General features: G+C 65.3%; 58 protein-coding genes, 4 tRNA genes and 1 riboswitch (1 of these 63 only partly in view). Of the genes, 36 read left to right on the top strand and 26 right to left on the bottom strand.

From position 1 onward, the window contains the following. Positions 1-321, bottom strand: the 5' end (the start) of a protein-coding gene (locus AB0J47_RS37260; protein ID WP_364357592.1) for a hypothetical protein. It extends 381 nt beyond the left edge of the window; 321 of the gene's 702 nt are visible here — the first part of the coding sequence; it begins with the start codon at positions 319-321; its stop codon lies beyond the left edge, outside the window. Between the two features lie 387 nt (positions 322-708). Here AB0J47_RS37260 and carD point away from each other — a divergent pair, with 387 nt between their 5' ends. The 6 genes from carD to AB0J47_RS37230 all read left to right on the top strand — a co-directional run bounded on the left by carD (position 709) and on the right by AB0J47_RS37230 (position 5,407). Then, entirely contained in the window at positions 709-1,197 is a 489-nt protein-coding gene (gene carD, locus AB0J47_RS37255) for an RNA polymerase-binding transcription factor CarD (RefSeq protein ID WP_040686206.1), read from the top strand. A 2-nt stretch (positions 1,198-1,199) separates the two neighbouring features. Beyond that, complete coding sequence (gene ispD, locus AB0J47_RS37250; protein ID WP_364357588.1) at positions 1,200-1,904, top strand: 2-C-methyl-D-erythritol 4-phosphate cytidylyltransferase; 705 nt, start codon at positions 1,200-1,202, stop codon at positions 1,902-1,904. Between the two features lie 162 nt (positions 1,905-2,066). Next, positions 2,067-2,534, top strand: coding sequence for a 2-C-methyl-D-erythritol 2,4-cyclodiphosphate synthase (gene ispF, locus AB0J47_RS37245; RefSeq protein WP_364357613.1), 468 nt, complete (start codon positions 2,067-2,069; stop codon positions 2,532-2,534). A 64-nt stretch (positions 2,535-2,598) separates the two neighbouring features. Beyond that, positions 2,599-4,026, top strand: coding sequence for a cysteine--tRNA ligase (gene cysS, locus AB0J47_RS37240; protein WP_364357585.1), 1,428 nt, complete (start codon positions 2,599-2,601; stop codon positions 4,024-4,026). Further along, positions 4,026-5,003, top strand: coding sequence for a 23S rRNA (guanosine(2251)-2'-O)-methyltransferase RlmB (gene rlmB, locus AB0J47_RS37235; RefSeq protein ID WP_364357582.1), 978 nt, complete (start codon positions 4,026-4,028; stop codon positions 5,001-5,003). Before cysS ends, rlmB begins: the two co-directional genes overlap by 1 nt. 125 nt (positions 5,004-5,128) lie before the next feature. Next, positions 5,129-5,407 carry a DUF4190 domain-containing protein gene (locus tag AB0J47_RS37230; RefSeq protein ID WP_364357579.1) on the top strand — a complete coding sequence of 93 codons (279 nt, stop codon included), beginning with the start codon at positions 5,129-5,131 and terminating at the stop codon, positions 5,405-5,407. A gap of 9 nt (positions 5,408-5,416) precedes the next feature. On the opposite strand, the gene AB0J47_RS37225 is transcribed toward AB0J47_RS37230, so the two are convergent. Beyond that, positions 5,417-6,226, bottom strand: coding sequence for an enoyl-CoA hydratase-related protein (locus AB0J47_RS37225; RefSeq protein WP_364357576.1), 810 nt, complete (start codon positions 6,224-6,226; stop codon positions 5,417-5,419). A gap of 278 nt (positions 6,227-6,504) precedes the next feature. Beyond that, positions 6,505-7,674: an acyl-CoA dehydrogenase family protein gene (locus AB0J47_RS37220; RefSeq protein ID WP_364357573.1), complete on the bottom strand. Its 1,170-nt coding sequence runs from the start codon at positions 7,672-7,674 to the stop codon at positions 6,505-6,507. 232 nt (positions 7,675-7,906) lie between these two features. Between AB0J47_RS37220 and AB0J47_RS37215 the strand changes: the two genes are divergently transcribed. After that, positions 7,907-8,281, top strand: coding sequence for a hypothetical protein (locus AB0J47_RS37215; RefSeq protein ID WP_364357570.1), 375 nt, complete (start codon positions 7,907-7,909; stop codon positions 8,279-8,281). 206 nt (positions 8,282-8,487) lie between these two features. On the opposite strand, the gene AB0J47_RS37210 is transcribed toward AB0J47_RS37215, so the two are convergent. The 5 genes from AB0J47_RS37210 to kstR form a co-directional block, all read right to left on the bottom strand. Continuing rightward, on the bottom strand, positions 8,488-9,357 hold the full coding sequence (locus AB0J47_RS37210) for a metal ABC transporter permease (RefSeq protein WP_364357567.1): 870 nt from the start codon (positions 9,355-9,357) through the stop codon (positions 8,488-8,490). Then, positions 9,354-10,268 carry a metal ABC transporter ATP-binding protein gene (locus AB0J47_RS37205; RefSeq protein WP_364357610.1) on the bottom strand — a complete coding sequence of 305 codons (915 nt, stop codon included), beginning with the start codon at positions 10,266-10,268 and terminating at the stop codon, positions 9,354-9,356. Before AB0J47_RS37205 ends, AB0J47_RS37210 begins: the two co-directional genes overlap by 4 nt. A 212-nt stretch (positions 10,269-10,480) precedes the next feature. Next, positions 10,481-11,362 carry a zinc ABC transporter substrate-binding protein gene (locus tag AB0J47_RS37200; protein ID WP_364357564.1) on the bottom strand — a complete coding sequence of 294 codons (882 nt, stop codon included), beginning with the start codon at positions 11,360-11,362 and terminating at the stop codon, positions 10,481-10,483. Positions 11,363-11,543: 181 nt separating this feature from the next. Beyond that, positions 11,544-14,114, bottom strand: coding sequence for a trehalose-phosphatase (gene otsB / locus AB0J47_RS37195; RefSeq protein WP_364357561.1), 2,571 nt, complete (start codon positions 14,112-14,114; stop codon positions 11,544-11,546). A gap of 284 nt (positions 14,115-14,398) precedes the next feature. After that, positions 14,399-15,064, bottom strand: a complete 666-nt coding sequence (kstR, locus tag AB0J47_RS37190) for a cholesterol catabolism transcriptional regulator KstR (RefSeq protein WP_364357558.1) — start codon at positions 15,062-15,064, stop codon at positions 14,399-14,401. A 120-nt stretch (positions 15,065-15,184) separates the two neighbouring features. Between kstR and AB0J47_RS37185 the strand changes: the two genes are divergently transcribed. From AB0J47_RS37185 to AB0J47_RS37160, 6 genes are read left to right on the top strand one after another with little or no spacing between them, the layout of a single operon-like run. Further along, positions 15,185-17,437 (top strand): acyl-CoA dehydrogenase, encoded by a 2,253-nt coding sequence (locus AB0J47_RS37185; RefSeq protein WP_364357555.1) that lies wholly within the window; start codon positions 15,185-15,187, stop codon positions 17,435-17,437. Between the two features lie 27 nt (positions 17,438-17,464). Beyond that, positions 17,465-18,529 carry an acyl-CoA dehydrogenase family protein gene (locus tag AB0J47_RS37180; protein ID WP_364357552.1) on the top strand — a complete coding sequence of 355 codons (1,065 nt, stop codon included), beginning with the start codon at positions 17,465-17,467 and terminating at the stop codon, positions 18,527-18,529. Continuing rightward, positions 18,514-19,674 carry an acyl-CoA dehydrogenase family protein gene (locus AB0J47_RS37175; protein ID WP_364357549.1) on the top strand — a complete coding sequence of 387 codons (1,161 nt, stop codon included), beginning with the start codon at positions 18,514-18,516 and terminating at the stop codon, positions 19,672-19,674. Before AB0J47_RS37180 ends, AB0J47_RS37175 begins: the two co-directional genes overlap by 16 nt. A 57-nt stretch (positions 19,675-19,731) precedes the next feature. Continuing rightward, positions 19,732-20,658 (top strand): OB-fold domain-containing protein, encoded by a 927-nt coding sequence (locus AB0J47_RS37170; RefSeq protein ID WP_364357607.1) that lies wholly within the window; start codon positions 19,732-19,734, stop codon positions 20,656-20,658. Continuing rightward, positions 20,655-21,065, top strand: coding sequence for a MaoC family dehydratase (locus tag AB0J47_RS37165; protein WP_364357546.1), 411 nt, complete (start codon positions 20,655-20,657; stop codon positions 21,063-21,065). The genes AB0J47_RS37170 and AB0J47_RS37165 overlap by 4 nt, the downstream gene beginning before the upstream one ends. Then, on the top strand, positions 21,065-22,252 hold the full coding sequence (locus AB0J47_RS37160; protein ID WP_364357543.1) for a lipid-transfer protein: 1,188 nt from the start codon (positions 21,065-21,067) through the stop codon (positions 22,250-22,252). The genes AB0J47_RS37165 and AB0J47_RS37160 overlap by 1 nt, the downstream gene beginning before the upstream one ends. 60 nt (positions 22,253-22,312) lie before the next feature. Here AB0J47_RS37160 and AB0J47_RS37155 read toward each other — a convergent pair whose 3' ends face one another. Both AB0J47_RS37155 and AB0J47_RS37150 read right to left on the bottom strand, forming a co-directional pair. After that, positions 22,313-22,750: a PIN domain-containing protein gene (locus AB0J47_RS37155; RefSeq protein ID WP_364357540.1), complete on the bottom strand. Its 438-nt coding sequence runs from the start codon at positions 22,748-22,750 to the stop codon at positions 22,313-22,315. After that, entirely contained in the window at positions 22,747-22,959 is a 213-nt protein-coding gene (locus AB0J47_RS37150) for a hypothetical protein (RefSeq protein WP_364357537.1), read from the bottom strand. The genes AB0J47_RS37155 and AB0J47_RS37150 overlap by 4 nt, the downstream gene beginning before the upstream one ends. Positions 22,960-23,008: 49 nt before the next feature. On the opposite strand from AB0J47_RS37150, the gene AB0J47_RS37145 reads away from it, so the two are divergent. Then, the gene (locus AB0J47_RS37145; protein ID WP_364357534.1) at positions 23,009-23,449 is read left to right on the top strand and encodes an NUDIX domain-containing protein; all 441 of its coding nucleotides are present in this window, start codon (positions 23,009-23,011) and stop codon (positions 23,447-23,449) included. Here the strand turns inward: AB0J47_RS37145 and AB0J47_RS37140 are convergent. Next, a complete protein-coding gene (locus tag AB0J47_RS37140; protein WP_364357531.1) occupies positions 23,422-24,012 on the bottom strand; it encodes a TetR family transcriptional regulator in 591 nt (196 codons plus the stop codon). The genes AB0J47_RS37145 and AB0J47_RS37140 overlap by 28 nt on opposite strands. 64 nt (positions 24,013-24,076) lie before the next feature. Here AB0J47_RS37140 and zapE point away from each other — a divergent pair, with 64 nt between their 5' ends. The 6 genes from zapE (at position 24,077) to AB0J47_RS37110 (ending at position 29,479) form a co-directional block, all read left to right on the top strand. Next, on the top strand, positions 24,077-25,030 hold the full coding sequence (gene zapE, locus AB0J47_RS37135) for a cell division protein ZapE (protein ID WP_364357528.1): 954 nt from the start codon (positions 24,077-24,079) through the stop codon (positions 25,028-25,030). A 137-nt stretch (positions 25,031-25,167) separates the two neighbouring features. Then, positions 25,168-26,115, top strand: coding sequence for a DUF4129 domain-containing protein (locus AB0J47_RS37130; protein WP_364357525.1), 948 nt, complete (start codon positions 25,168-25,170; stop codon positions 26,113-26,115). Next, positions 26,112-26,606 carry a hypothetical protein gene (locus AB0J47_RS37125; protein WP_364357522.1) on the top strand — a complete coding sequence of 165 codons (495 nt, stop codon included), beginning with the start codon at positions 26,112-26,114 and terminating at the stop codon, positions 26,604-26,606. The genes AB0J47_RS37130 and AB0J47_RS37125 overlap by 4 nt, the downstream gene beginning before the upstream one ends. Before the next feature lie 68 nt (positions 26,607-26,674). Continuing rightward, complete coding sequence (locus AB0J47_RS37120; protein WP_364357519.1) at positions 26,675-27,637, top strand: MoxR family ATPase; 963 nt, start codon at positions 26,675-26,677, stop codon at positions 27,635-27,637. A gap of 184 nt (positions 27,638-27,821) precedes the next feature. Then, positions 27,822-29,027: a DUF58 domain-containing protein gene (locus tag AB0J47_RS37115; protein WP_364357604.1), complete on the top strand. Its 1,206-nt coding sequence runs from the start codon at positions 27,822-27,824 to the stop codon at positions 29,025-29,027. Then, positions 29,024-29,479 (top strand): hypothetical protein, encoded by a 456-nt coding sequence (locus tag AB0J47_RS37110; RefSeq protein WP_364357516.1) that lies wholly within the window; start codon positions 29,024-29,026, stop codon positions 29,477-29,479. The genes AB0J47_RS37115 and AB0J47_RS37110 overlap by 4 nt, the downstream gene beginning before the upstream one ends. Positions 29,480-29,576: 97 nt before the next feature. On the opposite strand, the gene AB0J47_RS37105 is transcribed toward AB0J47_RS37110, so the two are convergent. Then, positions 29,577-30,437 (bottom strand): MaoC/PaaZ C-terminal domain-containing protein, encoded by an 861-nt coding sequence (locus tag AB0J47_RS37105; RefSeq protein WP_364357513.1) that lies wholly within the window; start codon positions 30,435-30,437, stop codon positions 29,577-29,579. A gap of 168 nt (positions 30,438-30,605) precedes the next feature. Continuing rightward, the gene (kstD, locus tag AB0J47_RS37100) at positions 30,606-32,315 is read right to left on the bottom strand and encodes a 3-oxosteroid 1-dehydrogenase (protein ID WP_364357510.1); all 1,710 of its coding nucleotides are present in this window, start codon (positions 32,313-32,315) and stop codon (positions 30,606-30,608) included. 105 nt (positions 32,316-32,420) lie between these two features. Here kstD and AB0J47_RS37095 point away from each other — a divergent pair, with 105 nt between their 5' ends. The 8 genes from AB0J47_RS37095 (at position 32,421) to AB0J47_RS37060 (ending at position 38,232) form a co-directional block, all read left to right on the top strand. Continuing rightward, a complete protein-coding gene (locus AB0J47_RS37095; protein ID WP_364357507.1) occupies positions 32,421-34,169 on the top strand; it encodes an FAD-binding protein in 1,749 nt (582 codons plus the stop codon). A gap of 1 nt (position 34,170) precedes the next feature. After that, entirely contained in the window at positions 34,171-34,956 is a 786-nt protein-coding gene (locus tag AB0J47_RS37090) for a 2-keto-4-pentenoate hydratase (RefSeq protein WP_364357504.1), read from the top strand. Positions 34,957-34,966: 10 nt separating this feature from the next. Further along, complete coding sequence (locus tag AB0J47_RS37085) at positions 34,967-35,881, top strand: acetaldehyde dehydrogenase (acetylating) (protein ID WP_364357501.1); 915 nt, start codon at positions 34,967-34,969, stop codon at positions 35,879-35,881. A gap of 12 nt (positions 35,882-35,893) precedes the next feature. Beyond that, positions 35,894-36,928 (top strand): 4-hydroxy-2-oxovalerate aldolase, encoded by a 1,035-nt coding sequence (gene dmpG, locus AB0J47_RS37080; protein ID WP_364357498.1) that lies wholly within the window; start codon positions 35,894-35,896, stop codon positions 36,926-36,928. 999 nt (positions 36,929-37,927) lie between these two features. Beyond that, a tRNA-Glu gene (locus tag AB0J47_RS37075) sits at positions 37,928-38,003 on the top strand. A gap of 1 nt (position 38,004) precedes the next feature. Beyond that, positions 38,005-38,077, top strand: a tRNA-Ile gene (locus AB0J47_RS37070). 5 nt (positions 38,078-38,082) lie between these two features. Further along, positions 38,083-38,155 (top strand) — tRNA-Asp (locus tag AB0J47_RS37065). Positions 38,156-38,159: 4 nt separating this feature from the next. Further along, a tRNA-Lys gene (locus AB0J47_RS37060) sits at positions 38,160-38,232 on the top strand. A gap of 193 nt (positions 38,233-38,425) precedes the next feature. On the opposite strand, the gene AB0J47_RS37055 is transcribed toward AB0J47_RS37060, so the two are convergent. After that, a complete protein-coding gene (locus AB0J47_RS37055; RefSeq protein ID WP_364357495.1) occupies positions 38,426-38,998 on the bottom strand; it encodes a TetR family transcriptional regulator in 573 nt (190 codons plus the stop codon). A gap of 126 nt (positions 38,999-39,124) precedes the next feature. Here AB0J47_RS37055 and AB0J47_RS37050 point away from each other — a divergent pair, with 126 nt between their 5' ends. Then, complete coding sequence (locus AB0J47_RS37050) at positions 39,125-40,633, top strand: MFS transporter (RefSeq protein ID WP_364357492.1); 1,509 nt, start codon at positions 39,125-39,127, stop codon at positions 40,631-40,633. A gap of 42 nt (positions 40,634-40,675) precedes the next feature. On the opposite strand, the gene hsaB is transcribed toward AB0J47_RS37050, so the two are convergent. The 4 genes from hsaB to hsaA form a co-directional block, all read right to left on the bottom strand. Then, entirely contained in the window at positions 40,676-41,251 is a 576-nt protein-coding gene (hsaB, locus tag AB0J47_RS37045; RefSeq protein WP_364357489.1) for a 3-hydroxy-9,10-secoandrosta-1,3,5(10)-triene-9,17-dione monooxygenase reductase subunit, read from the bottom strand. A gap of 16 nt (positions 41,252-41,267) precedes the next feature. Then, a complete protein-coding gene (hsaC, locus tag AB0J47_RS37040) occupies positions 41,268-42,173 on the bottom strand; it encodes an iron-dependent extradiol dioxygenase HsaC (protein WP_364357485.1) in 906 nt (301 codons plus the stop codon). Continuing rightward, the gene (hsaD, locus tag AB0J47_RS37035) at positions 42,173-43,051 is read right to left on the bottom strand and encodes a 4,5:9,10-diseco-3-hydroxy-5,9,17-trioxoandrosta-1(10),2-diene-4-oate hydrolase (RefSeq protein ID WP_364357482.1); all 879 of its coding nucleotides are present in this window, start codon (positions 43,049-43,051) and stop codon (positions 42,173-42,175) included. The genes hsaC and hsaD overlap by 1 nt, the downstream gene beginning before the upstream one ends. Before the next feature lie 79 nt (positions 43,052-43,130). Further along, a complete protein-coding gene (hsaA, locus tag AB0J47_RS37030) occupies positions 43,131-44,294 on the bottom strand; it encodes a 3-hydroxy-9,10-secoandrosta-1,3,5(10)-triene-9,17-dione monooxygenase oxygenase subunit (RefSeq protein ID WP_364357479.1) in 1,164 nt (387 codons plus the stop codon). 240 nt (positions 44,295-44,534) lie between these two features. Here hsaA and AB0J47_RS37025 point away from each other — a divergent pair, with 240 nt between their 5' ends. After that, positions 44,535-45,731: a Rieske 2Fe-2S domain-containing protein gene (locus AB0J47_RS37025; RefSeq protein ID WP_364357476.1), complete on the top strand. Its 1,197-nt coding sequence runs from the start codon at positions 44,535-44,537 to the stop codon at positions 45,729-45,731. Further along, positions 45,731-46,063 carry a hypothetical protein gene (locus AB0J47_RS37020; protein WP_364357473.1) on the top strand — a complete coding sequence of 111 codons (333 nt, stop codon included), beginning with the start codon at positions 45,731-45,733 and terminating at the stop codon, positions 46,061-46,063. Before AB0J47_RS37025 ends, AB0J47_RS37020 begins: the two co-directional genes overlap by 1 nt. Positions 46,064-46,084: 21 nt before the next feature. Here the strand turns inward: AB0J47_RS37020 and AB0J47_RS37015 are convergent, their stop codons facing one another. The 3 genes from AB0J47_RS37015 to AB0J47_RS37005 form a co-directional block, all read right to left on the bottom strand. Further along, positions 46,085-46,495: a cupin domain-containing protein gene (locus AB0J47_RS37015; protein ID WP_364357470.1), complete on the bottom strand. Its 411-nt coding sequence runs from the start codon at positions 46,493-46,495 to the stop codon at positions 46,085-46,087. A 185-nt stretch (positions 46,496-46,680) separates the two neighbouring features. Continuing rightward, complete coding sequence (locus tag AB0J47_RS37010) at positions 46,681-47,253, bottom strand: methylated-DNA--[protein]-cysteine S-methyltransferase (protein WP_364357467.1); 573 nt, start codon at positions 47,251-47,253, stop codon at positions 46,681-46,683. A gap of 52 nt (positions 47,254-47,305) precedes the next feature. Next, entirely contained in the window at positions 47,306-47,608 is a 303-nt protein-coding gene (locus AB0J47_RS37005) for a hypothetical protein (RefSeq protein WP_364357464.1), read from the bottom strand. A gap of 62 nt (positions 47,609-47,670) precedes the next feature. Here AB0J47_RS37005 and AB0J47_RS37000 point away from each other — a divergent pair, with 62 nt between their 5' ends. Together AB0J47_RS37000 and AB0J47_RS36995 are read left to right on the top strand one after the other, a co-directional pair. Then, complete coding sequence (locus AB0J47_RS37000) at positions 47,671-49,173, top strand: PLP-dependent aminotransferase family protein (RefSeq protein ID WP_364357461.1); 1,503 nt, start codon at positions 47,671-47,673, stop codon at positions 49,171-49,173. A 55-nt stretch (positions 49,174-49,228) separates the two neighbouring features. Beyond that, the gene (locus AB0J47_RS36995; RefSeq protein WP_364357458.1) at positions 49,229-49,972 is read left to right on the top strand and encodes a CoA pyrophosphatase; all 744 of its coding nucleotides are present in this window, start codon (positions 49,229-49,231) and stop codon (positions 49,970-49,972) included. Positions 49,973-50,151: 179 nt separating this feature from the next. Here the strand turns inward: AB0J47_RS36995 and AB0J47_RS36990 are convergent, their stop codons facing one another. Then, positions 50,152-51,249, bottom strand: a complete 1,098-nt coding sequence (locus tag AB0J47_RS36990; protein WP_364357455.1) for a CaiB/BaiF CoA-transferase family protein — start codon at positions 51,247-51,249, stop codon at positions 50,152-50,154. Between the two features lie 82 nt (positions 51,250-51,331). Next, positions 51,332-51,646 carry a hypothetical protein gene (locus tag AB0J47_RS36985; RefSeq protein WP_364357452.1) on the bottom strand — a complete coding sequence of 105 codons (315 nt, stop codon included), beginning with the start codon at positions 51,644-51,646 and terminating at the stop codon, positions 51,332-51,334. Positions 51,647-51,727: 81 nt separating this feature from the next. Here AB0J47_RS36985 and AB0J47_RS36980 point away from each other — a divergent pair, with 81 nt between their 5' ends. Continuing rightward, the gene (locus AB0J47_RS36980) at positions 51,728-52,309 is read left to right on the top strand and encodes a TetR family transcriptional regulator (RefSeq protein ID WP_364357449.1); all 582 of its coding nucleotides are present in this window, start codon (positions 51,728-51,730) and stop codon (positions 52,307-52,309) included. Positions 52,310-52,380: 71 nt separating this feature from the next. After that, positions 52,381-53,010, top strand: a complete 630-nt coding sequence (locus tag AB0J47_RS36975) for a MerR family transcriptional regulator (RefSeq protein ID WP_364357446.1) — start codon at positions 52,381-52,383, stop codon at positions 53,008-53,010. Positions 53,011-53,080: 70 nt separating this feature from the next. Here the strand turns inward: AB0J47_RS36975 and AB0J47_RS36970 are convergent, their stop codons facing one another. The 3 genes from AB0J47_RS36970 to AB0J47_RS36960 form a co-directional block, all read right to left on the bottom strand. Beyond that, complete coding sequence (locus AB0J47_RS36970; protein WP_364357443.1) at positions 53,081-54,295, bottom strand: O-succinylhomoserine sulfhydrylase; 1,215 nt, start codon at positions 54,293-54,295, stop codon at positions 53,081-53,083. Next, on the bottom strand, positions 54,292-54,708 hold the full coding sequence (locus tag AB0J47_RS36965) for a rhodanese-like domain-containing protein (protein ID WP_364357440.1): 417 nt from the start codon (positions 54,706-54,708) through the stop codon (positions 54,292-54,294). Before AB0J47_RS36965 ends, AB0J47_RS36970 begins: the two co-directional genes overlap by 4 nt. A 14-nt stretch (positions 54,709-54,722) precedes the next feature. Further along, positions 54,723-54,839, bottom strand: a riboswitch (SAM riboswitch). 65 nt (positions 54,840-54,904) lie between these two features. Further along, entirely contained in the window at positions 54,905-55,360 is a 456-nt protein-coding gene (locus AB0J47_RS36960) for a hypothetical protein (protein WP_364357437.1), read from the bottom strand. Positions 55,361-55,678: 318 nt separating this feature from the next. Between AB0J47_RS36960 and AB0J47_RS36955 the strand changes: the two genes are divergently transcribed. Beyond that, positions 55,679-55,866: FAD/NAD(P)-binding protein (locus AB0J47_RS36955; protein WP_364357434.1), on the top strand; the 188-nt coding region annotated here is incomplete at its 3' end.

Genomic DNA, 55,866 nt, shown 5'->3' with positions numbered 1-55,866 from the left:
GAGGTCGGTGGTGATGCTGGTCAACTCGTCGGTGACGGTTTCGCCATTGTTGATGGCCGACAGCGCGATGATCGCCTTGCCGCCCTTGGCATTGGTGTAGTCGGTGCCAGCGGCCGGGAAGACGATGTGCACATTGCGCAACGAGATCCGGTCGATGTCGGCGTGATTGCCGTTGACCGCGGCGACCTGGGTCGCGGTCTGTGCGACCTGGCCCGCACCGCAGCCGGACAGCACGAGGGCCGCTCCGGCGGCGAGCGCGGCGACCGAAACCATGCGACGACGCGCCCCTGTCGAGGCGGTCACAGCTTTCAGGGCAGTCACGGGTTGTCCCTCCATGTCGACCGGGCTCACTCCGCTAGGGAGAGTAATAACTAGGCAGCGTAGTAGTAGCCTCCGCGGCGGGGGCGCGGGGGTTGTGTTGAATCTATGGTCCCCAGGGTTGGAAGGTTCGGACACCCCAATGCTCGGCATCCGTTGGGTAACGGTTTTTCGTGGCGGCAGCGTGGTTGCGGACACGCTGCTGGGCTCGCGGACCGTTCGGTGCGCTATTCGCGCCGGTCGATAACCTGTTCTGGCACAACGCAATGCACACCGCGCCGGTTCTGTCAACCCCCGCGGTTGGCTCGTTGTGGCCCTGACCTGCACAGTTGATCGCGCCGTTACCGAGTCGCATGTTAAACTGTGAACATCGAAAGGGGCACGGGACACATGATTTTTAAGGTCGGAGACACCGTCGTTTACCCCCACCACGGAGCGGCGCTGATCGAAGCAATCGAGACTCGCACCATCAAGGGTGTGCAGAAAGAGTATCTGGTCCTGAAGGTCGCCCAAGGTGACCTGACTGTGCGCGTTCCCGCAGAGAACGCCGAATACGTCGGCGTGCGTGACGTCGTCGGCCAGGAGGGTCTCGATCGAGTCTTCCAGGTGCTGCGTGCGCCACACACCGAAGAACCGACTAACTGGTCTCGCCGCTACAAGGCCAACCTGGAGAAGCTCGCCTCCGGCGATGTGAACAAGGTGGCCGAGGTCGTTCGCGACCTGTGGCGTCGGGAGCAGGACCGCGGTCTGTCTGCGGGTGAGAAGCGGATGCTGGCCAAGGCCCGTCAGATCCTCGTCGGTGAGCTCGCGCTCGCCGAGGGGACCGATGACGGCAAGGCCGAGACGCTCCTCGATGAGGTTCTCGCCGCGGCTTCCTGACCGTGAACGTTTCTAACAACGACGGATCCGTCGTTGCGTTGGTGCCTGCCGCCGGCCGTGGCGTTCGTCTGGGTGAATCGACACCCAAGGCGTTCGTCACGGTCGGCGGCACACCTATGGTCCGGCTGGCCGTCGACGGCCTGATCGCCTCCGGGGTGGTCGACCGGATCATCGTGATGGTCCCCACCGAACTCGTCGAGAGCGCCGTTGCCCTGCTGCCGCCCTCGGAGTCGGTGCGCGTGGTCATCGGCGGCGCCGAGCGCACCGATTCGGTGCGCTCCGGTATCGCCGCCGCCCCCGATGCCGCCCACTTCCTCGTGCACGACGCCGCCCGCGCATTGACCCCGCCCGAGCTGATCGCCCGGGTGGTCGCGGAACTGCGTGCCGGTGCCGAAGCTGTCGTGCCCGCATTGCCGGTGGTCGACACCATCAAATCCGTCGACGTGCGCGGCGAGGTCACCGGTACGCCCGACCGTGCCGGTCTGCGCGCCATTCAGACTCCGCAGGGTTTCGCCGCCGACTTGCTGCGCGCGGCCTATGCCGATGAGCGCCTGCAGGCCACCGACGACGCCGGTCTGGTCGAACTGCTCGGCACCCGGGTGCGCACGATTCCGGGCGACCCCATGGCTTTCAAGATCACCACTCGGCTCGATCTGGTGTTGGCGAATGCGGCGCTCGAGGGTGCGCGGACGGCAGGCCTGTCATGAGTGAGCGCAGCGAGCGAGCGTTCGACACAGCCGTGTGCATGGTCGTGCTGGAGCCGAGTGCTAGCGAGGCGCAGGCATGAGTGAGCGCAGCGAGCGAGCGTTCGACACAGCCGTGTGCATGGTCGTTCTGGAGCTGAGCGCTAGCGAGGCGCAGGCATGAGCATGCGCGTCGGCATCGGCAGCGATGTCCATCCCGTCGAAGCGGGCAGGCCGTGCTGGATGGCGGGTCTGCTCTTCGACGGCGACGATGGTTGCGCCGGACATTCCGATGGCGATGTCGCCGCGCACGCACTGTGTGATGCGCTGCTTTCCGCGGCCGGACTCGGCGATGTCGGCGCGGTCTTCGGCACCGGTCGGCCGGAATGGGCAGGCGTTTCGGGCGCGGCCATGCTCAAAGAAGTGCGAAGGCTCCTTGACGCGGCAGACTTCGAAATCGTCAATGCGGCGGTCCAGGTGATCGGCAATCGGCCGAAGATCGGACCGCGTCGCGCCGAGGCCCAAGAGGTACTCGGCGAGCTGCTCGGCGCCCCGGTCTCGGTGTCGGGCACCACAACCGACGGCCTCGGATTGACCGGCCGCGGCGAGGGCATTGCGGCAGTGGCTACCGCCCTGCTACAAGAGTGTCGCTGATCCAGCTTCCGCCGACCTGAGCCGCTCCGTGAACGGCCTTATCTACCAGCTAGGATCGACTTCCGTGACTCTGCGCCTTTTTGACACCGACACGCGGACCATGCGCGATTTCGCGCCACTGGTCCCCGGCCGTGCCTCGGTGTACCTCTGTGGCGCCACCGTGCAGGGGGAACCCCATATCGGCCATGTGCGCAGCGGAGTCGCATTCGACGTACTACGGCGCTGGCTACTCGCCCACGACTATGACGTGTGGTTCATCCGCAATGTCACCGATATCGAGGACAAGATCCTGACCAAGGCCGCCGAAGCGGGTCGGCCCTGGTGGGAATGGGCGTCCACGTACGAGCGCGCCTTCGACAACGCCTACCAAACCCTCGGCGTACTGCCGCCTTCGGTGGAGCCACGCGCGACCGGCCACATCACCCAGATGATCGATCTGATGCAGCGGTTGATCGAGCGCGGGCACGCCTATGCCTCGGAGGGCAACGTCTACTTCGACGTGGTCAGCTATCCGGAATACGGCAGCCTGTCCGGGCACAAACTCGATGACGTGCACCAGGGCGAGAGCGCCGGTGCGGGCAAGCGCGATCCGCGCGACTTCACGCTGTGGAAGGCCGCTAAACCCGGCGAGCCGACGTGGCCGTCGCCGTGGGGTCCCGGTCGGCCCGGCTGGCATCTGGAATGCTCCGCGATGGCCGAGTTCTACCTCGGTTCCGAATTCGATATCCATTGTGGCGGAATGGATCTGGTCTTCCCGCATCACGAGAACGAGATCGCCCAGTCCAAGGCGGCCGGTGCCGGTTTCGCGCAGTACTGGCTGCACAACGGCTGGGTGACCATGGGCGGCGAGAAGATGTCCAAGTCGCTCGGCAATGTGTTATCGGTGCCGAATGTGCTGAAAAAGGTTCGGGCCGTTGAACTTCGGTTCTACCTGGGTAGCGCGCACTACCGTTCGATGCTGGAGTACTCCGATAAGGCGCTCTACGATGCCGCGGCCTCGTATCAGCGCATCGAGGCCTTCGTGCATCGGGTGGCCGAGCGGGCCGGTGAGATCGCGGTCGGCAAGTGGACCGATGCGTTCGCTGAGGCGCTCGACGACGATCTGGCGATTCCACGGGCCTTGGCCGAGGTGCACCGCGTTGTGCACGAGGGCAATAAGGCGCTGGAGTCGGGCGCGATCGATGAGGCGGTCGAACTGGCCGGGCAGGTGCGGGCCATGCTGAATATCCTCGGCGTCTGCCCGTTCGACCCGCAGTGGTACACCCCACAGGACAATTCCGTCGCACTGGATGCCCTGGACGTGTTGGTGCGTGCCGAACTCGACCGGCGCCAGCAGGCGCGCGCCGCGAAGGACTGGGCCAGCGCCGATGCGGCGCGGGACCGGTTGCAGGCGGCCGGAATCGAAGTGACCGATACCCCACAGGGTCCGGAATGGTCGCTGGGCGCGGCACAGCATTCGCCGGGCGCGGTACAGCGTGGAAAGGCGAACTGATGGCAGGTAATTCGCAGCGTCGAGGCGCGATCCGCAAGGGCGGCAGCAAGAAGGGTGCAGTCGTCGGCTCCGGTGGGCAGCGGCGGCGCGGTCTGGAACCGCGCGGTGCGACCCCGCCCGCCGAGGCGCGCACCAAACATCCCGCCGCCAAGCGCGCGGCGGCCAAGGCGAAGGCAGCGGCGCAAGGCAAGTCGGGTCCGCGCGGTGGCGCTCGGCCGGCCGGACGTAAGAGCGACGACAGTCCGGAGATGGTGCTCGGCCGCAATCCGGTCGTCGAATGTCTGCGTGCCGGTGTGCCCGCGACCGCGCTGTACGTTGCCGTGGGCACCGAGAACGACGACCGGCTCACCGAAAGTGTGAAGATTGCCGCAGATGCGGGCATCTCGATTCTCGAGGTGCCGCGCTCCGAGTTGGACCGGTTGAGCGCCAACGGACTGCATCAGGGTGTTGCGCTGCAGGTGCCGCCGTATCGGTATGCCCATCCGGATGATCTGGTTGCGCGGGTCCAGGATTCGGCCGAACCCGCCCTGCTGGTCGCGCTGGACAATATCTCCGATCCGCGCAATCTCGGTGCGGTGATCCGTTCGGTGGCCGCCTTCGGTGGCCAGGGTGTGCTGATTCCGCAGCGCCGCAGCGCGAGCGTGACCGCGGTGGCCTGGCGCACCAGTGCCGGTGCCGCGGCCCGGCTTCCGGTCGCGCGGGCGACGAATCTCACTCGCACACTGAAGGATTGGGCGTCCAAGGGATTCCAGATCGTCGGTCTGGACGCAGGCGGTGATACCACCATCGATGATTTCGACGGTCGCATCCCGACCGTGGTCGTGGTCGGTTCGGAGGGTAAGGGCCTGTCCCGGCTGGTTCGCGAGACCTGTGATTCGATTCTCGGCATTCCGATGGCGGGGCCGGTGGAATCGTTGAACGCGTCCGTCGCGGCGGGCGTCGTACTCTCCGAGATCGCGCGCCAGCGCCGAGTCTGAATACCGAAGCTGGTTCATCGGCAGACCTGTTCGAACCGCAACGGGCGGCCCGCGAATCAGCGATCGAGCAAATCGGCCGCCGGGGTTGAACCGCAAATCGACTCCGGCCCCGTAGAATTCGACTCGTGGTCATCCCGAATCAGGCTCCCCAGGAGACGGTCGAGCATCCGCATGCGACGGCGGTGCTTGCGCTCGGTGCGGCGAGTCTGTTCTGCTGCGGTGCGCTCGGACCGGTTGCCTGGGCGCTCGGCAGACGCGCGCTCGACCAGATCGAGGAATCCCACGGTGGTTACGGCGGACGCACCCAGGTGCTGGTCGGCTACATCCTCGGCGTTATCGGCACGATCCTCATGGTCTGCATGGCGATCGTATTCCTGCTCATACTGATCGGCGGCCGCGCGTAGCCATGCGGGTCAATCCAGGCTTGGCCGTTGCTTATCGTCCTTGCTGTCCCAGGCGGGCCATTCCTCGCTGATGCTGCCGGTCCAATTGGGCTGGCGGCGATCCCGGAAGGCCGCCATTGCCTCACCGCCGTCGATGCTCTTGCTGACGTGCTGGTTCAGATCGGTCTCCAGTTGACCGACCATGGCCGGGCTCATGCCGAGGCTCTCCCATAGCAGCCGCTTCGACAGTGCTACCGGCAGCGGCGCCGCCCCGTTCGCGATGTCATGGGCGATGGCCAGTGCCGTCGGCAGCACCTCGCCTCCGGGCAGGCAGCCATTGGCCAGGCCCATGGCCTTGGCCTCGTCGCCGTCGAAGGTGCGACCGGTCAGCATGATGTCGGCGGCATTGGCCATGCCGACCAGCCGCGGCAGCGTCCAGTGCGCGTAGCCGTCGGCGAGTACACCGCGACGCACCTGATTGAGTCCGTAGACCGCGTCGCGTGCCATGTACCGCAGATCGCATTGCAGGGCCAGTGCGAGTCCGATGCCGACCGCATGCCCGTTCACCGCCGCGATTACCGGTTTGCGCACCCGCCACGGCGCCGGTTCGATGGTCGCACTGACCTCGCCGACCCGATTGGACAGATCCGCACCCGCGCAGAACGCGGGTGCCGTGCCGGTAATGATGACCGCGCGAATCGCATCCTCGACATCGCAACGCTGGAGTGCCGCACTCAATTCGGCGGCCATGGCCGGGGTGACGGCATTCTGCTGTGCGGGTCTATTGAGGGTGAGGACGGCGATGCCCGCGGAGACATCGACGAGCAGTTCCGAACTCATGCCACTGGATGGTAGTCGACCCGCGCGGCTGCGTGCCCGTCCCGACGAAGGCCGTTCAAGCACTGATCACCCCCATGGAGCGAGTCTTACGAGCGAGCAGTTCGCGGCCCGTCTCGCGTCCGCGCCGAAGCGCGGCCATTCAACAGAGTCGAGTCGACGAAGCGCATGCGCCGCAGGCGCGAGTCTCGACGGCACCCGCTAGCGAACTGCTTGCAGGTCGCTCGAAAGGGTCGGACGCGAGACGGGCCGTGAACACGCCGCGCCGAAGGCGCGGCAATTCAACGCAGCACATGGCGGCCGATGGCGTACTTGTGTACCTCGGTTGGGCCGTCGTAGAGGCGGAAGGCGCGCATGTCGCGGAAGATCATTTCGACGACCGTCTCATCGCTGATGCCGATGCCGCCGAGCACCTGCACGCAGCGGTCGGCGACCTTGAACAGTTCCTCGGAGACGTATGCCTTCGCGATCGAACTCTCGTGCCTGGCCTTCTCGCCCTGGTCCATCAGCCAGCAGGCATGCCAGATGGTGAGGCGGCACTGGTGCAGGGCGATCTCGTTATCGGCCAACATGAACGAAACGCCCTCGTGGTCGCCGATCGGTTTGCCGAAGGCGGTGCGGGTCCTGGCGTATTCGACCGCGATGGACTGTGCGCGTTCGGCGGCTCCGAGCCAGCGCATGCAGTGGGTGAGCCGGGCCGGGGCCAGTCGCAACTGGGCGTAGCGCAGTGCCTGACCGGTTTCGCCGAGCAGCGCCGCCTTGGGCAGCACCAGATTCTCGAAGCGCACCACGCCATGACCGCCGACATAGTTGCGGTCCATGGTGTTCATGGTGCGTTCGATGACGATACCGGGCTGGTCGCCTTCGGTCAGGAACAGCGTCGGGCCGTCGGGCATATGCGGATTCGGTGCGACCCGCGCCATGATGATCCAGGTCTTCGCGCCGTCCGCGCCGGTGATGAGCCATTTGCGGCCGTTGATGGTGAAGTTCTCGCCGTCGAAGACGGCCTCGGTGGCCAGCTGATTCGGATCCGAACCCGCGCCGTCCGGTTCGGTCATGGCGAAGACGGTGCGGCGGTGTCCGGCGACCGCGGGGGCGAGGTGACGTTCGATCTGTTCCGGGTTGGCGATCTTGGAGAGCAGGAACATATTGCCCTCATCGGGTGCGGCGCAGTTCATGGCGACGGGGCCGAGGGTGGACCAGCCCGCCGCCTCGTAGATCACGGCCTGCTCGATATGGGTGAGGCCGCGCCCGCCGAGGTCCTCCGGGGCCTGCACTGTCAGCAGTTTTTCCGCGCGGGCCAGCTCGACGAGTTCCTGGCGCAGTTCGTCGGTCGGGCCGTGCGAGGTGAGTCGAGGGTCGCGTTCGAAGGGGACGATCTTGTCGATGACGAACTGGCGGACCCGGTCGCGTTCGGCGACGAGTTCGGCGGGAATCGTGAAGTCGATCATTGGTCACCATTCGTTCGATGGGGCGCGTGGATCGAGCATACGAAACCGGGGGTGTCCGACTGAAGGCGACTGCCATCAAACGTTGTGCACGGCCGGTTAGAGCCTTGCTGACCTGCTGATATCTGATGTCAGCGCGGGCTGATCAGGTGTCAGCGCGCTGTCGGCGCGGCGGGAGATCGTTCGGTCATTCGAGGAGCCCACTCGACGAACAACCCGATGAGGAGAAACCGCCATGATGACCGTCGCCGCTGTCGCCCAACTGCTGATCGCTCTCGCCTTCGTCAGCATTCCGCTGGTGCGCCACGCTACGGTGCCGCCGCCCAGACCGCCGCCGATGCCGAATTGGCCCGTCAGGGTGTGCGCCCCGGGGGGGCTCGCCGAGAACGGCATGCGGTTCGACGCCGGTGGCCACGAGACCTGGGCCCCGGTCGGGATCGCGCTGGTGATGACCGCGATCGCCTTCGCCCGCAAGGGTGACCCGGAACTGGCCCGTATCGACGTCCAGAGCTTCCTCGACGTAGCCGAAGCCGCCTTCCCCGCTGGGGGACCCCGTACCTGCAGAACCTGCGCCACATCATCGTCTTCGGCGGTTCGATCGTGGTCCTGATCGCTCTGTGCACCGTCTGATCGACCGCCCACCGGCCAGGTGCTCGCCAGTTCGGGCACCCGATCCGCGTGCGGCGATCCGCGCTGCCCGCGTGCGCTGTGCCCGGTAGTCCGTGCGCACTGGGCGCGCCACGCACGGCCTTGCCGGCTATTCCGTACGCGGCGAGCAATAAGTGCGCGGCACCGGCTCGGGTTGGAGAGGAGGAGTCAGCGGGTGCGGGCGGCTTGACGGCGTCGGGGCCCGATGACTCGGCAGACCAGATAGATCAGGAAGGAGATGGTGGTGACAAAGGTGGAGACCGGGACGCCCGGCGCGAGTGACAACAGGATGCCGCCCACTGCCGCCGTTTCCGCGAACAGCACCGCCAGCACCGTGGCGCGCACCGGATTCGCGGTCAACTGCGCCGCAGCGGCCGCGGGCGTGATCAGCAGCGCGAGCACCAGCAGCGCGCCCACGATCTGCACACCGAAGGCCGCGGTAATGCCGAGCATGACCGCGAACACCACCGAAAGCGCCCGCACCGGAACCCCGCGTGCGAGTGCGACCTCAGGATCCGAACTCGCGAACAACAGCGGCCGGTATACCACCGCAAGCACGGCGAGGACCAGAACTGTGCAGGTCAGCAGGAGTGCGAGCCCGTTGTATCCGACGCTGACCACCTGGCCGGTCAACAGCGAGAACTTCGACCCGGCGCGTTCGGGACCGAGCCACAGGAACAGCACCGAGAGTCCGAGTCCGAACGACAGCACCACCGCGATCACCGAATCGCGTTCTCTGGCTTTGGTTCCGAGCAAACCGAACAGCACCGCCGCCACCACCGAGCCGACGATCGCGCCCAGCCCGACCCCGATTCCGGCGAGCAATGCGGCGGCCGCCCCGGTCAGCGACAGCTCGCTGGTGCCGTGCACCGCGAAGGACATCTGCCTGCTGATGATCAGTGGCCCGATCGCACCGGCCAGCAGTCCGAGCAGTGCGGCCGCGAACACCGCCTGCTGGACGAAGGAGTAGGAGAGCAGGTCGGCGGTGGTGGTGAAGTCGAACATCTTCGTGACGACATCGGAGAGCCTGTCGATCACGAACGAACCCCGCTCGTTTCGGACAGCTCATCGGAAAGTGTTGCGCCGTCGCAGTGTTGGGCCCCGGCCGCACCGAGCGCATCCATGGTGTCGCCGGTGCCGACGACGACCAGCCGCCCGCGCACCCGCAGCACGTCGACCTCGGTCTGGTACAGCTCCGAGAGCACCGCCGAGGTCATCACCTCATCGGGCGTGCCGATCCGGAACTTGCCGTCGACCAGATACAGCACCCGATCCACCAGCGGCAGAATGGGATTGATCTCGTGTGTCACGAAAAGCACTGCGGTGTCATGGGTTCGCCTGCGTCGATCGATAAGTTCCGAAACCAACCGCTGATTCGCCAGATCGAGGCTCAATAGCGGTTCATCGCAGAGCAGCACCTTGGGATCGCCGACCAGCGCCTGCGCGACCCGCAGCCGCTGCTGTTCGCCGCCGGACATGGATTCCAGTGGCGCATAAGCGAATTTCTCCGCGCCCACATCGGCGATGGCCGCGCGAACCTTGCGCCTGCGCTCGGCTCGACGACGCAGTCCGAGGCCCCAGCGGTGTCCGTCGACGCCGAGGCCGACCAGATCGACCCCGCGCAGCTGCACACCGGCGTCAATCGTCTTCTGTTGTGGCACATAGCCGATATCCGGGTTGCCAGCGCGCGCGGGTCCGCCCGCGATAGCGGCGGTGCCGGAGCTGAGCGCGAGCTGACCGAGCAGCACCTTCAGCAGCGAGGTCTTGCCTGACCCGTTCGGCCCCAGAACCGCGACGAATTCACCGGCCGCGATCTCTAGATCCAGCCCTTGCCAAAGCCTGCGTTCGCCGAATGACAGGCTGGCGGAATCGAGTTTTACGGCAGCTGAGCGGGTATCGGACTGCCGCTCCACGCTGTCGGTGTCTTCGGTGGTCAACGCGGCTCCCATTGGACCCGTCACCCGACCGCCACCCGTCACGGAATCGCTGCTCGATGCTGGCCCACCCGTCATCAGGCCACCACCCCTCACGGAATCGCTACGCGATGCTGGCCCACCCGTCACCCGGCCACCACCCCTCACGGAATCGCTACGCGATGCTGGCCCACCCGTCACCCGGCCACCACCCCTCACGGAATCGCTACGCGATGCTGTCATATTGATCAGGCCAGCGCCGCGGCCAGGGCCTGGGCGTTCTTGGTCTGCCACTGAATGTAATCGACACCGTCGGGCAGCGTTTCGGTCACCTCGACAATGGGCAACCCATTCGACTGCGCGAGCGCCCGCAAATCCTTGGTGATCTTGTCCTGGGTCTGGATGTTGTAGACCAGGGCGCGGACCTTCTTACCGGTCAACAGATCCTGGGTGGCGGCGACGGCGGCCGGAGCCGGATCGGTCTCCTGCTCGATCGCCTCCTGGAATTCGTGCGGAGTCAGATCTTGGGTTCCGGCGGCGACCAGCAGGTAGTGCGCCAACGGTTCGGTCTGCAGCACCGGGGTCTTGGGGTGCTCGCCCGCGATCTTGGTGGCGATGGCGGTGATCGCGGTCAGTTGGCTCTTGAATGCGGCGGCGCGGTCGGTGTAGGCGCCGGCGTGGGCGGAGTCGATTTCGCCGAGGGTGCTCGCGATCCGGTCGGCGACCGCGCTCACCGTGCCGATGTCGTAGAAGACGTGCTCGTTCTCGTCACTCTTATTGGTGCGGGATTCGAATGCGTCGACGGTGTGCTTGTCCTTGCCCTGGATCGCCTTCTCGATGAACTCGTCGTAGCCGCCGCCGTTGAAGACGACCAGATCGGCATCGCTGATCTTCGCCGATTCCACGGCCGAGGTCTCGTGCGAATGCGGATCGGCGGCGGGATCGGTGACCAGCGCGGTCACCGAGGCATCCGGGCCCGCGATCGTTGCCGCGATATTGCCCCAGACATTGGTGGATGCGACGACGCTCGGCTTATCCGAAGCCTTCGAACTACCGCACGCGGTGAGCGCCAGTGCGGTGGCGACCCCCACGGCGATACCGGCGAATCTGAGGGCAATCCGTGTGCTCACGCGGGGTACTCCTGGCAATGCGGCAGATCTGAGCGTGCTCTAGATCATAATGGAAATCGTTACCATTTGAACTGTAGCAGCAGGCCCTGCTAAAGCACGAGTCGATGTTTGCCGCATCACGCTGCGCCGGATATGGGTCGGGCCCGCGAACCGATCGGTTCGCGGGCCCGAGGTGGTGGGCTCAGACGAATGCTTCTACCGGCTTACCCAGCAACTGTGCACAGCGCAGCAGGCCCAGATGGCTGTAGGCCTGTGGATGATTGCCGAGTGAGCGTTCGGCGACCGGGTCGTACTCCTCACTGAGCAGACCCGTCGGTCCGGCGACATCGATCAGCTGCGCGAACAGCGCCTCGGCATCCGAGCGCTTACCGATCAGCAGATACGCCTCGACCAGCCAGGCCGCACACAGGTGGAAGCCCCCCTCGCCGCCGGGCAGGCCGTCGTCGTGGTGGTATCGGTACACCGTCGAACCGCTGCGCAGCTCTGCCTCGGTGGCGACGACCGTGGCCGCGAAACGTGGATCCGACGGTTCGATCAGTCCGCTCAGGCCGATGTGCAGGGTGGCCGCGTCCAGATCGGTGCCGTCATAGGCGGCGGTGTAGGACTGGACGTCATCGTTCCAGCCCTTGGTCTTCACCTCGTCGGCGATGGTCTCGCGCAATGTGATCCAGAGCGGATCGATCTGACGCTGGAACCGCTGCGCGAGGGTGATCGCCCGGTCCACGGTCAGCCAGCCCATCACCTTGGAGTACACGTGGTGGCGAGGGTTGCCGCGGATCTCCCAGATGCCGTGGTCGGGTTCCTGCCAGCGCCGCTGCACCGCGGAAACCATGGCGTGCACCAGTTCCCAGTCGGCGTCCGGCAGTGCCTTGGCCGGATCGGTCAGCCCCTTCGCCTCGCGGCCGTGCGCCAGCGATGCGATGAGATCGACGATCGGACCGAAAACATCCAGCTGCACTTGCATATTCGCGGCATTGCCGACGCGGACCGGACGCGAACCCGCATAGCCGGGCAGCTGATCGATCGATGCCTCGGGCGGCAGGGTTTCGCCGTAGAGCGTGTACAGCGGGTGCAGGCGCTCCGGCCCGGGCAGCGTCTCCAGTACCCGATGCACCCAGCCGAGGAATTCCTCGGCCTCGGTCAGCGAGCCGAGTGACACCAATGCCTGTGCGGTGAGCGAGGCATCGCGCAGCCAGCAGTAGCGGTAGTCCCAGTTGCGTACGCCGCCAATATCTTCCGGCAGCGAGGTGGTGGCGGCGGCCAGGATGGAACCCGACGGTGCGTGTACCAGCCCGCGCAGCGTGAGTGCCGAACGCTTCATCAGATCCGGCTTCAGCGGCGGCAGTTGCAATTTGGCCGCCCACTTGGACCAGTAGTCCTCGGCATCCCTGCGCCGCTCCGGCTCGCTGACCATTGCCGGCGCGAGATCCTGAGTGCCGCAGCGCATTTCCAGCACGATCGGGCCACGGGACGGATCGACGACCGCGCGCGCGGAGCTGTGCATACCGTCGGACTGGATCTGCCAGTGCACCCCGGGCGAGCGCAGCACCATCGGATCATTGGTGCCGACCACGCGCAGTCCGTTCGATTCGATTTCGATGCTGACCGGAACCTGGCCGAATTCCGGTCGGGGCGCGAAGGTTACGACCGCCTTGGCATCGCCGGTGATCACTCGGGTCAGGTCGGTGCGGGTGGGTGCCACATCGTGCGGCAGGTAGTCGACCACTTGCAGTTTGGCCCAGCGGGTTTCGACGGTCATGGTGCCGTCGACGTAGCGCTGCGACAGCGGCAGCCCAGGACGTTCCGGTTCGATGGTGAAGTGTCCGGCCTGCGGTCCGCCGAGTAGATGGGCGAAGACCGCGGCCGAATCCGGCTCCGGATGGCAGAACCAGGTGACCGTCGCGTCGGGTGTGAGCAGCGCCACCGAGCGCGGACTGGCCAGCATGCTCAGCCGCTCGATGCGCGGCGCGCTCGCACCGGCCAACCAGGTGCGTCGCTCCTCGAGCAGGTAGGCCAGCGCCCAGGACACCGCCTCTGTGCTGTCGACCCGGTATTTGGCCAGGCTCTCGCCGTCGCCGACCTTGATGCCGACATCAGGACCGGACAGCATGCGGAAAGCCTTCTCATCGGTGACATCGTCGCCGAAGAACACCGCGGCCGACGCGCCTTCCTGATGTCGGACGGTATCGAGCGCGACGCCCTTATCCGTCTGGATCACCGCGAGCTCGATAACCGATTTACCCTCGGTCACCTGCACGCCGACCCAGCAGGCCGCACCCTGGCGCACCGCCTTCAGTGCGCGTAGCCCAATTTCCGGACTCGCATTGCGAACATGCAGCGCGACGCTGGCCGGTTTGATCTCGACGCTGGCGCCGGGATTTTCCGCGGCGATCTGCGTCAGACTGGTCTGTACTTCGACCAGCAGTTGTTTGGCATCATTGTCGATGGCGTGCACGAAACCCACATCGAATTCCGAACCATGACTGCCGATTAGTTGCACCTCGACCGGAAGTCGCGACAATGCCGCGAGATCTCGCAGTGCCCGGCCGGAGATCACGGCGGCGGTCGTTCCGGTGAGACCGGCAAGCGCTCGTAGCGCGCTTACCGATTCTCGATGTGGAAAGGCCTTCGACGGGTCGGACACGATGGGTGCGATCGTCCCGTCGTAGTCCGATGCGACCAAAAGCCGTGGCACGCGCGCGACCGTCGACAGTGCACGGCGAAGTTCCAGTGGCAGATCCTGTGCGCTCACGCATCCAACCTAGTGATCGGAGGAGTTTTTTCCGGGGCACGCGTGACAATACTTTGTTGAATTTGCCGCACCGAAGCGCGCCGCGTGGCGTGCGCATGATTGCGCACGCGTCTAGCCGCCCCTTACTGGATCTGCCCAGCTGACGCGTTTTTACACAACTACCAGCGTGTGCAGGCTCACGTCAGCGGATCCGATTGATGCTGCGTGACAGGCCCGGTCGATTTGCCGGGCATGAGCTGATCGGTGCTAGCAGCTGACCTTTTCGAGTGAACCGCAAGCGATCGCTAGCGGTTGGCGCCGTTGTCGCCGAGCAGCAGATCCACGGTGAGTTCCAGCCGCTCGGTCACATCGGTTGCCGAGGCGCGTCTGGTCAGCCAGGCAACCAGATTCGACAACCAGACATCGCTTATCACCCGCGCGATCGCCAACTGACGTTCGGTGGGCTCGCCGTCGTTCATGGCCCTGGCGAATACCCGGTCCATCACCTTGCCGACCCGGTCGACCTCGGCGGCCGCCGAGGCGTCGGCGAACATGAACGCGCGCGTCATCGCCTCGGTGAGCAATGGGTCGCGCTGCATCATCCGGGTGATCTGAGTCAGCAGCAGATGCATGCGCTCGTTCGGCGTCTGGCCGGCAAGTGGTTTGCGTTTGCCCTCGATCTGCTCGAATTCCCGCGACAGCGCGGAGACGAGCAGATGCACCTTGGACGGGAAATACCGGTAGAGCGTGCCGACTGCGACATCGGCGCGTTCGGCAACCGCGCGCATCTGCACGGCGTCATAGCCGCCCTTGGAGGCCAGCGCGAGCGTCGCGTCCAGAATTCGCTTACGCCGTTCCCGCTGCGCGGCCGAGCTGAGCTCGTCCTCGCTCAGCGTCGTGACCGTCGCGGTAGCCGATGCTCGCCCCGCCGCATTCGAATCGGCTGGCTGCGATCGGGAGGGACTGGCCATTGATGAGAGTCCTTTCCTGCATTCCGGCAACGGGCATCGGTCGTCTCTTGACTTCCGCCCAGCTAGGATATTAGAACATGTTCTAGGTGTGGGAGTCACGCCGGAAAGGCGGTACGGACTGTGACCATCGCCACCACTGACGAGCATAAAGCCGTTCAGGAGTCGATGCGCGGATGGGCCGGATCGGTACGTCCGATTGCAACAATGCGGGACGAACCGACGGACTTCTGGCGCACCTATTGGCCGGGATTGGCGGACTTCGGAATTTTCCGGGTCGCCATTGCCGAAGCGGCCGGTGGCCACGGTGGATCGGTCGCCGACCTCGCGGTTTTGGTCGAGCAGGCGGCGCACGATCTGGTCGGTGGGCCGGTGCTGTCCACCGCATTGGCGAACCTGGTCACCGCCGGCGCGCTCGCCGAGGATATGCCGTGCGGGGTCGCGCTCGACTTCGTTGTCGGGGACGTCGCGAGTGAGCGTAGCGAACGAATCATCAGCACAGCGTCCGCATCCGAGGAGTTGTTGCTCACGGGTGTCTGGGAATCGGTACTCGGCGCGGCGCCGGGCACCTCGGTGTTGTTGCCGATGCAGACGCCGGATGGGTTGCGCTGGTGCGTGATCGGGCCCGAGGCCGAAGGCCTGCGCGTCGAGGTGCTTGCGCCTGCTGACCCGAGTACGCCACTGGCGCGTGTGCACTGCGCCGAAGTGCGGGTGCCTGCGGACCGGGTGTTCGAGTCGCCGCATGCGGTGGAAGATCTTCTCGCGGTTCTGGTTTCGGCCGAACTCGCCGGCGTGGCGGGATGGTGCCTGGAGACCGCCGTCGAATACGCCAAGGTGCGTGAACAATTCGGCCGCAAGATCGGCTCGTTCCAAGCGCTCAAACACATTTGCGCGTGGATGCTCTGTCGGGCAGAGCTGATCCGTTCCGTCGCGGCCGATGCCGCGGCCGCGGTCGACGAGGGCGGTGCGGAACTACCCATCGCGGCCGCCATCACCGCCGCGATATCGCTGGACGCCGCGGTCGAGACCGCCAAGGACTGCATTCAGGTGCTCGGTGGTATCGGTTTCACCTGGGAGCACGACGCGCACTTCTACCTGCGCCGGGCCACCGCACTGCGGCAGCTGCTCGGAGGATCGGCGCGGTGGCGGGCCAGGGTTACCGAGCTGACCCGGGCCGGTCAGCGCCGGACCACCGGTGCGGACCGGGTGTTCGCCTCTGCGGCGCGAGCGACGGCCCCGGAGGAGGCAGCGGAGCGTAACCACGGAGGGGCCCGGGAGCGACGCGAATTGAACACAGCTGGTGTCGAGGTCGACGACAGCAATGCGAACGAGCTGGCCGCCGAGGTGGCCGCGATCGCCGCGCTGCCGGTCGATCAACAGCGCAATGCACTGGTCGACGCCGGGCTCGCCATGCCGCATTGGCCCGCACCGTACGGGCGTGGCGCGAATCCTATGACGGGCCTGGTGATTTCGGAGGAACTGCGGCGGGCGGGCGTGGAGTCGCCGGATCTGACGATCGGCGGCTGGGCCATTCCGACCTTGCTGCAGCACGGCACCCAGGAGCAGATCGACCGCTTCGCGTGGCCGACGCTGCGCGGCGAGGTGGTCTGGTGTCAGCTGTTCAGTGAGCCGGAGGCCGGTTCGGATCTGGCGGCGCTGCGCACCACCGCCAAGAAGGTCGATGGCGGCTGGGTGCTGCGCGGACAGAAGGTTTGGACGTCGCTGGGCGATCGGGCGAACTGGGCGATCTGCCTGGCCCGCACCGATCCGGATGCGCCGAAGCATCGCGGGATCAGTTACTTCCTTGTCGATATGCACAGCGCCGGACTCGAGGTGCGTCCGCTGGTGCAGATCACCGGGGAGGCGCGCTTCAGCGAGGTGTTCCTCGACGATGTGTTCGTGCCCGACGACTGCCTGGTCGGCGCGCTGAACAATGGCTGGAAGATCGCCCGCTCGACTCTGTCGACCGAACGAGTCGCCATGGGCGGCAATGGGATCGGGCCGGTGCTGGAGGAGCTCATCGCCAAACTGCCGGCCACCGGGCCGGGTGCGGAGCTATTGAACGATCGGCTCGGCGGCTTCGTCGCCGATGCGATCGCTGGATTATTGCTGGAACAGCGTGCCGCGGTTCGGATGCTGGCGGGCGGTGACCCGGGGGCGCAGAGCAGTGTGCGCAAGCTCGTCGGGGTCCGCCACCGCCAGGCGGTGGCCGAATTCGCGGTGGAGACGGCAGGTCCCACCGGTGCGCAGGACTCGGAGGTGGTAAAAGAGTTCCTGCTCACGCGCTGTTTGTCGATCGCCGGTGGAACCGAGCAGATTCTGTTGACCGTGGCCGGTGAGCGAATCCTCGGACTGCCTCGCGATACGGACAGCTAGTCGACGAACACCAACTGGGAGTAAAGCGTGGACTTCACCCGGGACGAGGGCCAGGACGCCGTGGCCGAGGTCGTCGTGAGTTTGCTGGAGCGTGAATCGACACGCGATATCGAGCTGTGGCCGAGTCTGATCGAGACCGGACTGCTCTCGCTCGCGCTGCCGGAACGCTTCGGCGGTGACGGCATGGGCCTGCCGGAGGTCTCGGTGCTATTGACCGAACTGGCCACCGAAGCGGTGGCGGTGCCCGCCCTGCCGACCCTCGGCTTCGGCCTGCTGCCGCTGCTGGCCGTATTGCCGGACAGCCTCGCCGAGCGGGTCTATTCGGAGGTTGCCAAGGGCGCGGTGCTCACCGCCGCCCTCAGCGAGCGTGCGAGCCCGTTCGTGGTCAAGCCGGAGACCACCGCGGTTTCCGATGGCGACACCGTACGCATCACCGGTCACAAGGTGGCGGTGCCGTATGCGCAGCAGGCGCGCTGGCTGTTGATTCCGACGAATTCCGGTATCGCACTGGTGGGTTCGGATTCAACCGGGCTCACCCTGACGCCGTCGCCGGTCTCCGGCGGGATTCCGGAATGCTCGGTGCGCCTGGACCAGGTCGAGATTCCGGCCGAGCAACTGCTGCCCGACGGCATCGCTGAACTGCACCGCCTGGCCATCGCATCGATCGGCGCGACCGCGGACGGACTGCTCAAAGGTGCGCTACTTCTCACCGCAGAGCACCTGCGGACCCGACGGCAGTTCAATCGGCCGCTCGCCGAATTCCAGGCGGTCGCACAGCAGATCGCCGATGTGTATGTCGTATCGCGGACCCTGCACGGCGCCGCCGTTTCGGCAAATTGGGCACTGGCACAGTCGGATTCGACACCGCTGCATCAGGAGCGCATCGATGACGACCTCGATGTGCTCGCCTACACCGTGGCCTCGGAACTGCCCGCCGCCATGCAGAAATGCCATCACCTGCACGGCGGCCTCGGGGTCGATGTGACCCATCCGATGCACCGCTACTACTCGCAGGCGAAGGACATCGCCCGCTGGCTCGGCGGCGAATCGTTGCGACTCGATCGATTGGGGGCCAGATGTTCATCGACCTGACCGCGGAGCAGCGCAAGCTGCGCGATGAATTGCGCACGTACTTCGCCGATCTCGTGACTCCCGAAGAGGAGGCCGAGATGGCGGTCAACCGGCACGGTGATGCTTACCGCACGGTGGTGCGCCGGATGGGTGCCGACGGTTGGCTCGGCGTCGGGTGGCCGAAGGAGTTCGGTGGCCAGGGGTTCGGGCCGATGGAACAGCAGATCTTCTTCAATGAGGCAGTGCGCGCGGATGTTCCGCTGCCGCTGGTCACTTTGTTGACGGTCGGACCGACGCTGCAGAGCTTCGGCACCGACGAGCAGAAGGCGAAGTTCCTGCCCGGAATCCTTTCCGGCGATATCCATTTCGCGATCGGCTACTCCGAACCCGAGGCAGGCACCGACCTCGCCGCGCTGCGCACGAGTGCGGTGCGCGACGAATCCGGAGACTGGATCGTCAACGGGCAGAAGATCTTCACCACCGGTGCGCATGAGGCCGACTATGTCTGGCTGGCCTGCCGCACCGGCTCGGTCGAATCGCGGCACCGTGGCATCACGATCCTGATCGTGGACACCAAGGACCCCGGGTACTCCTGGACCCCCATCATCACCTGCGACGGTGCGCACCACACCAACGCCACCTATTTCGACAATGTCCGGGTGCCTGCCAACATGCTGGTGGGCGAGGAGAACAAGGGCTGGCGGCTGATCACCACCCAGCTCAATCACGAGCGGGTGAGCCTGGGCCCGTCCGGCAAGATCGAACAGCTCTACGACCGGGCGCGCGAATGGGCCCAGTCGCGCGGTGTCCTCGCCGAGGCCGATGTGCGCCGCTCGCTCGGCCGCATCCACGCCATGGCTCGGCTCAACGAACTGTTGAACTGGCAGGTCGCCGCGACCGTCAACGGTGACCAGGCCACCGTTATCGCCGATGCCTCGGCAACCAAGGTGTATTCCACCGAATCGCTGCAGGAGGCGGGCCGGTTGGCCGAGGAGATCGTCGGGCATTACGGCGATCCGGCCGATCCGGACACCGCCGAACTACTGACCTGGCTGGACCGCAGAACCAAACAGAATCTGGTGGTGACCTTCGGCGGCGGCGTCAATGAGGTGATGCGCGAACTGGTCGCCTCCTCCGGGCTGAAACTGCCTCGGGTACCTCGATGAATCCGCGCCGACGCGCGGTACGCCACGACTACTAAGGAGCCGCGCGTGCCGGAAACCATGACTCCGGAAGCGATTACCGAAGCCGCCGAGAAGATCATCGCGGCGGGTGATTGCGCGCCACGCCTCGGGCGTGATCCGGTGAACCAACCGATGATCAACAACTGGGTGGAGGCGCTCGGGGATCGGAATCCGATCTACGTCGACGAGGACGCCGCGCGTGCCGCCGGACATCCCGGCACCGTGGCGCCGCCCGCCATGATCCAGGTCTGGACCATGCTCGGGCTTAATGGTTCCCGCGCGGCGGACGATCCTACGAACCAGGTCATCGAGCTGCTGGACAGCGCGGGCTTCACCTCGGTGGTCGCGACCGACTGCCAGCAGACCTACCACCGGTACCTGAATGTCGGTGAGCAAGTGGCGGTGACCAGCAGGCTGTGCGATATCCGCGGCCCGAAGCGGACCGCGCTCGGTGAAGGGTGGTTCATCACCTTCCAGATCAGTTGGCAGGTGGGCGACGAGGTGGTCGCCGAAATGCTCTGGCGGATGCTGAAATTCGCGCCCGGTACCGGCACCGCCCCGAAAGCGCCCGCGGGTGAACGGGTCAAACCGCTGGTCTCCTGGGATACCGAATTCTTCTGGGAGGGCACCAAGGTCGGCGAGTTGCGGATCCAGCGGCTGCCGGACGGCACGCTGCGGCATCCGCCGATTCCGGCGCTGTGGCGGGACAAGTCGGAGCAGACCGACTATGTCGTCGCATCCGGGCGCGGTGAGGTGTTCAGTTACGTCGTACATCACGCACCGAAAGTGCCTGGGCGGCAATTGCCTTTCGTGGTCGCGCTGGTCGAATTGGAGGAGGGTGTGCGGATGCTCGGTGAATTGCGCGGCGTCGATCCGGCCGAGGTGAAGATCGGCCTGCCGGTGCAGGTCGAGTTCGAGAAGCTCGACGACGAGGCCGTGCTGCCGGTTTGGCGGGTGATCGCATGACCTACGTCGAACCGGCCACCGTGCAGGTCGGTACCGCGCTGCCCGAGTTGGTCATTGCCGCCGATCCGACCTTCGTGATCAGTACCGCCTTGGCCACCAGGGACTTTCAGGATGTGCACCACGACAGGGACAAGGCCCTCGCCCGCGGTTCCAAGGACATCTTCGTCAATATCCTGACCGATACCGGGCTGGTGCAGCGCTTCGTCACCGACTGGGCCGGACCGCGCGCCATCGTCAAATCGATCGCGCTGCGCCTGGGTGTGCCGCTGTATGCCGGTGACACCCTGACGCTTTCCGGCACCGTCTCCGCGATCCATGGCGATGACATCCATATCGATGTCGTCGGTCGCGACAGCCTCGGTGACCACATCACGGCGAAAGCCGTTATCGCACTGCGGAGGCCATGATGACCGCTGACAACACCACCGGGATTGCCGGCCGCGCCGCCATTGTCGGCATCGGCGCCACCGACTTCTCCAAGGACTCCGGCCGCAGCGAATTACGTTTGGCCGCCGAGGCGGTCACCGCGGCACTCGCCGATGCGGGTCTCACACCGGCCGATGTGGACGGCTTGACCACCTTCACCATGGATACCAACACCCAGGCGGCGGTGGCACGTGCGGTCGGTATTCCGCAGCTGAAGTTCTTCAGCCACATCGGATATGGCGGTGGTGCGGCCTGCGCCACCATCCAGCAGGCGGCCATGGCGGTCGCGACCGGCATCGCCGATGTGGTGGTCGCCTACCGTGCCTTCAACGAGCGTTCGGTATCGCGCTTCGGCCAGTTCTCCACCGCACTTGCCAGCGCGCCGACCTCATCGGGTATCGATGCGGGCTGGTCTTATCCACAGGGGTTGGGGACTCCGGCCGCGCAGGTGGCCATGGTCGCCCGCAGGTATATGCATGTGTACGGCGCGACGAGTGCGGATTTCGGCCGCGTCGCCGTCGCCGATCGCAAACATGCCGCGGTCAATCCGGCCGCCTTCTTCTACGGCAAGCCGATCACCCTGGAAGATCACCAGAATTCGCGCTGGATCGCCGAACCGCTGCATCTGCTCGACTGCTGCCAGGAATCCGACGGCGGTGTCGCGATCGTGGTCACCAGCGTCGAGCGCGCCCGGGACCTGCCGCAGCGTTCGGCCGTAATCGCCGCCGCCGCACAGGGTTCCGGTGCGGACCAATATGTGATGACCAGCTACTACCGCGATGCGCTCACCGGACTACCGGAGATGGGGCTGGTCGGGGATCAGCTCTGGGAGCAGAGCGGTTTGCGCCCGGAGAATATGCAGGCCGCCATCCTCTACGACCACTTCACCCCGTTCGTCCTCATGCAGTTGGAGGAACTCGGTTTCTGCGGACGCGGCGAGGCAAAGGATTTCATCGCCGACGGCGCGATCGAGATCGGTGGTCGCCTGCCGCTCAATACCCATGGCGGACAGCTCGGCGAGGCCTATATCCACGGTATGAACGGGATTGCCGAGGCGGTCCGGCAGATCCGCGGCACTTCGGTTAATCCCGTTGCGGGCTTGGCGAATATCCTGGTCACCGCGGGTACGGGTGTTCCGACATCGGGATTGATACTCAGCGCCAACTGATTTCGGCCGTCGCGACGGGATGGTCTCCAGCGCCGCCCTCCGCGACCAGCAGAGCGTGTTTCAGTCGGTGTCGTAAGGCAACAGAGTGAAGTGGTCCGAGCCCCAGAACGGACGAAGCTGGCGGAAGTGACGCTGGTCCAAGGTCACAATCGAGGTCGTGCGATAACGGTCTGCGAGCACGACATTGGACGCGTCCGCGATTCCGATGTAGTCCTTGGGTCCGTCGAACTTGCGGGTAATAGCCAGCGCCACGGCATGGTCCTCTGCAGTCCACTCGGCCAGCTCATACGCGCCTGTCACGACGTCTTGACCAAAGGCGCGCGCGGCGTCCGCCCCCAGGCGGGAGGAAAGCATGTAGTCGGCTTCGGCAACGATCAGGGGGGAGACGACAAGCAGATCATCGGCCTCCTCGAGGATGCGTGCGATGGCTGGCTGCTCCGGATATGCCTCGTCGAAGGCGGCGAGGATGGCACTGGTATCGACGATGAATGCGGTCACTCGCCGAAGCCTCGAGCCAACTGCTCATCGATTTCTTCGGCGTTGAGCGGTCGGTCGCTGCGGTATCCACCGGTTGTTGGGCGTGGTTTCGCCGCACTCTCATCGATCAATCGGTCGATTTGCTGGGCTAACGTCAATCCGTGTGCTGCCGCCAGACGGTGCAGCCGGTCACGCGTTGCCTTCGGCACCTTGATGGTTGTAGCAGTCATACCTCAGAGTATACCGATTGGTGCGGCAGACAGTTGTGAGGGGATTCATATGACCGATCGACATCTGGTCGATGTCCACGTTCTGCTTGTTCGTGATGGTGACGTGTTGCTCAGCAGGCGGCGCAGTGCGGACGAGTTCGATGGGCTGTGGCATCTGCCCGCGGGGAAGTTGGAGTCCGGCGAGTCCGCGACCGCTGCTGCCGCACGTGAGGCGGGGGAGGAGATCGGGGTTGTCATCGACCCGGCGGATCTGCGGCTGATTCATACCGCGCACGTGATCGGCTCCGGGCGGGAAGCCCGGCTCGGGCTGTTCTTCCATGCGCTGCGCTGGGTGGGTGCGCCGGCGAATCGTGAGCCGGATAAAAGCTATGGGCTGCAATGGTTTTCGCTCGACGCACTGCCGGAAGACTCGCTGATCCGCTATTCCGCTGCCGGAATCCGCGGGTTCACGACGGGCACGCCTTATAGCGAGTGGGGCTGGGTGAGATAGCGGGACAGCACGGCCGCGAGTTGGTCGGTGCTGTCCCGCGTACCTGCCGGAATGTGCGCCCGCGCGCCCGCGAATCTGTCGAAGACCGCGCCTTCGACCACCGCGATGAAGTCGGCGGCGGCCGCATCGGGATCGGGAAAATCCAAGGCGTGGAATAGTTCTCGCGCTCGCTCGGTCGAGAAAAGGCTGTGTGTGAGCCGCCGATGCAATTGCGGATCGCCGAGCAGATCGATGATCAGCGCATGCCGGACGATCAGGTGATTGCGACGGTCGACGAGTAGGCGGTCGAGCCAACCGGCTATGACCTTCGCGATGTCATCGGGGTCGAGGGATGGCGACGGGGCGAGTTCGGCGGCGGCGAAGTCGTCGCGGGAGCGGGTGGTGATCCGGTCCGCGATCGCCTCGATAAGCGCGCGTTTGGTGCGGAAGTAATAGGAGGCCGACCCGCCGGGTAGCCCGAGGGCGGTATCGAGGGCGCGGTGGGTGAGCGCTCGAATGCCCTGGGTGGCAATCACATCTATGGCGGCATCGACGAGTGCCGCGCGTCGGTCGGCTGTGGACATGATCACCTTCTCTGGCGGCCGCATCTCCTGATCCTCTACAACTGTAGAGGATCAGGAGGGTGCCATGGAAGACAGCGTCACACTCGATGCCGACCAACTCCGGGCTCGGGCGCGCTTGCTCGAACTACTCGACCGGCACGGCAGGCCGATAAAGCGGCATCGCGGCATCTACCTGCACGGCAGACCCGGTCGCGGCAAGACAATGCTGATGGACGGCTTCTTCGCGAGCGCAGCGTCGAACCGCAAGCGCCGCTTCCACTTCCACAATTTCTTCGCCCAATTGCATGTCGCGGCACACGAATCGGGCTCCATCGACAAGGCCATCGACCACCTGCTTGGCCATGCCGAACTGGTCTGCTTCGACGAATTCCACGTTCACGATATCGGCGACGCCATGTTGATCGCCCGCATGCTCGACGCCCTGTTCGCCCGCCGCATCGTCCTGGTGGTGACTTCGAACTACCCGCCCGAGCAGCTGCTGCCCAACCCGCTGTTCCACGACCGCTTTCTACCGACCATCGCGCGTATCCGCGCGCATCTGGATACCGTCTCGGTCGACGGTCCACTCGATTACCGCACCCGCGCCGCGCACGGCGGCACTGGGTTCGCCTCGGGGTGTTACCGCATCGGCGACGCTGAGGACGTCGACACCGCGCGGGTTGCTGTCTCGGGCACCCGTGAGATCTACGCCAGCGTCATCGACGGCTCGGCCATTACCTTCGACTTCGCGGCCCTGTGCGGCACCGCCACCGCCGCCTCGGATTACGTCGAACTCGCACGCCGCTTTCGCCGCTGGACCTTGCGCGGCGTCCCAGCTCTGCGCGAGGTCCCACCCGACTGGGCGATGCGCTTGGTCAATCTGGTCGACGTGCTCTACGACGCCGATCTCGAACTGACCGTCGAGGCCCGCACCTCGCTGTCGGACCTGGTGGCCGACGTCCCCGCCGTCCCCGACCTGGCACGGACCGCAAGCCGCCTCAGTGAACTCCGTCAGCCCGAATCCGTCACGCTCGGCTAGCTGCGCACCCACGTAAGTGCACGGCTGGTTACGGATAAAAAGGAGGCGATCCTAAGTATTCGATTCACTCCCGAGCGGACCGCTCGGCATGTAACTATGTGCCTGTTCAGAGCTGTACTCAGATGTGGTGGTAGCAGGTGGCCAGGGCGGGAGCGCCGATATCGCGCGTGATCGTGCTGATCACGCTACTGGCGTGTGCCGCGATCGCGCTGCGCGGCCACATCCCCGGGGCCCACGATTCCGGCGATCACCGCGCGGTGCCATCGGCGATTTCGGTTGTATTGATGCCGGTACTGCTCACGGTATCGGTGGTGATCCTGATCGCCGGGGTAATTGCCAGCCAGCATCGACTGCCGTTGGCTATGCCGGAGGTGGATCGTGATTCCGAGCGCAGGCATGGACTGCTCGGCCGCACCGGCCTGCTGGTGCTGGCCGCGCTGGCGGTCGTCTCCTTGATCATCGCGGCGGCGTCGGCTGTCTTCTTCGTCGGATTCGGCCGCGAGGGTGAGCCGGCGCCGTCGTCGGCGCCGCGCGCCAGCACCACCCACACCCCGGAGGAGGCGGTCACCGCCCCCGCGACCCCCGACAGTGCACCCACGCAGCATCTCACCGGTACGGCGCTACTGGTGGCCATGGTCGCCGCCGTCGTGCTGGTCGGCGGGGCAATGATTGGACTCATCGTGGTCGCTTTGGCAGGGCGGCGCAGGCCGCGCGCGGTGCCGGTCCCGGTGCCCCCGGCCGCGCCGACGGTCGCGGGTTCGCTGGCCAGGGCGGCCGAGATGGGCCTGGCCGCGATGAATGTGCCGGGCCAGGATCCGCGTGAGGCCATCATCGCCTGTTATGTCGCGATGGAGCGCGGACTGTCCTTCGATCGCGCGGCCGCACCACTGGCTTCGGATACCCCGATGGAGGTGCTGGCCAGGGCCTTCGAGCGCGGCGCACTGCACGACGCGTCGGCCCGAGAATTGGTCGCGCTGTTCGAGGAGGCCAGGTTCAGTCCGCATTCGATGCTGGAATGGCAGCGGATGCGGGCCGAACAGTTGCTGCGTATCGTACTGGCCGATCTGCAGGGGGAGACGGTATGAACCGCGCGATCGTGACCGGTGCGCTGATCCTCATCGTGCTGATCGAGCTCATCACTCTGGGCAAGGCCCGCGGTGCGCTGCTCATCGCCGCCGGAGTTCCGGTGGCGCTGGCCATGATTCAGCTCGTCTGGTCGTTGACCGGCCGCTCGGCCGTGGAAACCGACGCCGGAACCGACGATATCGATAACGGTCCGGCGGAGATGCTGCGGCACTGGCATGCCAGAGCGGAGATGCTCGCCGATCGCGCGGACGGCACCCGAGCCGACTGGGATCGGCATCTGCGTCCGCTGCTGGCCAAGGAGTTCGAGTTGTCCACCGGCCTGCGGGTCGCCAAGAACCGCAAAGCGACCGAGGCCGCCGGAATATTGCAGTTCGGCCCGGAGCTGTGGCGCTGGGTCGACCCGGCCAACTCGGCACTGCGCGATCAGACGACTCCCGCGCCGGGGCGGTCGGCGCTGGACGAAATCCTGCGCCGCCTGCAGAAGATGTAACCGACCCGGGTCATGCCAAATTGAATACCGTCTTAGGAGAATGGGTTTGAGCAAGTGCGAGTAGACATATGACCGTGCCGATGGACGCGACCATCCAGCGCAGCGAGGCGGTGCTCCGGGAACTTTCTCGGGTGATCGTCGGCAAGCGGGATGAGTTGCAGCTGATCATGATCGCCGTACTCTCCGGCGGTCACATCCTGATCGAGGATCTGCCCGGACTCGGCAAGACGCTCATCGCCAGGTCCTTCGCAGCCGCGCTCGGCCTGGAATTCACCCGCGTGCAATTCACGCCCGACCTGCTCCCCGCCGACCTGCTCGGCTCCACCATCTACGACATGTCCTCGGGCCGCTTCAATTTCCGGCGCGGACCGGTCTTCACCAATGTGCTGCTGGCCGATGAGATCAACCGCACCCCACCGAAGACCCAGGCCGCGCTGCTCGAGGCGATGGCCGAGGGCCAGGTCAGCATCGACGGCGAAACCTTCCAGCTGCCGCAGCCTTTCATCGTGCTCGCCACCGATAACCCGATCGAATACGAGGGCACCTATCCGCTGCCGGAAGCGCAGCTGGACCGGTTCGCCATGCAGCTGCGGCTGGGCTATCTGTCCGAGAACGACGAGCGCCAGATGATCCGCCGCCGCTTGGAGCGCGGTTCGGCGACACCACAGGTGGTGCAGGTGGTGGATGCGAACGGACTGCTCGAGATGCGGCAGTCGGTCGAATTCGTCACAGTGCATCCGGATGTGGTCAGTTATGTGGTCGCGCTGGCTGGTGCGACGCGTGCGCATCCGCAGGTCGAGGTGGGTGCGAGTCCGCGCGCCGAACTCGATCTGGTGCAGATGTCACGGGCCCGGGCGCTATTGCTCGGACGCGACTATGTGATTCCGGAAGACGTCAAGGCGCTCGCGGTTGTGGCCATGGCCCACCGCATCACCTTGCGTCCCGAGATGTGGGTGCGAAGGATCCGCGGCGAGGACGTGATCACCGAATTGCTGCGCCGTCTGCCGGTTCCGCGCGCATCGGTGACATGACCCGGCGGGAAAGGGTATGACCCAGCCGGATACCGGCCCCGTCATCCAGGGGATCGCGGCGGCGAACGCGGCAGCGTCGCGACCGCCGACCCGCGACGAGCCGATTGCCGGCGGTGCGCGGCATCGGGATGCGAGCGCCGCTGTCGAGGCCGAATTGCGCTGGCGTCCAGCGCCATTGGTGTTCATGCTGGCGGTGAGCGCGGCCGTGGCGCTGCTACTGGCCGTGGTGCTCGGGCGCTGGCAGTTGGTCGTCTTCGCGGCTCCGCTGCTCGGCGTGCTCGCCACCGCGCCGTGGCAGCAGTCCAAGACCCGCATCCAGGTGGACGGCGGCGGCACGCTGCGCTGTTTCGAGACGGAGGAGGTCGTGACGACGATCGGTGCCTTCGTAGAATCGGGTCACGCGTTGCTTCGGTTGAAGCCGGAGAAGGTCGCGGGACTCGGGATCGACATCGAGGAGGCGATCGATTCCGGGACGGCGCCCGCCGGGCTGCGGCTGGCCCTGACGGCGGATCGCTGGGGTCGCTATCCGCTATCGGTGCGGGTCACCGCGCTGAGCCCGGCGGGACTGTCCGTGGCCGCAGCGGTGTTGCCCGCCGGGCAATTGTTCGTCTACCCGATCACCGATCCGCAGCGAATGAAGTTGCCGCGCACCGAACTTCCCGAACGGCTCGGCACCCACCTCACCCGCAAGCACGGTCCGGGCGTGGAGTATGCCGATATCCGCGCCTACGCGCCCGGTGATCAGCTCCGCATCGTGAACTGGCCGGTGAGTGCGCGGCGCGGGCGACTATACGTCACCGAGCGGTTGACCAACCGATCCGCGGATGTGGTTGTGCTGGTGGATACTTCGCAGCAGGCGCCGGGTCCGGCCACCGATTCGCTCGAGCTGTCGGTGCGCGGTGCGGCGCAGGTGGTGCAGTCGACACTGCAGGCCGGTGACCGGACCGCAGTGGTCTGCCTCGGTCAGGCGCCGCGCTGGCTGCGCCCGGATATCGGGCGGCGGCAGTTCTATCGGATCGTGGATACCGTGCTGGATGTCGGCGATGAGCACATTCCGACCACCGGCACCTTGGCGCCGCATGCTGCCGTGCCGCTGGGTGCGATCATCGTCGCCTTCTCCACATTGCTGGACACCCAGTTCGCGCTGGCGTTGATCGATCTGCGCAAGCGTGGACATGTGGTCGTGGTCGTCGATGTCCTGCGCGGCACGCCCTTCCACGAAAATCTCGATCCGACCCTGGCTCGGATGTGGAATCTGGAGCGCGCCTCGATGTATCGGGATATGGGAACCGTCGGCGTCGATATCGTGGCCTGGACCGAAGACGCGCGACTGGATCAGGTCATGCGATTGATCCCCGACCATCGCCGAACCGTGAGGGTGCGCCGATGATTCGATTCCTCGCCATTCTGTCCGGGGTCCTACTGGTTACCTCGGTGACGTTGATGACGCCATGGGCCGGGATTCCGGCGGTGGCGCTGGTGGTAGCGGGCTGGTGGTTCCGGCTGCCCGCGGTCGGCGCGGTGCTGCTCGCGATCGGGGTGCTTGCCGCCGCGGACACTGGTGTACTGGCCGCCGCCGCAACAGGTTTGGTGGCCACGACTTATCTGCTGAATACCGCGACCGTCTCCGCGCCGGTTGGAGTTGTGCCGACCACGGTCCCGTCCGTCACCGGTGCGGTGGCATTTTCCGCAGTGGCTGTCGGCGCGGCGCTGCTCCCGTTGCACTTGGCATGGGTCCCGATCGCCGCCCCAATCCTGGTGACCCTGCTATACGCCCTGGTAATCCAGGGCGTCGCGATCAAACGGGCACGCAGCAACGAGACCGCGACCGCGCCCAGTTGAAGCCATGGTCGCAATCGAGCGGCCTAGGCTTATTCGCATCGAGGCCTACCTGTGCCCCCTTACTTCCACCAACGCCTGGTGATCAGACCTCCAGTGCTCAGGTGAAGCGCAGGCTGACGTCGGCGAGGACGGGGGCGTCGGCGCGGTCAGCGACGGTGGCGCTGATGATGAGCTCGCCGTCGGTGCGCCAGATTCGGGTGCGGATGGTTTCGCCCGGGTAGAGGACACCGGCGAAGCGGGCGCGGAAGCCGGTGACGCGGCTCGCGTCCGAATCGAGCACGGTGTCGGTGACGGTTTTGCAGACGATGCCGTAGGTGCACAGGCCGTGCAGGATCGGGTTGGGGAAGCCTGCGGCGCGGGCGAATTCGGGATCCGAGTGCAACGGGTTGCGGTCGCCACACATGCGGTACAGCAGGGCCTGCTGCGGGAGGGTGCGTGTGGTGACGTCGAAATCCGGTGCGCGATCGGGGAGTTCGGCCTTGGTGCTCGGGCCGCGTTCGCCGCCGAAGCCGCCCTCACCCTTGGCGAAAATGGATGAGCGTGCGGTCCAGAGCGGTTCGCCGTCGGAGCCGGTGATCGTATGCTCCTGCACCACGACAGCGGCGGAACCTTTATCCCAGAGTTCGGTGATGTGCCTGGTGATGGTGGCCTTGCCCGCGGCCGGAATCGGGCGGTGCACTTCGATCTCCTGGTGGCCGTGCACGACCTTCGCCAGATCGATATCTATCCCGGGGAACTGCACCTTCGGCGGTTCGGTGTCGTGGAAAGTGGGTGCCACAGTCGCGAAGGTCGGGAGCACCTGTGGGTTGCGGTCGTCGACGTAGCGTAGTTCGGACGGATCCGTCCAGCGCGCTCCCGCCCCGAGGCCCAGGTGGTACAGCTGTACCTCGGTCGGCGTCCAGGCGAACTCCCCGCTCGGGAGTTCCGCACCGAGTGCGATTTTCGGGTCGATGGGCATCGCGTCCTCCTTGTGAATGCTTGTGTACAGGTCGCCCGCGCCATGCGGGCGACCTGTCGTGGGCGTATCCCCAGCGATCCGAGGCTCTTGTGGCAGCTGCCTCGGATCGATCGTGCGGCGGCTGTGTCGCGGCGGACAAGGTGGCGTCCGCTCGGTGAGACGCCTTGCCTACGCTTCGGCGGTGGCCTTGACCGACTGCTGCTTCTTGCGCTCGGCGATATCCAGCACCGCCAGGTAGCCGAAGGTGATCGCGGGGCCGATGGTCGCGCCCGGGCCCGCGTACGTGTGCCCCATTACGGGGGTCGCGCTATTGCCGGAGGCGTACAGACCCTCGATCACGGTGCCGTCCTCGCGCAGGACCCGTCCGGCTGTATCGGCGACCAGGCCGCCCTTGGTGCCGAGGTCGCCCGGCACGATCTTGGCCCCGTAGAACGGACCCTGGACGAGCCCGGCAAGGCACGGGTTCGGCTTCACGGTCGGATCGCCGTAGTACCGGTCGTAGTGGCTGTTGCCGCGGCCGAAATCCTCGTCCTTTCCGGTCTCGGCGAACTTGTTGAACCGCTCGACGGTCGATGTCAGATTCTCGGCCGGCACGCCGATCTTGGTGGCCAACTCCGCGAGGCTATCGGCCTTGACAATCAGGTCGTTTTCCATCCAGCGGGACGGAAACCGCTGACCAGGCTGCAGTCCGGCGAAGATGTAGCGGTTCCGGTAGCGCTGGTCGAACACCAGCCATGCGGGGATGTTCTCGCCCGGACCCTCACCCTGCCCATATTCGCCGCCGTACATGGTGTGCACAGCCTCGACGTAAGGAGCGGACTCATTTCCGAATCGCTTACCGTCGGCGTTGACCATGATGGTGCCGGGCAGATTTCGCTCGGCCAGCGCGAACCACGGCTTTCCGCCCTTGAAGATGGTCGGCCCCCACCAGGAATCCTCCATGAAGTCGACCGCGCCGCCGACTTCCATCCCCGCATTGATGCCGTCGCCGGTATTCGCGGCCGCGCCCGTGGTCCACTCGGTGGTGATGGGCTGGCGCTGGTATTTGGTGCGCATTTCGGCGTTGTGCTCGAAACCCCCGCTGCCGAGCACCACACCGTATTTGGCGGTGAACCGCACGGTCTCGCCGTTGTGCTCGGCCTCGACGCCGGAGACCACGCCGTTCTCCACAATGAGCTTGGTCAGCGGAGTGTTCAGCAGCAGCGGCACATTCGCGTCGATGAGCCCCTTGCGCATGGCAGCGATAATCGCCTGCCCCATGCCGAGGATATGCTTACCGGTCCACTTGGCGAAGTAGGTGCGCGCGCCGACTCGCATGGCCCGCATGATGCCCTTGGGATGGCGACGGATCAGGTTGAGCCGGACGAAGTCGGCCTGCATGACGACGACATTGAGCGGGGCCTTGGCATACGGCGGCTCCAGGTTGAACCGCTCTTCGCCGAGGATCTTGGCATTGAACGGCGCGGGCTCGCACGAGCGGCCCTGGCCGAGGCCGCCGGGGGCCTCCGGATAGTAGTCGGAGTAGCCGGGCACCCACTTCATCTTCAGTGGGGTGTGGTCGAGGACGAAGTCGAAGGCCTCCGCACCGCGGTCGATGTAGGTGTCGATCCGGTCCTTCGGCACCACGTCGCCGACGATGCTGTGCAGGTAGGTGCGGGCGTCCTCGCGGTCATCGGGACGGCCGGAGGCTTTGAGCGCTTTGTTGCCGGGGATCCACACGCCACCCCCGGAGCGTGCGGTCGACCCGCCGTAGTGCGCGGCTTTCTCAATGATCACCGCGCTCAGCCCATGGTGGGCGGCGGCGAGGGCGGCGGTCATCCCGGCGGCACCGCTGCCGACCACCACCACATCGTATTCCCGATCAGTCATGTAGAACACGTTATAGAATGGGACCGCATTTGGTCTATGTTGAGTGGCAGAAGACGCGCTCGACGTTCCATTCGTCGAGAAAACTTGTTTCAGTTTCTGACCGGAGTGGTGTACATGGGCAGTGTGGTTTCGAGCGACCTGCAAGCAGTCGCTAGCGGCGTTGTTTCGAGCGACCTGCAAGCAGTCGCTAGCGGCGTTGTTTCGAGCGACCTGCGAGCAATCGGCAGCGGCGAATGGGACCTGACCGCCGACGTAGTCGTCGTCGGCTATGGTGCGGCGGGGGCCGCGGCCGCGCTGGAAGCGACCGAGGCGGGTGCGCAGGTGCTGGTGCTGGAGCGTTTCGCCGGTGGTGGAGCGTCGGCGTTGTCCGGCGGCATCATTTACGCGGGCGGCGGCACCTCGGTGCAGCACGAGGCCGGGGTGCGCGATACGCCGGAGCAAATGCTGGCCTATCTCGAGCGTGAGGTCGGTACGGCGGTTACGCCCGAGACGCTGCGGCGGTTCGTGGACGAGAGTCCGGCGATGATCGAATGGCTGAAGGGCCACGGTGTGCCGTTCGAGGCGTCGCTGTGTCCGTACAAGACGTCGTATCCGAATGACAGCTACTACCTCTATTACTCCGGTAGTGAGGTCTCCGGTTACGGTCGCGAGGTCGCGACGCCCGCGCAGCGCGGACATCGGGTCAAGGGCAAGGGCACGTCCGGGAAGAAGCTCACCGGTCCGCTCGCCGCATCGGCGTCGCGGCGCGGGGTTCGCGTCGAAACCCTCACGCAGGCCACGCGATTGATCACAGATGAAAACGGCACTGTTATCGGCGTCGAATGTGAGTCACTGCGTGACGCTCCCGGGCGGATCAGGGATCGCTACACCCGGTTGGCGCAAATAGCTGCCAAGCCGGGCATTTACTATCCGCCGCTGCGCAAGGCGATGGAGCGGCAGCTCGCGAAGCTGGATCGTCGTTATCGCACGAGAATTCGGATTCAGGCCCGTCGCGGTGTGGTGCTCAGCGCGGGCGGGTTCATCGCGAATCGGGAGATGCTGCGGGAGTACGGGCCGCAATACCGCGGCGGACTCGCGCTCGGCACCACCGGTGATGACGGCAGCGGCATCCGGATGGCCGAACAGGTCGGTGCCGCGACGGATCGGATGGGCAATATCTCGGCGTGGCGATTCATCTTGCCGCCCAGTGCTTTTACCGGTTCGGTGCTGGTCGATGCGGAGGGTCGTCGGGTCATCGATGAGACCCGCTACGGTGCCGCGGTCGGCCACGCACTGATCACCGAACACGGCGGCAAGGGTTGGCTGCTCGCCGACGACGGACTCATGCGCACCGCGATCTCACAGATTCGGACGCAGTCGGCCTGGTTCCAGCGCGGACAATTCGAGGCCATGCGGCGGAATGCTGTGCGCGGCGCAACTTTGGATGTCGTTGCGGCGAAGGCCGGTATCAATGCCGACGGGTTGCGCGCCACCGTCGCCGAGCACAATGCCGCGATCGCGAACGGTTCGCCCGATCCGGTCGGCAAGCCCGCCGAATTCACCAAAACGGTGGGGGCCGGGCCGTTCTGGTTGTTGGATGTGGGAATCAAACCGAGCGTTGTCAATCCGTGCCCGATGCTCACCCTCGGCGGAGTCGTCGTCGACGAGGACACCGGAGCGGTGAAATCCACTGCCGGAACCGATATTTCCGGCCTTTACGCGGCCGGGCGGACGGCCGTCGGTATCTGCTCGGACTCCTATGTCAGTGGATTGTCCCTGGCCGACTGCATTTTCTCCGGTCGGCGTGCGGGCAGATTCGCGGCAGGCGCCGAAGTGCTTTCGCGGGCAGCGGTGCCCGAAGCGACAACAGTGGAAGGAAACTAGCGTGCTGTCCGACGCGGTACGAATCGAATTGGCCGATGAACTCGAGGCCGCCGAGCGCGATCGGGTCGGCATCGACCCGCTGATCGCCAGGCATCCGGATATCGATGTCGTCGACGCCTACGAGATCCAGCTGATCAATATCCGGCGCAAACTCGATAACGGCGCGAAGGTGGTCGGGCACAAGGTCGGACTGTCATCGCTGGCCATGCAGCAGATGATGGGTGTGGATGAACCCGATTACGGTCATCTGCTCGCGGATATGGAGGTCTTCGAGGATGTTCCGGTCGAGACTTCGCGCTATCTGATTCCGCGAGTCGAGGTCGAGGTCGGTTTTATCCTCGGCGCGGATCTGCCCGGCGAAGATTGCACCGAGGCCGATGTGCTCGCCGCGACGGTCGCCTATGCGCCGTCCATCGAGCTGATCGATTCGCGGATCAAGGATTGGAAGATCGGGCTGGCCGACACCATTTCCGATAACGCATCCTCGGCCGGTTTCGTGCTGGGTGCGGCGCGAGTCGCGCCGAAAGACCTGGATATCAGGGCCATTGACGCCGTGCTCACCCGAAATGGTGAGGTGGTCGCGCAGGGCCGCAGCGATGCGGTGCTCGGCGATCCGGTGATCGCGGTGGCCTGGTTGGCGCGCAAGGTCGCCAGTTTCGGGGTGCGGTTGCAGGCGGGCGACATTGTGCTGCCCGGTTCCTGCACCCGTGCCATCGATGCCCGCGCGGGTGATTCGTTCCACGCCGAGTTCGTCGGACTCGGTTCTGTCCGTTTGCAATTCAAATAGGAGGCTTGCCGTGTCCGAAACGGGGACCGTCACCGCCGCGATCGTCGGATCCGGCAATATCAGCACCGATCTGCTGTACAAACTGCTGCGCTCCACCACCGTGGAACCGAAGTGGATGATCGGAATCGACCCGGAGAGCGAGGGTTTGAAGCGCGCCCGCGGGCTCGGGCTGGAAACCTCGCACGAGGGCGTGGACTGGTTGCTCGCGCAGTCGGAACTGCCGGATCTGGTATTCGAGGCGACCTCGGCATATGTGCATCGGGCGGCCGCGCCGAAGTACGCCGAGGCCGGAATTCGCGCAGTCGATCTCACACCCGCCGCGGTCGGGCCCGCCGTGGTGCCGCCGGTGAATCTGGTCGGGGCGAATCTCGATGCGCCGAACGTCAATATGATCACCTGCGGTGGTCAGGCCACCATTCCGATCGTCGCTGCGGTTTCGCGCGTGGTGCCGGTGGCCTACGCCGAAATCGTCGCGTCGGTATCGTCGGTGTCCGCCGGACCGGGCACCCGCGCCAATATCGATGAATTCACCAAGACCACCTCGCGTGGTGTGGAGACCATCGGTGGTGCGCAGCGCGGTAAGGCCATCATCATTCTGAACCCGGCCGAACCGCCGATGATCATGCGCGACACCATCTTCTGCGCCATTCCCGAGGGTGCCGATACCGATGCGATCGCGGATTCCGTCCATCGGATGGTCGCCGATATCCAGAAGTACGTGCCCGGCTACCGGTTGCTGAACGACCCGCAATTCGACCCGCCGTCAGTGGTTTCCGGTGGAATGGCGAAGGTATCGGTCTTCGTCGAGGTCGAGGGTGCGGGCGATTTCCTGCCGCCGTACGCGGGCAACCTCGACATCATGACCGCAGCCGCCACCCAGGTCGGCGAGGTCATGGCACAGCAGATTCTGTCGGCCCGGGTGTAAAGGAGCTCAACCATGGCATATTCCGCAGAACTCGACATCCGCGTCACCGATACGTCGCTGCGTGACGGTTCGCATCACAAGCGCCACCAGTTCACCGCCGACGATGTGCGCAATATCGTGACCGCGCTCGATGGCGCCGGTGTGCCGGTCATCGAGGTGACACACGGCGACGGCCTGGGCGGCTCGTCGTTCAACTACGGCTTCTCGCACACTCCCGAGCAGGAACTGGTCAAGATTGCCGCGGAAACGGCGAAGCAAGCCAAGATCGCGGTGCTCATGCTGCCTGGCGTGGGCGTCAAGGAGGACATCAAGATCTCGCAGGACAACGGTGCGTCGATCTGCCGCATCGCCACGCACTGCACCGAGGCGGACGTATCGATCCAGCACTTCGGGCTCGCACGCGAGCTGGGTCTGGAAACCGTCGGCTTCCTGATGATGTCGCATACCCAGCCGCCGGAGGCGCTGGCCAAGCAGGCGCGCATCATGGCCGATGCCGGATGCCAGTGCGTCTACGTGGTGGACTCCGCGGGTGCGCTTGTGCTCGAACAGGTTTCGGACCGGGTGGCGGCGCTGGTCGCGGAACTCGGTGAGGACGCCCAGGTCGGCTTCCACGGGCACGAGAACCTGGATCTGGCGGTCGCCAACTCGATCTATGCGGTTCGTGCCGGTGCGAAGCAAATCGACGGCAGCGCAAGGCGATTCGGTGCAGGTGCCGGTAATACGCCGGTCGAGGCGTTCGTCGGTGTCTGCGACAAGCTCGGTGTCAAGACCGGTATCGATTTCTTCGCGATCGCCGATGCTGCCGAGGATGTGGTGCGGCCTGTCATGCCGCAGGAATGTCTGCTGGACCGCCAGTCTCTGATGATGGGCTATGCGGGTGTGTACTCCAGCTTCCTGAAGCATGCCGAGCGTCAGGCCGAGCGTTATGGGGTTTCGGCGGCTGAAATGCTGGTGCGTGCGGGCAAGCGCAAACTCGTTGGCGGCCAAGAGGATCAGCTGATCGATATCGCGCTCGAACTTCAGCGTGAGGCGTCTGTGTCCGCCTGATAGTTCTCCGCGAAGGCCGTGACCGGTTCGGTCGCGGCCTTTCGCGTTTACGGGCAGCGGCTCGACCCGTTCGATCTGGTCCGTCGCTGTGACGGCGCGATCGGACGTTGGGTGTATTCGGCAACAGGCTCTATCGGTTCTGCGAGGACCCACTGGATATGCGGCAGGTGAACATTCGAATTCGGGGGTCGCGGATGGGTAGGGGAATCGGCGATCATGATTCGTGATCTGTCCGCATTGCAATGCCAACCTGTTGCGCAAGGAGCGCGGCGGTCGGCGCTGTTCGACGTGTAAGCGGGCATTCGCGCTCGAACCGAAGGAAAGTCCGCTCGGGCTGCACGATATCCGGATCCGCAAGCTCGCCGAGCGGCTTCCTCGCAGAGGAATTGCCGGACAGCGCCTCCTGCACATCGCTCCCATAATGCACTCGGTGTCAGCTGCGATTCGATCAGCACCAGTCCGCTGGCCGCACACCACCATCAGCACCTCGTCCCGTCGTCGCATGCCTGGTGCGTCCCTCGCATATCCAGCTGCGCAGTGCCTGTTGCCGATTGTGGCGGATTTCGGCCTGACACAAGTCGTGCCGCTATTTCAACGGCCGCCCCGCAATCATGCTCAGCCGGAAGTGATTTGATCGCCCGAGTGTGGCGATGATGTGACGGAATGACTGCCCGGCGGCGCATTCGGCAACCGCCTCTGCAACCTGTGCGTGCTGGCCATGCGTGTGCGACAGCCGATTCAGGGTTCGAGGTGCCGATTTAATTCGGTTGCGATCGTGTGGGGGCGTGCCTACCTTGAGTACATCGCAGTTCAGGGGAAGGACCCGGTAATGACCACCAAGGCGAAATTCGAGGAGCGCACGCGCTCGTTCGATGCTGCCCTGGAAAGTGCTCTGTTCCAGAGTATTCGGTCCGATACAGCGTGCGGCCCATGACATGGATCTCTAGTGTCACAGGGTCGCACCGGGCGAATGCCGGGGAGCGGCCCTTCTTCATTTCCGGCGCAGTTGCTCTGCTGGAATGGGCAACCTGACTTTCATTCAGGGACCACGTCGGTTCGATTCCGATCTGCGTCACACCCGTTTAGCTCAATGGTTGAGAGCGCCTTTCTGATACGGAGGAGATGGGAGTTCAATTCTCTCAACGGGTATCCCTGGCCTCGTGCTCTGTTGGTTGAGCACTCTGATTGTCGATCAGAACGACGCGGGTTCGATTCCCGTCGAGGTCGCGATGCGCCTGTAGCTCAGCTGGTAGAGCTGCGGACTCTTAATCCGAAGGTCGTAGGTTCGATCCCTACCGGGCGCACGACCAGGAAAGTCAACCAGACGGGCGTCTGGGATCGCTTGCTAAGCGAATCGAGGCCCAACGGCCTTGGGGATCGTGCCCTCGTCTTTCCGCCACCCTCACCTCGGAAAGTCATGCGGACCGGCGTCCGTCACCGTCTTGAAAACGGCTGGTCCCATGCGAATGGGATGGGGATCGACACCTCGGCTTTCCATCACCTGTTCGGCGCGCGCATACCGTCCAGCGTGACATCCAACATGTGATCGGCGGCCTCGGGCACCGTTTCGCAGGCGACCCCGATCCCGTGGCCGAATCTGAGCAGATCGCGCGGCTCGATATCGCGACGGATATCGCCCGAATCCTGTGCCGCCTGCAGCAGCGCGGCCGCCGCATCGGTGATCATCGATCGACATAGGGTGAAGGTTGGTGAACCCTTGTCCATACCGGCCTTCATGGTGGTCGCCAGGCTGCGGTTGGCCATCACCCAGTACACCTGTTCGCGCAGCCACGTTTCGAAAGCCGCGGCGGCAGAATGGGTTTCGAGCAGATCGTGGGCACGGGCGCTCAATTGCTCGATGCTGGAACGGTATACGGCTTCGATCAGCACCTCGCGGCTCGGAAAGTGCCGGTAGAGCGTGCCGATACCGACACCGGCGCGGCGGGCGATCTCTTCCAGCGGGGTGTCCGGGCCTTGTTCGGCGAATGCCTGCTGAGCGGATGTCACGATCCGCTCATAGTTGCGCCGTGCGTCCGCGCGCATCGGCCGTCCCGTCGACGGTGCTGCCATATTCCCTCCACTGGAAAACGGAAGGACCCTCCAGATAGGCTTGCGTAAGTGGAGGAACCCTCCATATGATAGCTCTATCGGAAGCGGAGGCTCCCTCCGTTTGAGTCCCATTCGATGGAGCGTTCTTTGTCCACCACCATGTCCGCGGACACCCGTGTGCCCGCAATCTCCAGCGCCGGTCGGCTGCGACCCGGCATTGTGCTGGTCACGCTGCTGACCTGCCAATTGATGATCATCCTCGACATCACGGTGATGAATGTGGCGCTGCCGCGCATCCGCACCGACCTGCACTTCAGCGCGACCAACCTGTCCTGGGTGATGAACGCCTACACCCTGGTCTTCGGCGGTCTGCTGCTGCTCGGCGGCCGCGCGGGCGATCTGTTCGGCCGCCGCAACCTGTTCATCGCCGGCACTGCCCTGTTCACGCTGGCCTCGCTGGCTGGCGGGCTGGCACCGTCGGCCACCTGGCTGCTCATCGCCCGTGTTGTGCAGGGCATCGGCGGGGCGATGGCCGGTCCAAGCACCCTCGCGCTGCTGACCACCACATTCAGTGAACCCAAGGCCCGGATGCGCGTGCTCGCGCTGTTCTCCGGCATGTCCAGTGCGGGTTTCGCGATCGGTCTCATCGTCGGCGGCCTGCTGACGGAATGGCTGAGCTGGCGCTCGGCGCTGTTCATCAATGTGCCTTTCGGCCTGGCTGTCGTAGTGTTCGCCCTGCGCTACTTGCCGGACGCTGGGTCGGATTTGCGGCGTTCGCGGGTCTCTCCGTGGTTACGCTCCGCTGCCGCCTCCGCGCCCGACGCTCGCGCCGCCGGGGGGCAACCCGCCCGCCTCGACCTGCCCGGCGCGGTCACCTCGACGGGCGGTGTGGCCGCGTTGGTCTACGGCTTCATCAGCGCCGCATCACACGGCTGGAGCGATGCGGGCACCGATATCTGGCTGGCTGTCGGCGCGGCACTGATCGCCGCGTTTCTGACCATCGAGGCGCGCACGGCCCAGCCCCTGCTGCCGCTGCGGCTGTTCGTCGATCGCAATCGCGCCGCGGCCTACGCCAATATGTTCCTCGGTCCGATGGCCGGTATGTCGATGTTCTTCTTCCTCACCCAGTATCTCCAGGAAGTGCGCGGATTGAGTGCGCTGGCAACAGGTTTCGCATTTATGCCGACCGCGCTGATGATGTTCACAATGATCCGGCTGATCCCCTGGCTGCTGCCGCGCTTCGGTCCGAAACCGGTGACGGTAATCGGCACGCTGCTGATGGCGGCCGGATTGGTCCTGCTGACCCGGCTGACGGTCGACACCGCATACTTCCCGATGCTGTTCATCGCAATGATTCTGATAGGAAGCGGTATCGGCCTCGCCTTTTCGCCGCTCAATGTGATCATCATGTCGAGCGTTGCACCGACCGAGGCCGGTGCCGCGGGCGGCGCGCTGCAGACGCTGCAGCAGACCGGTGCCTCCCTCGGCCTCGCCATTCTGGTCACCATCTTCGGCACCGCCGCCCGTGATGCCGGAGGTTCGGCACACCACGCACTGGTCAGCGGCATTACCACCGCCTTCGCCGGTGCCGTGGTCATCGCCGCCCTCACCTTCGTGGTCGCTCTAACCTTCCGTAGCACTCGCGCCGCGGAATGAAATATGGCCCCACCCGGTCGATTCCGGGCGGGGCCATATTTTCTACAACCAGGTGTCCAGCGTAGTCGTGGTGAGGAAATGCTCCAGGTCGTGCCGCCAGGGAGCCGGGACGGTCTTATCCGGTTCGATGGCGGTGTACTGGCCGCGATAGAACAACAGCGGCCTGCCGGAGGTGGTCGACTCCGACAGGGCCAGCACTCGGCCGATCACGATGTAGTGATCGCCGCCGTCGACGACGCTGTCCACCTTGCACTGGATGGTGGCCAAGGCGTCGTCCAGGAGCGGGAGCTCCAGGTCCGAAGTGTGCCAGTTGGTTTCGGCGAACTTATCGGGTTCGCGGGAACCGAAGCGGGCACACAGTTGCTGCTGTTCCTCGGCAAGGACGTTCACACAGAAGCCGCCGGATTGTTCGATGGCCGCCCAGGACCGGGAGGTCTTGGTCGGGCAGAACAGCACCAGGGGCGGGTCCAGGGACAGGGCGGCGAAGGATTGGCAGGCGAACCCGATCGGGGCGCTGTCGGTATCGAAGGTGGTTATCACCGTGATGCCGGTGCAGAACTGCCCCAATACATTTCGGAACTGCCGCCCGTCGATCGCGGGATATTCGTCGGTCGTCATCGTCGCTGCCGCTCGCTCACGGCTGCCGCTGTCCAACCGTGAAGTCGTGACCCCACAGGCTGACCGCGGTGGATTCCCGTGCGATCCAGTCGGCGTCGTCGACTTCCAAACCTTCACAACCGAATTCGACGTCGAATCCGCCCGGTGTCTTCATATAGAAGGACAGCATCTTGTCGTTGACGTGCCGACCCAGCGTCGCCGACATCTTCACCTTCTTGCGCAGTGCGCGATCCAGGCAGAGCCCGACGTCGTCGGAGCCCTCCACCTCGAGCATCAGGTGCACGATGCCGCTCGGGGTGGGCATGGGCAGGAAGGCCAGTGAATGGTGGCGCGGGTTGCAGCCGAAGAAGCGTAACCAGGCCGGTTCACCGTCGGCGGGCCGCCCGACCATCTGCGGTGGCAGCCGCATCGAATCGCGCAGCCGGAAGCCGAGCACATCGCGGTAGAAGGTCAGCGCCGCCGCATCGTCGGAGGTACTGAGCACCACATGCCCGAGTCCCTGTTCGCCCGTGACGAATCGGTGTCCGTATGGGCTGACCACGCGCCGATGTTCCAGTGCCGCACCGTGAAACGCCTCGAGGGTATTGCCCGAGGGATCCTCGAACGAGATCAACTCGTAGACCCGGCGATCGGCCTTCTCCTGTGCGGTGCCCTCCTTGAACGGCACTCCGGCGGCGTCCAGTCGGTCCCGAATATCTTGCAGCTCAGCGGCATTGGCCGTCTCCCAGCCGGAGACCTGTAGCTGATCCTTCTCGCCCGGCGAGATGACGAGCCGAGCCGGGAAGTCGTCCATGCGCAGATACAGGGCCTCGGGGTTGCTGCCCTTGCCCTCGATCATGCCGAGCACCTTGAGCCCGTATTCACGCCAGGCGGCCATATCGGTGGCCTCGATGCGCAGATACGCCAGTGATCGAATGCCCATCACTTCTCCTTCACACCGGCAAGGAAATCCGTTGCCAGCCGGTTGAATTCGTCGAATTTCTCCAGCTGGGCCCAGTGCCCGCAACCGCCGAAGACGTGCAGCTGCACCCGTGGAATCATCTTCGTCGCGACCAGTGCGCCGTCGAGTGGATTCACCCGATCTTCCCGGCCCCAGATGAGCAGCACCGGCTGGCGCAGCTTATAGGCGTCGCGCCAGATCATGCCCTGCTCGAAATCGGCTCCGGCGAAGGACTTTCCCATCGCCCTGGTCGCGGCCAGCGCCTCGGGCGTGCTCGCCGAGGCGAAGCGCTCATCGATCAGTTCGTCGGTGATCAGCGACTGATCGAAGACCATGATCCGCAAGAATGCCTCCAGGTTCGCCCTGGTCGGCTCATAATTGAACTTCGCGAGGTTCTTCACACCCTCGGTCGGATCCGGTGCGAACAGGTTGACACTCAACCCACCCGGACCCATCAGTACCAGCTTGCCTGCCCGACCCGGATAGTCCAGCGCGAAGCGCACCGCGGTACCGCCGCCGAGCGAATTGCCCAGCAGGTGCACGCGTCCGGTGATCTCCAGCGCATCCAGCAGATCCTTCAGCGCGGAGGCGCTGTGCACGAAATACTGCGGATGCTCGGTGGGCTTATCCGAGAGCCCGAAGCCCGGCTGATCCACGGCGAGCACATGGAACTCGCGTGCCAGCACCGGGATATTGCGGGCGAAGTTGGACCACGAGGAGGCGCCGGGCCCGCCGCCGTGCAGCAGCACGATCGTCGGGCCGTTGCCCACTCCAGCCTCGTGATAGTGCAGGCGCAGATCGGGCCGCACCTGCGCGTATCGCGAGGTCGATTCGTAGGTGAGTTCGGTCGTCGCAGTCACAGCTGCGCCTCGCCGGCGCTCGGTTCCGCTGCGACTGCTAGTGCTGTGTTCATGGTGCCCTCGCTGCGCTCGGCCACGACTAGACCATGCCGTCGGTAACCGGAAGCCCGAATTCGTGCGTGCCGTACATGACATAGGCGCGCTCGGGATCGTTGGCCGCGTGTACCCGCCCGGCGTGCGCGTCACGCCAGAAGCGTTGCAGCGGAGTGCCGTTCGCGAGTGCGGTGGCGCCGGAGGCCTCGAAGAGCTTATCGATCGAAGCGATCGCCCGGCCGGTCGCGCGCACCTGGTCCCGGCGGGCCCGCACACGCAGATCGAATGGAATCTCCTTGCCCGCCGCCAGCAGTGCGTATTCGTCGGCGACATTGCCCGACAGCTGACGCCAAGCCGCATCGATATCGCTGGATGCCTCGGCGACGCGCACCTTGGTGAACGGATCGTCCTTGGCCTTCTCGCCGGCGTAGGCCGCGCGCACCCGCTTACCCTGATGCTCGACATGAGCGGCGTACGCGCCGTAGGCCATGCCGACGATCGGTGTGGAGATTGTCGTGGGATGGATTGTGCCCCACGGCATCTTGTACACCGGGTCGGTGTTCTGTTCCAGGCCGGGGGATTTCAGCTCGCTCATCGCCCGGAAACTCAGGAACCGATGCTTCGGCACGAAAACATCCTCCACCACAACGGTATTGGATCCGGTGCCGCGCAGGCCGACCACATTCCACACATCATCGATGCGGTAGTCGGTGCGCGGGATCAGGAAGCTGCCGAAGTCGACCGGCTTACCGTCCTTGATCACCGGACCGCCGAGCACCGCCCAGGTAGCGTGATCCGAGCCCGAGGACCAGGCCCACGCGCCCTTGACGAGATAGCCGCCGTCGACGACCGTGCCCGCGCCCATCGGAGCGTACGACGAGGAGATCCGGACCTCGTTGTCCTCGCCCCACACATCCTCCTGCGCCTGCTGGTCGAACAATGCGAGGTGCCAGTTGTGCACGCCGACGATGCCCGCCACCCAGCCGGTGGAGCCGCACGCGCTGGCGAGCTTGCGAACCGTGTCGTAGAACACGACTGGGTCGGCCGCGTGGCCACCCCACTGCTTGGGCTGCAGCAGGCGGAAGAAGCCGGTCTCCTGCAGTGCCTTCATCGATTCGTCGGGGATGCGCCGCAGGTCCTCGGCCTCCTGCGCGCGCTCGCGCAGCGTCGGCAACAGTGCTTCGACCCGTTCGGTCACTTCTTGCGTCATCGCGGGACCTGCTCCTGCCTGGTCGGATTGGTAACCGGTACTCATTTGCCTCTGAGACTAGAACAGGTTCTTATTTCTGTCGAGAACGGGTGACCATAAGGGGCATTCGTCACCGATTCGCAGGTGGTCGACGGAATCGCTGGCGTGGAACGCGACATTTTTGTAACGTGTTCTAGTACAGAAGGAGGAGGAATCGCGATGGCAGTTACCCCACAGGGGAGCGGTGCGAAGGGAAGGGGGATGGCAGGAGGCGCAGCCGACGGGGTGGGTAAGCACCGCGAGCTCGATGTCGGCTCCGCGCCCACCCGATATGCGCGGGGATGGCATTGCCTCGGATTGGCGAAGTCGTTCCGCGACGGCAAGCCGCATGCGGTCGAGGTGTTCGGAACCAAGCTCGTCGTCTGGGTCGACAGCAATGACGAACTCCGGGTGCTGGACGCCTACTGCAGGCATATGGGTGGCGACCTGACCATGGGTGAGGTCAAGGACGGCGATATCGCCTGCCCGTTCCACGACTGGCGCTGGTCCGGTACCAGTGGCAAATGCACCGCGATTCCCTATGCGCGGCGCGTGCCGCCGCTGGCACGGACCCGCAAATGGACCACGCTCGAGCGCAACGGCCAGTTGTTCGTCTGGCACGACATCGAGGGCAGCCAGCCGCCGCCGGAGGTGACCATTCCGCACATCGTCGGCCCGTACACCGACGCGGACGGCAACCCGAGCGAACAGCTCGACAGCGGGTGGACCGAATGGACCTGGAACTCCCTGCTGATCGAGGGCGCGAACTGCCGCGAGATCATCGACAACGTGGTGGATATGGCTCACTTCTTCTATATCCACTTCGCCTTCCCGACGTACTTCAAGAATGTCTTCGAGGGGCATATCGCCACCCAGTTCCTGGAGACCAAGGGTCGTCCCGATATCGGCATGGCCTCCAAGTACGGCGGCGACACCCTGCTGAAGTCGGAGGCGTCGTATTTCGGGCCCTCTTACATGATCAACCCGCTGGTCAATATCTACAGCGGATACGAGGTGAAGAGCGTCCTGATCAACTGCCACTACCCGGTGACGCAGGATTCGTTCGTGCTGCAGTGGGGTGTCTCGCTGGAGAAGCCGAAGGGCGTCGACGGTGAGGTGGCCGATAAGTTGGCCGCGAAGATGACCGAAGGCATCAGCGTCGGATTCCTGCAGGATGTCGAGATCTGGAAGCACAAGTCCAAGGTCGACAATCCGCTGCTGTGCGAGGAGGACGGTCCGGTCTACCAGCTGCGTCGCTGGTACGACCAGTTCTATGTGGATCTGGCCGATGTGACCGACAAGATGACCCAGCGCTTCGAATTCGAGGTGGATACCACCAAGGCGAATGAGGCGTGGGAGGCGGAGGTCGCCGAGAATCTGCGGCGCAAGCGGGAAACGGAAGCGGAAGCAGGAGTCTGATGGCGCCAACCTGGGCGAAAGCACCCGACTTCGCCGACCAACCGGCGCGGCGGGCCGAAGTGCGGGCCCAGACCGTCGTCGACAAACAGCGCTATCTGGAGGAGGGACTGACACCGCTGCGGTGTCAGTCCTGCCAGAGCGAGGTGCTGGTGCGCAAGAGTTCCTCGCACCAGACCTCGGTGCAGTGGACCGAGAATCCGGCCGCGCGTTGCCCGGTTTTCGCCCGACTGAGCGCGGAGGGTCACGGGCCGGGGCGTCCGGAAACCTGTGCGCAACTGGAGAAGACGATCAAATGGGCCGTCGACGAGGGTGTGTTGGAAGTCCGCGAGTAGCCGGGTGTGCCGCTCGCCGAATCAGTCGAGTCGGAAATCCGCGAAGTCGAATCCCGGCGCGACTATGCAGCTGACCAGCACGTACTCATTACCTGCCGGCCGCGCGGCCTGACTGACCCCGCCCGGCACCACGGCCTGCAATACCTGCCCGTGCTCGACATCGGGCCCGAGGACAAGCTCCTCGCCCCCGATGTCGAGCACCAGCGGCCCACCCCGATGCCACAACCACAGCTCATCCGAGCGCACCGTATGCGGTGCTGACCGCTCACCGGGCATCAGCAAAAAGTAGATCCCGGTCGCACTCGCCCGCGGCCCCGGATACCCCTCCGGCGTGAATTCCACCGCACTACGCCAGGTTTGCCGATACCATCCACCCTCCGGATGCGGTTCCAGATCGAGTGCGACGGCAAGCGGCGGTCGTTTATCGGTCATTCCCCGACTATGCCCGATCGGCCTACTCCCGGGACCCGGTCACTAGATGCGGCGAGGGCGTGATAATCGATGGTTTCGTCGATCGGGACGGCATTCGTATGTGCTCGACGGTCTACTGCCTGGTCGGCAGCAGACCGCACGGAGTAGCAGAACTCCAAACTCGACGCAGACAGCCGGTCGCTGGGTCAGAAGAGGGTGGGTTCGCCGAAGCCGGGGGTGCGTTCGATTTCCAGGAGGCGTTGTTTGGTGGTGATGCCGCCAGGGGCGGAGAAGCCGGTGAGGGCGTGGTCGGCGGCCAAGACTCGGTGGCAGGGGATGATCAGGGGGATCGGGTTGCGCCCGAGGGCCTGTCCGACGGCTTGGGCCGCACCCGGTGCGCCGATGCGGTCGGCGACCTGGCCGTAGCTGAGGGTGTGGCCCGGATCGATGGCGCGGGTCACTTCGTAGACGGCACGGTGGAATTCCGGAATTCCATTGGTGCTCACCGGAATCCAGCGCAGATTGTCGAGTTCGCCAGCGAGGTGGGCCTGGATGCGGACGATGGCATCGGCTATCGGGCCGGTTGGTTCGACCTCCGGAATTTCCTCGGAGTCCGGAATTCGGCTGCTGCGACGCATGATCCGGGTCCGCGTCGTGGCAGGGCTCGCCTCCGGCAGTCCGAATCGGAATACGGAGTCCTCGGTCCAGGCGATCGCGCAGGTGCCGATCGCGGTTTCGAACAGCGCCGACCCGGTGACCGGGCGAGCGGAAGCACTCATACGGTCAGTGTGCACTTCGGGTCCGACATCCTCGAGCAGTCAAGTCCAGTTCTCAAAAACTGGCCTGGACGCCACCGATGGTCGGCTTCACTGCTCCGCAACTCGCGTTCGAGATCCGGCGCTGCGGATGCGCGAGGGCCGAAGCATCCGGATCCGGCACATCATTGCGTCCGTAGATCGCCGCGAGATCCGCGTATTGGCGCTGGTTTTCGTAGTAAGACGGCGACCGGTCGGTCAGTGGTCCCGGCGCGTGGAACCGTTCGAGGCGGAAGGCCTCGCTCGGGCGTCGCGGTGCGAACCGATGGATGAGATAGCCGAAGGCGGCGACGACGAGCAGGGCGGCGAGGGCGGTCATAGAAGTCAGCGTGCGCGCACTGGCCTTGCCATTAAATATCCACTTGGCTAATACTGGACTTTATGTCGACGAGAGTTATCGGTGCCGCCAGCATTGCCCGCGATCTGGGCAGTTGGCGCAGTGCGGATGAGAACGGCGAACCGGGGGAGCGCCGGTCGACGCGTCCGGCCTATCTGGCTCTCGCCGAAGGTATCCGCCTGCTCATCCACGACGGCCGCGCACCGCTCGGCGTCGCATTGCCCAGCGAGCGCGACCTCGCCGCGACCCTCGGCGTCAGTCGCACGACCATTACCTCCACCTACAGCCTGCTGCGCGAACATGGCTATCTGATCAGCCGCCAGGGCTCACGCAGCACCGTCGCCCTCCCACGCGACGTGCAGCACGACGGCACCAAACCGGCCCGCAGCATTCTCGCGATGATGGCGCAACCGGAACTGCCGACCATTGATATGACCTATGCCGCCATGGCTGCGCCGCTCGAGATGCAAGAGGCGTACTCCGTTGCACTGCAAGGCCTTCCGGCCTACCTCGGCACGCACGGCATGGATCCGGTCGGTGTGCTCGCGCTGCGCGAGGCACTGGCCCGCCGCTACACCGAGCGCGGCCTGCCCACCGAACCCGACCAGATCCTGGTCACCCTGGGTGCCCAGCACGGCCTGCGCCTGCTGCTCAATGTGCTCACCGCGCCCGCGGCCCGCGTGCTCATCGACCACCCGACCTACCCGAATGCCATCGAGGCGATCCGCGATGTCGGCGCCCGCCCGGTGCCGGTGCCGCTGCGTCCCGAAACCCCGGAGTCCGGCTGGGATCTCGACGGAATCCGCAGTGCCGCACGGCAAACCGCGGCCACCCTGGCCTACCTGGTGCCGGACTTCAACAACCCGACCGGCCTGCTGCTCGACGCCGACGGCCGCTCCGAACTGACCGCCATCGCCCGCGAAACCCGGATGACCGTGGTGATCGACGAGTCGATGGTGGACCTGAGTCTGACTGACCGGACCGCGCCCCCGCCGGTCGCGGCCTTTGCCAAGGGCAGCGAGATCATCACCATCGGCTCGGCCTCGAAATCCTTCTGGGGTGGTCTGCGCGTCGGCTGGATACGCACAAACCAAACACTGATCACGAAGCTGCTCGGCATCCGCTCCACCGTTGACCTCGGCACGCCCGTCATGGATCAGTTGGCCACCATCCACCTGCTGGAGAATGCCGGCACCATCCTCACTCGCCGTCGCGACCAACTGCGCGCCCAGCGTGCGGCCCTGCTCGCCACGCTCGGCGAAGAGCTCCCGGACTGGCGCACGATTGTCGGCGACGGCGGCATGTCGGTCTGGGCGCAGCTACCGGCTCCGGTCTCGACGGCACTGGCCGCAACCGCCCCCAGCCACGGTGTATTGCTCGCCGCCGGACCGAGATTCGGTGTCCAGGGTGCCTTCGAACGCTTCATCCGACTGCCCTTCACCCACCCCGAGCCGGAACTGCGCCTGGCGGTGAAGTCCATCGCCGCCGCCTACGAAGCCCTCACTCCCCGCGCCGCCGACCCCCTCCAGCCCCTCACCTGTTACTGATAACCGCTCGCATAGCGAATGGCTATCTCGCGCAAGGTATACGGTAGGCGAGGTAGTGACCGGGAGCCGAGCGGTGATGTGGGGCATGATCGACGGTATGGGACCTGATGCGGGACCGAGTGTTCCTGAGAATGTTGATGACTTCCGTGTGCTTGCGCGTGCACGGTTGGGCGAGTTCCCGCATACCGAGGTAGCCGATGCGCCGGGTATTCGTCGGGCGGCGGTGTTGTTGTGCGTGGTGGCAGTGGACGGTCCGACGTCGGTGCTGGTCATCAAACGCGCGTATCGCGGGCGCAATGCCGGGCAATGGGCGCTCCCGGGTGGTCGGGTCGACGACGGGGAAACCGTTGAGCAGGCGGCGCTACGCGAGTTGCACGAGGAACTCGGACTGTCCGCAAGCTCGGCCGATCTACTCGGCAGGCTCGACGACTTCCCCGCAGCATCGGGCTTCGTCATCACTCCGATCGTGGCGGCTCTCACCGACGCATCCGGACTGCGGCCCAGTCCGGACGAGGTCCACTCGGTTCATCAAGTGCATCTCGCCCGGCTCGCCGCCGACGATGTCCCACATTGGGTCCATCCCAAAGATGCTGTGCGACAAAAGGATCTGCGCGTCGATGCTCCTTCGGTCGCCTACGACGGCCCTGGTCTACTACAGATGCGCCTCGCCGAAAACATGACCATCCACGCACCGACCGGTGCGATGCTCTGGCAGTTCCGCGAAGTCGTACTACTCGGCCGGGCTGCCGACGCCGCCCGCATCGCACACTTCGCCCAGCCCGAGTGGACCCGCAACTAGCGTAGACGCTCCGCCCCTCCTGCCCCGGGCGTGCACGTATCTCGCGGTGCGCACGAATTCCCGTGGCGCGCACGAATTCCCGTGGCGCGCACGAATTCGCTGGCGAAAATATGCGCGGCGCGTGAATCAGTGCGCGGGAGCAGTTGGAGTGCGCCGCGGAGGGCGCTGGCGACGAGGTGTCAGTCCGCCCAGATGGATTCGATCGGCGTCGCCTCGCTTGGCGGCGGGGTGGGCGTACTTGCGGGGGTGCGGGAGAAGCGGGGAGCCGGCGCATGCTGGACGACACCGTCGATCTCGATCAACCCGGTGCGCGCGACAATGTGCGGATTCTGTTCTGCCTCAGTGAAGGTCAACACCGGTGTCGTGCACGCATCGGTGCCGTCGAAGATCGCGGCCCACTCGTCCCGGGTCTTGGTCTTGAACTTCTCCGTGAACACCTTCTTCAGCTGATCCTGACCATTCGGATCGAGCTGCGCCGGAAGACCTTCGGGATCGATTTCCAAGCCCTGCAACAGTTCCGCGTAGAACTGTGGCTCGATCGCCCCGACCGCCATGTACTTTTCGTCCGAGGTTTCGTAGGTGTCGTAGAACGACATCCCGGTATCGAGCAGGTTGGTGCCGCGCTCATCCGACCACAGGCCCACACCGCGCATACCCCAGATCATGTGCGAAAGGGCAAGTGCCCCATCGATCATCGCCGAATCGATGACCTGCCCCTTACCGGAACTCTGTCGCTCGACCAGGGCCGCGAGAATGCCGAATACCAGGAACATCGAGCCGCCACCGAAGTCGCCGACCATATTCAGCGGCGGCACCGGACGCTCGCCCTTGCGGCCGATGGCGTGCAGCACACCGGTCAGCGAAATGTAGTTGATGTCGTGTCCGGCGCGATCGGCCAGCGGACCGTGCTGACCCCAGCCGGTCATCCGGCCGTAGACCAACCGCGGGTTGCGCGCGAGCACGGCATCCGGGCCGAGGCCCATGCGCTCGGTGACGCCGGGTCGGAAGCCCTCGAGCAGCACGTCGGCCTTCTCGGCGAGTGTGAGCACCTTCTCGATATCCGCCGGATCCTTCAGGTTCGCCTCGACGATGGTGCGCCCGCGCCACTGCGGGCGCTCCATGAAGCCGGGCAGCATATTGGGGCGCTGGACCCGCACCACATCGGCGCCGAGGTCGGCCAGCAGCAGCGCCGCATGCGGACCGGGGCCGATACCAGCCAGCTCGATGACCCTGATGCCCGCGAGCGGGCCCTGCTTGGCGGTGGTTGGTGTGCTCACGCCCTACCTCGGTTCGTCGTTGATCCAGCGCTCCCCGGGAGCGACCCGAGGCTGTATTGACAGTATGACAATAACGCCGAAGCTATACCCGAGACGGGTTCGCGAGCCCCAAGGTGGAGTTGAGTCGATAAGCCCCACCGCGGCCGTGGAATACCGCCATCAGCAGTGCGCCGACCAAAGCTGCGCCGATACCCGCGTAAGCATGTGCGGGCAGGTCAGCCCAGTATCCGATCACGGCCGCGAGCGCGAGTCCGAACGTGCCCGCCACCGCATTGCGCAGTGGATCGTTACCCCACACATTCGGAAATTGTTCGCCGATCATGCCTTTGACGAAATGCGGTACCGCATTCGCGCCGAACAGTCCGGCGAGTGCGGACAACAGAATTGTGTGCCACATGATGATCCTCTTTCGGTCAACGGTTGTAGACCGAAAGCTAGCATGGCAGTTGACTTGGGTCAACGTCCGTAGACTGAGCCCATGAACTCCCGCCCTCGCAGCCGCGCCGAGCAACGGCAGAGCACACAATCCCGGATCCTTGATGCGGCCAAGCGGCTGTTCGCGGAGGTCGGCTACGACCGGGCCACCATCCGTGCCATCGCCGCCGAGGCGCAGGCCGATCCCGGACTGGTGATGCGCTATTTCGGGTCGAAAGACAATCTCTTCGCCCAGGCCTCCGGTTTCGAACAGGAAGACCTGGTCACCGGCACGCCCGAAGAGGCGGCCGAGCAACTGCTAGCAGCGCTCGAAAACAAACTCGCCCAGCACCCCACCGACGCACTCGCCGCGATCCGTTCCATGTTCACCCATCCCGACGCCGCCGCCGAAGTACAGCTCGCCATGGTGTGCCGGCAGAGGCAAGCCGCCCAGCACCTCACCGACGACGACGCGGACCTGCGTGCCGGGCTGATCGGCGCGATCACCATCGGCACCGTCATCGGTCGACACCTACTCCAGCTGGACGGACTACGCGACGCTCCGCCCGAGCGCATCACCGCCCTGCTCCGCGAAGCCTTCCACGACATCGCCTGCGGCCCAACGGCAGCAACTCCCGAGCCGTGATCGAAACAACACTTGAACCCGACGTAACGTCAGGTTTTAGCGTGGGTGGTGCACGTCGACAGGAGGGCGCGTTGACCGAGCGGGTATGGCGGGTCGGAGAGTTGGCCCGGGAGACCGGCGTGACGGTGCGGACGCTGCACCATTACGACCGGCTCGCGCTATTGGTGCCGTCGTCGCGAACATCGGGCGGGCGCCGGTGCTATACCCGGGACGATGTCCGGCGGCTGCATCGCATTGTGGCGTTGCGGGGCTTCGGGTTTCGGCTCGAGGACATCGCGGCCGTCCTCCGCGCAGAACCCGATCAGGACCCACGCGAGCTGGTAAGGCAGGAGTTGGCGTTGGTCGAGGACCGCATCACCCGGGCCACCGGACTGCGGGACCGCCTGCTCGATGTGCTCGACGGCCTCGACCACGCGGTCGAGCCATCGACGTCGCAATTCCTGCGATTGATCGAGGAGACCATCACGATGAACCAACCACTGACCCCGGAAGAGTTCGCCCGGCTGACGCGGCAGCGCGAAGAATATGCGCGGCAGTTGAGTTCGGAAGAGCTTGCGGCTTTGACGAAACGGCGGGAGGCGGCCTTCGCGGCGATGAGCCCGGCCGAACGCGAGCGATTGCAAGCCGCACGCGCACAGATGATTCCGCCGGGCACCGAGATCACCGGCCGAGCGATGCCTTCGAGCATCCCGGACGCGTGATTGCCGTCTTGGTCGTGGTCGCCGATGCCGCCGTGCCGAACTTGGTCCGGCGAGGTCGGTGACATGAGCTCTAGCTCAGGGCGTAATCCAAATCGCTCAGCAAATCCTCGACATCCTCGAGCCCCACCGAGATGCGGACGACGCCATCGGAGAGGCCGATGGTGGCGCGGCCTTCAGGGCCCATGGCGCGGTGGGTTGTGGTGGCGGGATGGGTGATGAGGGTTTTGGAGTCGCCGAGGTTATTGGAGATATCGACGATGCGCAGGCGGTTGAGCACCTCGAAGGCGCGCTTCTTGGCCTCGTCCTCGGATGCGTTCAGTTCGAAAGTGACCACGGTGCCGCCACCGCTCATCTGGCTGGTCGCCAGGTCGTGCTGCGGATGCGACTCGAGGTACGGGTAGCGCACCCACGAAACGGATTTGTTGCTCTCGAGGAAGCGCGCGATGCGCAGGGCGGATTCGGTCGAGTGACGCACGCGCAGCGGCATGGTCTCCAAACCCTTGAGCAGGGTCCATGCGTTGAACGGGCTCAACGCCGGACCGGTATGGCGCATAAGGGTTTTCACCGGACCGTCGATGTAGTCCTGGGCGCCGAGGATCGCACCACCGAGCACCCGGCCCTGACCATCTATGTGCTTGGTGCCCGAATACACCAGTACATCGGCACCGAGTTCGAAACCGCGCTGCAGCAGCGGCGTGGCAAAGACGTTGTCCAGCACCACTTTCGCGCCAGCGGCATGCGCGAGCTCGGTCACCCGGCGCACGTCGACCAGCGTCTGCATCGGATTGGCCGGTGTCTCGAAGAAGACGGCCTGGGTCGGCACCGAAAGCGCCTGCTCCCACTGATCCAGATCATCACCGTCGACGAAAACCGTCTCCACACCCCAGCGCGGCAGAATCTCGTTGCACACCACGAAGCACGAGCCGAACAGGCTGCGTGCGGCCACAAGTCGATCACCGGCGCCCAAAAGGGCACCGAGCGCGGTGAATACGGCGGACATACCGCTCGCGGTCGCGAAACATGCTTCGGCGCCGTCGATCAGACGCAGCCGCTCCTCGAACATGGCGACGGTCGGGTTGCCGTAGCGGGAGTAGACGAAATGCTCGATTTCGCCGGTGAATGCGGCCTCGGCCGCCTCGGCGCTCTCATAGACGAATCCGGAGGACAGATACAGCGCCTCGGCGGTTTCCTCGAATCCCGAGCGGCGCAGGCCACCTCGCACGCCGAGCGTCGCGGGACCGACACCTTCGGGCAGGGGCTTGTCGAACGCACCACCAGTGATCATGACTGCCGCCACGGCAGGCCGATGGCGCGCCAGCCGGCGCCGCCGCGATGTCCGAACTCGTCGATCGGGCCCTCGAAGCCCTCCAGCACATTGAACGACGGGGCGATACCGGCCCCGGTAGCGGCCACCGCCGCACCAATCGAACGCTGTCCGGAGCGACAGAGAAAGACGACGGGCGCCGCCGGATCGCGACCCTCCAGCGCGTTGGTCAGCTGCTCGACGAACTCACCGTTGCGGGCGCCGTTGCTGTCGACCCATTCGATCAGCACCGTCGGCCGGTCGATCGAACTCGTATCCGGCACACCGACGAAACGCCATTCGGCCTCGGTGCGCACGTCTACCAAGACGGCTTCGGGGTTGTCCTGCAATAACTCCCACGCCTGCTGTGGGGTGATGTCACCGGCATATGTCATGCGATCCTCCTGTGAATCCACGCTTGCCGCACCTGGGTTTCGGTGCGCGGCCAGGTCGTCACCCGGAGCACCCCACCGCGGAGGAGGGTTGCCGACCAGCCAGCCGGGGCTTGGCGCTGGTACTCATGACCTGAAAATGAGATTGCCTGGGCAGGTGCCGCCGTGTCAAACCCCAGTTCGCGCCGCGCATAAGTAATCAACCGCAGACGATCCAGCGGTCTTGGGAACGGGTCAGATTCCAGGTTGCCGGGGTCTCCCGGCCGTCGACCGCGATGGTCACCGTCGCCTTGGCCTTATCGCCGTCGACCATCGAATTCTCAATCTTGGTGACCTTGATCGACTTTCCGGCCGCGGCCCCGCCGAACTGCCCTGCGAGTGGCGTCTTGCTCTCGTCGAATCCTTGACAGGCCACGCCCGGCGGGGGTGTGTTGTCGGTGGTGGCGCGTGCTTCCGCGTAGCGCTGCACCGCGGCCGCGATCTTGTCCGATTCTGTGACATTTTTCTCAGCGGGCGAAAGCACCGCTCCGAGCACGATCGCGAGCAGCACGACAGCGGCGAATACGGCGGCCGCGATGAATGGCGCGATGGAGCGACGATCGGTCTGATCGACCTCGATTACGGGTTCTTCATCGGTGCCATGCTGCTCTGTCATGGGTCGATCATCCCTGGTGGACGGCGGTATCCGGCACTCGGCCCCGCGCCGGGCCCCGATACCCGCGACGCGAGGATTTGATAGATGTCCGCAGAGCGGGTAGTCACGGTAGGTGGGCCGGGGCCGCAAACACCCGGTGTACGCACCGCCGCAGGGTGCGCGCTATGCCACCGATAGAATCGCGACATTGCGGCCTGCTGTCATAGCCGAGATGGCCGCCTGTTCGCATCGGCAGATGCGATCGAGAGGGTGCGTCAAGTTAGCCTAAGCTAAGACTGACGCCGTCAATTATTTCGACCATAAGGGTGCGCGTAAGAGATGACCGAACACAGTGCTGAGTCGACTAGCGGTGCGCGCCGAGCTGCCTCCTCCGGGCCTGACGCACACACAGGGCCCCGCCCGCTTCGGATCGCGATCGTGGGCGCGGGCCCGGCCGGTATCTACGCCGCCGACGCGTTGATGAAGTCCGATGCCGAGGTGAGCATCGACCTGTACGAGCGCATGCC

Source organism: Nocardia sp. NPDC049737, assembly GCF_040674755.1.
Lineage (GTDB): Bacteria > Actinomycetota > Actinomycetes > Mycobacteriales > Mycobacteriaceae > Nocardia.
The sequence above is the reverse complement of the archived record's forward strand: the minus strand, read 5'-3'. Positions and strand labels throughout refer to the sequence as shown.

Excerpts from the sequence above, each read along its gene's own strand:
- AB0J47_RS37055 (WP_364357495.1), bottom strand. The coding sequence starts at position 38,998 with ATGGCAGCACCGTCGACGGGACGGCCGATGCGCGCGGACGCACGGCGC.
- AB0J47_RS37220 (WP_364357573.1), bottom strand. The coding sequence starts at position 7,674 with ATGATCGACTTCACGATTCCCGCCGAACTCGTCGCCGAACGCGACCGG.
- AB0J47_RS36985 (WP_364357452.1), bottom strand. The coding sequence starts at position 51,646 with ATGTGGCACACAATTCTGTTGTCCGCACTCGCCGGACTGTTCGGCGCG.
- dmpG (WP_364357498.1), top strand. The coding sequence starts at position 35,894 with ATGGCATATTCCGCAGAACTCGACATCCGCGTCACCGATACGTCGCTG.
- carD (WP_040686206.1), top strand. The coding sequence starts at position 709 with ATGATTTTTAAGGTCGGAGACACCGTCGTTTACCCCCACCACGGAGCG.
- hsaB (WP_364357489.1), bottom strand. The coding sequence starts at position 41,251 with ATGACGACCGACGAATATCCCGCGATCGACGGGCGGCAGTTCCGAAAT.
- AB0J47_RS36960 (WP_364357437.1), bottom strand. The coding sequence starts at position 55,360 with ATGACAGAGCAGCATGGCACCGATGAAGAACCCGTAATCGAGGTCGAT.
- rlmB (WP_364357582.1), top strand. The coding sequence starts at position 4,026 with ATGGCAGGTAATTCGCAGCGTCGAGGCGCGATCCGCAAGGGCGGCAGC.
- AB0J47_RS36970 (WP_364357443.1), bottom strand. The coding sequence starts at position 54,295 with ATGATCACTGGTGGTGCGTTCGACAAGCCCCTGCCCGAAGGTGTCGGT.
- hsaA (WP_364357479.1), bottom strand. The coding sequence starts at position 44,294 with ATGACGCAAGAAGTGACCGAACGGGTCGAAGCACTGTTGCCGACGCTG.
- AB0J47_RS37025 (WP_364357476.1), top strand. The coding sequence starts at position 44,535 with ATGGCAGGAGGCGCAGCCGACGGGGTGGGTAAGCACCGCGAGCTCGAT.
- AB0J47_RS37120 (WP_364357519.1), top strand. The coding sequence starts at position 26,675 with ATGACCGTGCCGATGGACGCGACCATCCAGCGCAGCGAGGCGGTGCTC.
- AB0J47_RS37215 (WP_364357570.1), top strand. The coding sequence starts at position 7,907 with ATGATGACCGTCGCCGCTGTCGCCCAACTGCTGATCGCTCTCGCCTTC.
- AB0J47_RS36980 (WP_364357449.1), top strand. The coding sequence starts at position 51,728 with ATGAACTCCCGCCCTCGCAGCCGCGCCGAGCAACGGCAGAGCACACAA.
- AB0J47_RS37160 (WP_364357543.1), top strand. The coding sequence starts at position 21,065 with ATGACCGCTGACAACACCACCGGGATTGCCGGCCGCGCCGCCATTGTC.
- AB0J47_RS37010 (WP_364357467.1), bottom strand. The coding sequence starts at position 47,253 with ATGAGTGCTTCCGCTCGCCCGGTCACCGGGTCGGCGCTGTTCGAAACC.
- kstR (WP_364357558.1), bottom strand. The coding sequence starts at position 15,064 with ATGGCCAGTCCCTCCCGATCGCAGCCAGCCGATTCGAATGCGGCGGGG.
- AB0J47_RS37145 (WP_364357534.1), top strand. The coding sequence starts at position 23,009 with ATGACCGATCGACATCTGGTCGATGTCCACGTTCTGCTTGTTCGTGAT.
- AB0J47_RS36965 (WP_364357440.1), bottom strand. The coding sequence starts at position 54,708 with ATGACATATGCCGGTGACATCACCCCACAGCAGGCGTGGGAGTTATTG.
- AB0J47_RS37000 (WP_364357461.1), top strand. The coding sequence starts at position 47,671 with ATGTCGACGAGAGTTATCGGTGCCGCCAGCATTGCCCGCGATCTGGGC.
- AB0J47_RS37205 (WP_364357610.1), bottom strand. The coding sequence starts at position 10,268 with ATGGGAGCCGCGTTGACCACCGAAGACACCGACAGCGTGGAGCGGCAG.
- zapE (WP_364357528.1), top strand. The coding sequence starts at position 24,077 with ATGGAAGACAGCGTCACACTCGATGCCGACCAACTCCGGGCTCGGGCG.
- AB0J47_RS37170 (WP_364357607.1), top strand. The coding sequence starts at position 19,732 with ATGACTCCGGAAGCGATTACCGAAGCCGCCGAGAAGATCATCGCGGCG.
- hsaC (WP_364357485.1), bottom strand. The coding sequence starts at position 42,173 with ATGGGCATTCGATCACTGGCGTATCTGCGCATCGAGGCCACCGATATG.
- AB0J47_RS37015 (WP_364357470.1), bottom strand. The coding sequence starts at position 46,495 with ATGACCGATAAACGACCGCCGCTTGCCGTCGCACTCGATCTGGAACCG.
- AB0J47_RS37105 (WP_364357513.1), bottom strand. The coding sequence starts at position 30,437 with ATGCCCATCGACCCGAAAATCGCACTCGGTGCGGAACTCCCGAGCGGG.
- AB0J47_RS37175 (WP_364357549.1), top strand. The coding sequence starts at position 18,514 with ATGTTCATCGACCTGACCGCGGAGCAGCGCAAGCTGCGCGATGAATTG.
- AB0J47_RS37095 (WP_364357507.1), top strand. The coding sequence starts at position 32,421 with ATGGGCAGTGTGGTTTCGAGCGACCTGCAAGCAGTCGCTAGCGGCGTT.
- AB0J47_RS37110 (WP_364357516.1), top strand. The coding sequence starts at position 29,024 with ATGATTCGATTCCTCGCCATTCTGTCCGGGGTCCTACTGGTTACCTCG.
- AB0J47_RS37140 (WP_364357531.1), bottom strand. The coding sequence starts at position 24,012 with ATGTCCACAGCCGACCGACGCGCGGCACTCGTCGATGCCGCCATAGAT.
- AB0J47_RS37150 (WP_364357537.1), bottom strand. The coding sequence starts at position 22,959 with ATGACTGCTACAACCATCAAGGTGCCGAAGGCAACGCGTGACCGGCTG.
- AB0J47_RS37225 (WP_364357576.1), bottom strand. The coding sequence starts at position 6,226 with ATGAGTTCGGAACTGCTCGTCGATGTCTCCGCGGGCATCGCCGTCCTC.
- AB0J47_RS37115 (WP_364357604.1), top strand. The coding sequence starts at position 27,822 with ATGCTGGCGGTGAGCGCGGCCGTGGCGCTGCTACTGGCCGTGGTGCTC.
- AB0J47_RS37165 (WP_364357546.1), top strand. The coding sequence starts at position 20,655 with ATGACCTACGTCGAACCGGCCACCGTGCAGGTCGGTACCGCGCTGCCC.
- AB0J47_RS37005 (WP_364357464.1), bottom strand. The coding sequence starts at position 47,608 with ATGACCGCCCTCGCCGCCCTGCTCGTCGTCGCCGCCTTCGGCTATCTC.
- AB0J47_RS37125 (WP_364357522.1), top strand. The coding sequence starts at position 26,112 with ATGAACCGCGCGATCGTGACCGGTGCGCTGATCCTCATCGTGCTGATC.
- ispF (WP_364357613.1), top strand. The coding sequence starts at position 2,067 with ATGCGCGTCGGCATCGGCAGCGATGTCCATCCCGTCGAAGCGGGCAGG.
- AB0J47_RS37020 (WP_364357473.1), top strand. The coding sequence starts at position 45,731 with ATGGCGCCAACCTGGGCGAAAGCACCCGACTTCGCCGACCAACCGGCG.